This window comes from Flavobacteriales bacterium, assembly GCA_020635395.1.
Classification (GTDB): Bacteria; Bacteroidota; Bacteroidia; order NS11-12g; family UBA9320; genus UBA987.
Map to the genome: position 1 here is coordinate 346,030 of JACJZV010000001.1, position 57,671 is coordinate 403,700.

At 39.2% G+C, this 57,671-nt stretch carries 48 protein-coding genes (2 of these 48 only partly in view); 27 read left to right on the forward strand and 21 right to left on the reverse strand.

Annotated elements, in window-relative coordinates:
- From H6607_01475 to H6607_01495, 5 genes are all read left to right on the forward strand, one after another.
- Window positions 1–625: the end of a hypothetical protein gene (locus H6607_01475; protein ID MCB9261030.1), read on the forward strand. 842 nt of this gene lie to the left of the window's left edge; the window shows 625 of its 1,467 coding nt (coding positions 843–1,467); the start codon falls outside the window, past its left edge; it ends in the stop codon at window positions 623–625.
- Window positions 619–3,441: a TonB-dependent receptor gene (locus H6607_01480; protein ID MCB9261031.1), complete on the forward strand. Its 2,823-nt coding sequence runs from the start codon at window positions 619–621 to the stop codon at window positions 3,439–3,441. Before H6607_01475 ends, H6607_01480 begins: the two co-directional genes overlap by 7 nt.
- A 118-nt stretch (window positions 3,442–3,559) precedes the next feature.
- Entirely contained in the window at window positions 3,560–6,442 is a 2,883-nt protein-coding gene (gene gcvP, locus H6607_01485) for an aminomethyl-transferring glycine dehydrogenase (GenBank protein ID MCB9261032.1), read from the forward strand.
- Window positions 6,443–6,655: 213 nt separating this feature from the next.
- Window positions 6,656–7,858, forward strand: a complete 1,203-nt coding sequence (locus H6607_01490; GenBank protein ID MCB9261033.1) for an FAD-dependent oxidoreductase — start codon at window positions 6,656–6,658, stop codon at window positions 7,856–7,858.
- A 416-nt stretch (window positions 7,859–8,274) separates the two neighbouring features.
- Window positions 8,275–8,892 carry a hypothetical protein gene (locus tag H6607_01495; protein MCB9261034.1) on the forward strand — a complete coding sequence of 206 codons (618 nt, stop codon included), beginning with the start codon at window positions 8,275–8,277 and terminating at the stop codon, window positions 8,890–8,892.
- 57 nt (window positions 8,893–8,949) lie between these two features.
- Here H6607_01495 and H6607_01500 read toward each other — a convergent pair whose 3' ends face one another.
- Window positions 8,950–10,458 (reverse strand): OmpA family protein, encoded by a 1,509-nt coding sequence (locus tag H6607_01500; protein MCB9261035.1) that lies wholly within the window; start codon window positions 10,456–10,458, stop codon window positions 8,950–8,952.
- 206 nt (window positions 10,459–10,664) lie between these two features.
- Here H6607_01500 and H6607_01505 point away from each other — a divergent pair, with 206 nt between their 5' ends.
- The 5 genes from H6607_01505 to H6607_01525 all read left to right on the forward strand — a co-directional run bounded on the left by H6607_01505 (window position 10,665) and on the right by H6607_01525 (window position 14,593).
- Window positions 10,665–11,462: a universal stress protein gene (locus H6607_01505; GenBank protein ID MCB9261036.1), complete on the forward strand. Its 798-nt coding sequence runs from the start codon at window positions 10,665–10,667 to the stop codon at window positions 11,460–11,462.
- Between the two features lie 23 nt (window positions 11,463–11,485).
- Window positions 11,486–11,866, forward strand: a complete 381-nt coding sequence (locus H6607_01510; protein ID MCB9261037.1) for a hypothetical protein — start codon at window positions 11,486–11,488, stop codon at window positions 11,864–11,866.
- A gap of 112 nt (window positions 11,867–11,978) precedes the next feature.
- Window positions 11,979–12,782: a universal stress protein gene (locus tag H6607_01515; GenBank protein MCB9261038.1), complete on the forward strand. Its 804-nt coding sequence runs from the start codon at window positions 11,979–11,981 to the stop codon at window positions 12,780–12,782.
- Window positions 12,783–12,802: 20 nt separating this feature from the next.
- On the forward strand, window positions 12,803–14,035 hold the full coding sequence (locus tag H6607_01520) for a divalent metal cation transporter (GenBank protein MCB9261039.1): 1,233 nt from the start codon (window positions 12,803–12,805) through the stop codon (window positions 14,033–14,035).
- Window positions 14,036–14,038: 3 nt separating this feature from the next.
- The gene (locus tag H6607_01525) at window positions 14,039–14,593 is read left to right on the forward strand and encodes a YqgE/AlgH family protein (protein ID MCB9261040.1); all 555 of its coding nucleotides are present in this window, start codon (window positions 14,039–14,041) and stop codon (window positions 14,591–14,593) included.
- A gap of 59 nt (window positions 14,594–14,652) precedes the next feature.
- Here the strand turns inward: H6607_01525 and H6607_01530 are convergent, their stop codons facing one another.
- The 6 genes from H6607_01530 to H6607_01555 all read right to left on the reverse strand — a co-directional run bounded on the left by H6607_01530 (window position 14,653) and on the right by H6607_01555 (window position 19,763).
- The gene (locus H6607_01530; protein ID MCB9261041.1) at window positions 14,653–15,030 is read right to left on the reverse strand and encodes a DoxX family membrane protein; all 378 of its coding nucleotides are present in this window, start codon (window positions 15,028–15,030) and stop codon (window positions 14,653–14,655) included.
- A 7-nt stretch (window positions 15,031–15,037) separates the two neighbouring features.
- On the reverse strand, window positions 15,038–16,006 hold the full coding sequence (locus tag H6607_01535) for an SRPBCC domain-containing protein (GenBank protein MCB9261042.1): 969 nt from the start codon (window positions 16,004–16,006) through the stop codon (window positions 15,038–15,040).
- The gene (locus H6607_01540; GenBank protein MCB9261043.1) at window positions 16,003–16,329 is read right to left on the reverse strand and encodes a winged helix-turn-helix transcriptional regulator; all 327 of its coding nucleotides are present in this window, start codon (window positions 16,327–16,329) and stop codon (window positions 16,003–16,005) included. The genes H6607_01535 and H6607_01540 overlap by 4 nt, the downstream gene beginning before the upstream one ends.
- 74 nt (window positions 16,330–16,403) lie before the next feature.
- Window positions 16,404–16,844 (reverse strand): SRPBCC domain-containing protein, encoded by a 441-nt coding sequence (locus H6607_01545; protein ID MCB9261044.1) that lies wholly within the window; start codon window positions 16,842–16,844, stop codon window positions 16,404–16,406.
- Between the two features lie 32 nt (window positions 16,845–16,876).
- Complete coding sequence (locus H6607_01550; GenBank protein ID MCB9261045.1) at window positions 16,877–18,307, reverse strand: T9SS type A sorting domain-containing protein; 1,431 nt, start codon at window positions 18,305–18,307, stop codon at window positions 16,877–16,879.
- Between the two features lie 34 nt (window positions 18,308–18,341).
- Entirely contained in the window at window positions 18,342–19,763 is a 1,422-nt protein-coding gene (locus tag H6607_01555; GenBank protein ID MCB9261046.1) for a TolC family protein, read from the reverse strand.
- A 119-nt stretch (window positions 19,764–19,882) separates the two neighbouring features.
- Here H6607_01555 and H6607_01560 point away from each other — a divergent pair, with 119 nt between their 5' ends.
- Both H6607_01560 and H6607_01565 read left to right on the forward strand, forming a co-directional pair.
- A complete protein-coding gene (locus H6607_01560) occupies window positions 19,883–20,485 on the forward strand; it encodes a polysaccharide deacetylase family protein (protein ID MCB9261047.1) in 603 nt (200 codons plus the stop codon).
- Window positions 20,473–21,597 carry a glycosyltransferase gene (locus H6607_01565; GenBank protein MCB9261048.1) on the forward strand — a complete coding sequence of 375 codons (1,125 nt, stop codon included), beginning with the start codon at window positions 20,473–20,475 and terminating at the stop codon, window positions 21,595–21,597. Before H6607_01560 ends, H6607_01565 begins: the two co-directional genes overlap by 13 nt.
- An 18-nt stretch (window positions 21,598–21,615) precedes the next feature.
- Here the strand turns inward: H6607_01565 and accC are convergent, their stop codons facing one another.
- From accC to H6607_01605, 8 genes are all read right to left on the reverse strand, one after another.
- On the reverse strand, window positions 21,616–22,953 hold the full coding sequence (gene accC, locus H6607_01570; protein MCB9261049.1) for an acetyl-CoA carboxylase biotin carboxylase subunit: 1,338 nt from the start codon (window positions 22,951–22,953) through the stop codon (window positions 21,616–21,618).
- 42 nt (window positions 22,954–22,995) lie between these two features.
- On the reverse strand, window positions 22,996–23,475 hold the full coding sequence (gene accB / locus H6607_01575; GenBank protein MCB9261050.1) for an acetyl-CoA carboxylase biotin carboxyl carrier protein: 480 nt from the start codon (window positions 23,473–23,475) through the stop codon (window positions 22,996–22,998).
- Window positions 23,476–23,518: 43 nt separating this feature from the next.
- Window positions 23,519–24,517: a ketoacyl-ACP synthase III gene (locus H6607_01580; GenBank protein ID MCB9261051.1), complete on the reverse strand. Its 999-nt coding sequence runs from the start codon at window positions 24,515–24,517 to the stop codon at window positions 23,519–23,521.
- Window positions 24,518–24,550: 33 nt separating this feature from the next.
- On the reverse strand, window positions 24,551–25,486 hold the full coding sequence (gene plsX, locus H6607_01585) for a phosphate acyltransferase PlsX (GenBank protein MCB9261052.1): 936 nt from the start codon (window positions 25,484–25,486) through the stop codon (window positions 24,551–24,553).
- Window positions 25,487–25,510: 24 nt separating this feature from the next.
- Window positions 25,511–25,696, reverse strand: coding sequence for a 50S ribosomal protein L32 (rpmF, locus tag H6607_01590; GenBank protein MCB9261053.1), 186 nt, complete (start codon window positions 25,694–25,696; stop codon window positions 25,511–25,513).
- A gap of 6 nt (window positions 25,697–25,702) precedes the next feature.
- Window positions 25,703–26,221, reverse strand: coding sequence for a DUF177 domain-containing protein (locus tag H6607_01595; protein ID MCB9261054.1), 519 nt, complete (start codon window positions 26,219–26,221; stop codon window positions 25,703–25,705).
- Between the two features lie 56 nt (window positions 26,222–26,277).
- Window positions 26,278–27,360, reverse strand: coding sequence for a 4-hydroxythreonine-4-phosphate dehydrogenase PdxA (gene pdxA / locus H6607_01600; GenBank protein MCB9261055.1), 1,083 nt, complete (start codon window positions 27,358–27,360; stop codon window positions 26,278–26,280).
- A gap of 155 nt (window positions 27,361–27,515) precedes the next feature.
- The gene (locus H6607_01605) at window positions 27,516–28,001 is read right to left on the reverse strand and encodes a response regulator (GenBank protein MCB9261056.1); all 486 of its coding nucleotides are present in this window, start codon (window positions 27,999–28,001) and stop codon (window positions 27,516–27,518) included.
- A 218-nt stretch (window positions 28,002–28,219) separates the two neighbouring features.
- On the opposite strand from H6607_01605, the gene H6607_01610 reads away from it, so the two are divergent.
- The 5 genes from H6607_01610 to H6607_01630 are packed head-to-tail and all read left to right on the forward strand — an operon-like array spanning window position 28,220 to window position 34,834.
- Complete coding sequence (locus H6607_01610; protein ID MCB9261057.1) at window positions 28,220–30,502, forward strand: Rv1355c family protein; 2,283 nt, start codon at window positions 28,220–28,222, stop codon at window positions 30,500–30,502.
- Entirely contained in the window at window positions 30,499–31,242 is a 744-nt protein-coding gene (locus H6607_01615; GenBank protein ID MCB9261058.1) for a hypothetical protein, read from the forward strand. The genes H6607_01610 and H6607_01615 overlap by 4 nt, the downstream gene beginning before the upstream one ends.
- Window positions 31,232–33,370, forward strand: a complete 2,139-nt coding sequence (locus H6607_01620; GenBank protein ID MCB9261059.1) for a GHKL domain-containing protein — start codon at window positions 31,232–31,234, stop codon at window positions 33,368–33,370. The genes H6607_01615 and H6607_01620 overlap by 11 nt, the downstream gene beginning before the upstream one ends.
- Window positions 33,363–34,478 (forward strand): hybrid sensor histidine kinase/response regulator, encoded by a 1,116-nt coding sequence (locus H6607_01625; GenBank protein ID MCB9261060.1) that lies wholly within the window; start codon window positions 33,363–33,365, stop codon window positions 34,476–34,478. The genes H6607_01620 and H6607_01625 overlap by 8 nt, the downstream gene beginning before the upstream one ends.
- Complete coding sequence (locus H6607_01630; protein ID MCB9261061.1) at window positions 34,475–34,834, forward strand: response regulator; 360 nt, start codon at window positions 34,475–34,477, stop codon at window positions 34,832–34,834. The genes H6607_01625 and H6607_01630 overlap by 4 nt, the downstream gene beginning before the upstream one ends.
- Here H6607_01630 and H6607_01635 read toward each other — a convergent pair.
- From H6607_01635 to rho, 5 genes are all read right to left on the reverse strand, one after another.
- Window positions 34,826–35,911: a flippase-like domain-containing protein gene (locus tag H6607_01635; protein MCB9261062.1), complete on the reverse strand. Its 1,086-nt coding sequence runs from the start codon at window positions 35,909–35,911 to the stop codon at window positions 34,826–34,828. The two genes, H6607_01630 and H6607_01635, sit on opposite strands and share 9 nt — an antisense overlap.
- A gap of 16 nt (window positions 35,912–35,927) precedes the next feature.
- The gene (locus H6607_01640) at window positions 35,928–37,373 is read right to left on the reverse strand and encodes an isocitrate dehydrogenase (protein MCB9261063.1); all 1,446 of its coding nucleotides are present in this window, start codon (window positions 37,371–37,373) and stop codon (window positions 35,928–35,930) included.
- A gap of 103 nt (window positions 37,374–37,476) precedes the next feature.
- Window positions 37,477–39,600: a peptidyl-prolyl cis-trans isomerase gene (locus H6607_01645; protein ID MCB9261064.1), complete on the reverse strand. Its 2,124-nt coding sequence runs from the start codon at window positions 39,598–39,600 to the stop codon at window positions 37,477–37,479.
- A 45-nt stretch (window positions 39,601–39,645) separates the two neighbouring features.
- Window positions 39,646–41,262 (reverse strand): exo-alpha-sialidase, encoded by a 1,617-nt coding sequence (locus H6607_01650; GenBank protein MCB9261065.1) that lies wholly within the window; start codon window positions 41,260–41,262, stop codon window positions 39,646–39,648.
- 20 nt (window positions 41,263–41,282) lie between these two features.
- The gene (gene rho, locus H6607_01655) at window positions 41,283–43,061 is read right to left on the reverse strand and encodes a transcription termination factor Rho (GenBank protein ID MCB9261066.1); all 1,779 of its coding nucleotides are present in this window, start codon (window positions 43,059–43,061) and stop codon (window positions 41,283–41,285) included.
- A 194-nt stretch (window positions 43,062–43,255) separates the two neighbouring features.
- Between rho and H6607_01660 the strand changes: the two genes are divergently transcribed.
- The 10 genes from H6607_01660 to H6607_01705 all read left to right on the forward strand — a co-directional run bounded on the left by H6607_01660 (window position 43,256) and on the right by H6607_01705 (window position 54,865).
- On the forward strand, window positions 43,256–44,533 hold the full coding sequence (locus H6607_01660; protein ID MCB9261067.1) for a tyrosine--tRNA ligase: 1,278 nt from the start codon (window positions 43,256–43,258) through the stop codon (window positions 44,531–44,533).
- Window positions 44,534–44,758: 225 nt separating this feature from the next.
- Complete coding sequence (locus H6607_01665; protein MCB9261068.1) at window positions 44,759–45,604, forward strand: flavin reductase family protein; 846 nt, start codon at window positions 44,759–44,761, stop codon at window positions 45,602–45,604.
- A gap of 1 nt (window position 45,605) precedes the next feature.
- Window positions 45,606–46,157, forward strand: a complete 552-nt coding sequence (locus H6607_01670; GenBank protein MCB9261069.1) for a hypothetical protein — start codon at window positions 45,606–45,608, stop codon at window positions 46,155–46,157.
- Window positions 46,154–46,741 carry an NAD(P)H-dependent oxidoreductase gene (locus H6607_01675; protein MCB9261070.1) on the forward strand — a complete coding sequence of 196 codons (588 nt, stop codon included), beginning with the start codon at window positions 46,154–46,156 and terminating at the stop codon, window positions 46,739–46,741. The genes H6607_01670 and H6607_01675 overlap by 4 nt, the downstream gene beginning before the upstream one ends.
- A 129-nt stretch (window positions 46,742–46,870) precedes the next feature.
- The gene (locus tag H6607_01680) at window positions 46,871–49,795 is read left to right on the forward strand and encodes a T9SS type A sorting domain-containing protein (protein ID MCB9261071.1); all 2,925 of its coding nucleotides are present in this window, start codon (window positions 46,871–46,873) and stop codon (window positions 49,793–49,795) included.
- Window positions 49,796–49,803: 8 nt separating this feature from the next.
- Window positions 49,804–50,715, forward strand: a complete 912-nt coding sequence (gene gldA / locus H6607_01685) for a gliding motility-associated ABC transporter ATP-binding subunit GldA (protein ID MCB9261072.1) — start codon at window positions 49,804–49,806, stop codon at window positions 50,713–50,715.
- A gap of 1 nt (window position 50,716) precedes the next feature.
- Window positions 50,717–51,445, forward strand: a complete 729-nt coding sequence (gene gldF / locus H6607_01690; GenBank protein ID MCB9261073.1) for a gliding motility-associated ABC transporter permease subunit GldF — start codon at window positions 50,717–50,719, stop codon at window positions 51,443–51,445.
- Window positions 51,439–53,238, forward strand: coding sequence for a gliding motility-associated ABC transporter substrate-binding protein GldG (gldG, locus tag H6607_01695; GenBank protein MCB9261074.1), 1,800 nt, complete (start codon window positions 51,439–51,441; stop codon window positions 53,236–53,238). Before gldF ends, gldG begins: the two co-directional genes overlap by 7 nt.
- Window positions 53,228–53,803: a hypothetical protein gene (locus H6607_01700; GenBank protein MCB9261075.1), complete on the forward strand. Its 576-nt coding sequence runs from the start codon at window positions 53,228–53,230 to the stop codon at window positions 53,801–53,803. The genes gldG and H6607_01700 overlap by 11 nt, the downstream gene beginning before the upstream one ends.
- 75 nt (window positions 53,804–53,878) lie before the next feature.
- Window positions 53,879–54,865 (forward strand): hypothetical protein, encoded by a 987-nt coding sequence (locus H6607_01705; GenBank protein MCB9261076.1) that lies wholly within the window; start codon window positions 53,879–53,881, stop codon window positions 54,863–54,865.
- 54 nt (window positions 54,866–54,919) lie between these two features.
- Here the strand turns inward: H6607_01705 and H6607_01710 are convergent, their stop codons facing one another.
- Window positions 54,920–57,671, reverse strand: partial view of a hypothetical protein gene (locus H6607_01710; protein ID MCB9261077.1) — the 3' portion only. The gene runs 35 nt beyond the window's last position; only the last 2,752 of its 2,787 coding nucleotides appear in the window; its start codon lies beyond the right edge, outside the window — the gene reads right to left on this strand; its stop codon occupies window positions 54,920–54,922.

The following is a 57,671-nucleotide window of genomic DNA, read 5'->3' on the forward strand; positions in this document are numbered from 1 at the left end:
GAAAAACAGTTATGGTAGCTTTGATGCCATCGATTTTGCTGCCGACAACGGACAATATCAACCAAAATTTTGGAACCCGACTTTCTCTTTATTAACCGAGCTATATGACAAATTGGTATTAAATGCCGATCAAAGCTTGTTTACCAATTCCATAACCGGGCAAAGTGGATTGCTACTAGAATTTGCAGCCCCTGTATTGCAGAATTACAACAATAAAGGTGGGAAATCATTTATCATTACCAGTTTTCCTGCGGGTTATGTGCCAACCCCAATCAGCGGGGCGGTGCCTATAGATAGCTTGAGTACCACTAGTGGTCAGGCCGTTATTTATCGAGATTCAAGTATTTTCTCATCAGATGCCACTTGGCCAACGTTGCAGCCGGGTAACAACGTTATTTTGGGTCTCGACCCATTTGTACCGAGCGTGGATGGCGAAGCCATTTATCAAGCTCAAATTTCTACTTTTGGTGCATGGAAAGGGTCAAATGTAGTAGGTGCTGTCCGAAAAAGAAATGGTAAAATAAATCAAGTGTTTTTTAGTGTGGAGTTGTACTTGTTCAACAAAGACGAAGCCAAGCTGAATGCTCTTTTCGACAAGGTTTTAAACAAAGAATTTAATTGGTAAGATACGCACTCATATCGTTTTTTCTGTTGTTCTCATTTTTGGGAGAAGCCCAAACAGGTGTTTTGAAAGGAAGAATAACCGATGCCACGTCAGGTAAGCCGCTCGATTATGCCGGGGTTCAATTGGTGGGTAGCTATTTTGGTGCAAACTCTGATGCCGATGGGAATTATAAAATTGAAAAAATAAAACCCGGAGACTATTCCATTAAGGTAATGTATGTTGGCTATGTTGAGCAAATCATAACCGGAGTAACAATAAAAGCCAATGAAGAAACCACTTTGAACGTTAAAATGGAATCACAATCGCACTCTTTTGAAGTGGTTACCGTGACTGGAAGAAGAAGTGTTGTGAATTTGGACGATGCAAGCTCCAGTGTAAAAGTGGGGCAAAATGACATAAAAGATATGAACGTGCGAGACGTTCAGGAAGTGGTGGGATTGCAGGTGGGTGTTTCTAAAACCGCCGATGGACTTCAAATAAGAGGAGCCAGAGTGTATGAAACGCAATATGTGGTAGATAACATTACGGCACAAGACCCTTTGGCCGGAACTGGTTTTGGAGTGCAGGTTTCCAGCGGTTCTATTGGTGAGATGGAGCTAACAACCGGAGGCTCGGGTGCAGAACATGGCGATGGAAGTTCGGGAGTAATAAATACCACTATCAGAGAAGGTGGTGAAAAATTTGAATTGTCTGGTAGCTTTCAAACCGACAACGGCGGCGTTTATAATGGTGCAGGCCAATGGAGAACCGACCTAGGAGACTTGAGTTTTTCGGGAACCATACCGAAGACCAATAAAAAATTGACCTATTTTGTCAATTCTACCTTCAAATGGAGTGATACCTATTTTGGGGCAACTGCCAGTCAATTGCACAGTTCATTAAATCCTTCAAATGATTCGTTTTGGGCACCTCGACAGGACAATCAATACAGCAATACCATAAAAATAAGCTACGATTTAAGACGAGGAACAAAACTGACATTCACCAATCAGCACAGTTTGGCCATCAATCAAAATACCCGAACACTGCAAATTGTGGGGTTTGATGCCATTCTTCAACCTGGGTTTCAATTTGAAAGAAGCCTTAATTTAGATAATGCCACCACCTATACGCACAGTGCAAATCTTACGGCCATCAATTTAAAACATTCCATAAACGAAAAAACCATTTTGAGGTTTACTGTGGGAAGATTGTTTACCAACCTGCGTGCCGATGCCAATGGCAGACCCTTTAGAACCGAAACAGTTGACCAATTGTATGACGAATATTCGATTGTTACAGACCCTGTGCGGGTTTTTAATCCAAACGACAGCATCAAATATGTGTTGCCTGGTCCTGGTTTGATAAACAATGGGGGCATCAGTGGCACTTGGCACGACCACTTTGTTGAGGAATACACCATCAAAGGAAGTGTTAAATATTTTCCGAAGAAAAAGACCAACCAATACACCTTTGGTTTTGAGCAAAAATTCAACAATTATCAGTGGGTAGATGTCTATAAACCCTGGGTAGGGGCACCTATTTATGTAAATGATTCAGTTTCTACCCCATCTATTTCCATTGGTAGTAGCAACGATATTTGGAATGTAAAACCAAACTCAGGAGGCTTATATGCCATAGATAAAATAACCTACAACGGCATTGTGGCCGAGCTGGGTTTGAGGCTAAACTATTGGGCAGCCGGAAAATTTGCAGATGATGCAGTAAAAGCGGCAAACTCGCCGGTTATTGACCAAGTGAGGGAAGATTACATGCGAAAAACTTTCGGACTATTTGGACTGAGATACAAAATGCGAATGTTGCCAAAAATAAATGTGAGTTTTCCCGTTACCACCAACAACTCACTTTATTTTAACTACTCACATTCTATGCGACTACCGCATCCACGCTTTTTGTATGCGGGCTTAGATCCTGAATATCAAGACCGTTCGTTTTTGTCGAATATTGGCAATCCAGACCTAAACCCGGAGGTTAATGTGAGTTATGAAATCGGCTACAAAACCCAAATCAACAAGGACTTTGGAATGACATTCTCGGCCTACAACAACAATCGTTTTGATTACATCGTGAGCCGACGGGTGATAGTGAACGACCAAACGGGAAGGCCCGTAACCAAAGTGATGTACATCAATCAGGATTATGCAAAAATTATTGGGTCAGAGTTTAGCACCACCTATCGCGTAAAAGATTTTATGCGATTGTTTTGGAACGTGAGTTATCAGGTAGCCCGCGGAAAATCAAATTCAGCCAGAGAATCGAGCCTTCAAATAGAACAAACGGGAGAAGTGCCACTCAGCACCGAACAATATTTGGCTTGGGATAGACCATGGAATACCACTTTTGGTATTGCCATAACTTACGATACTTCTTTAAAAAGGCTACCCACTTGGCTCAAGAACACTCAGGTATTTTTATCCAGCAATTACCAAAGTGGCTATAGATATACGCCTCAGCGGCTGGATGGCTACAATGCCCTGGGCCGACCACAATATACACCCATTACCAGCCAATATTTGCAGAAAAGAGCCAAGCCATGGTTTAATACCGATTTGAAAATTAATAGAACAATTCGGTTTAGTGAAAAAGGAAAATCGGGCATGACCATTAGTTTTGAAGTTCGAAATTTGTTTAACAACAAAAACCCACAAATCATAAACCCCATTACCGGAAACGCCTACGAACCCGGTGATGATGTGCCAAACGATTGGAGAGATCCTCGTTATGAGAGCCCTGTGGAACGGGGTACACCACCCAACGATCCAAGCCGATATCTGGCTCCGCGTCAGTATTTAATAGGATTGAGGTTTAGGATTTAGAACTGTTTTGAGTTTAAGGTTAAAAGCCTTGCTATAAAAGTAACCCAACCTCAAAACTCCGCATTAAACTATAAACAAAAAAGCTACTTTTGCACACCTATTTTTAACGAATAACACAATGCAATTAAACGTTCATCAAATTGAGTTTTTCAAAACCAGACACAACAGTCCTACCGCACAAGAAAGAGCTGAAATGCTTGCCGCCATTGGGGTTAAAAACATCGAAGAATTAATCGATAAAACCATTCCGGCCAACATTCGACTCAATCGAGAATTGAATATTTCAGCCGCCGTAAGCGAGCAAACATTTTTGAGCAATCTCCGAAAAACAGCCGCCAAAAACAAGGTATATAAAAGCTACATTGGAATGGGGTATTACAACACGTTCACACCCAATGTAATACTTAGAAACATCATGGAGAATCCGGGGTGGTACACCCAATACACACCCTACCAGGCAGAAATTGCTCAGGGCAGATTGGAAGCTTTGCTCAATTTTCAAACTATGGTAATGGACTTGACGGGTATGGAACTTGCCAATGCTTCATTACTTGATGAGGGTACTGCAGCTGCCGAGGCCATGACCATGTTTCACAACGTGTGTAAACGAAAAGAAGCCAATAAATTTTTTGTTGATAACAACATTTTCCCTCAAACCATAGACGTAATAAAAACCCGTGCTGTTCCGGTTGGCATCGAATTGGTGTTCGGCGATTTTAATACGGTTAATTTGGATGAGTCGTTCTTTGGGGCTATCGTTCAGTATCCTGATTCAAATGGTGAATTAAGAGAGTATAAATCGTTTTGCGAAAAAGCACAAGCCGCCGGAGTTTTGGTAGCAGCTGCCGCTGATTTAATGGCACTTACCCTCATTGCACCACCTGCTGAGTGGGGTGCTGATGCTGTGGTGGGCAATACCCAACGCTTTGGTGTACCACTAGGATTTGGTGGACCACATGCTGCTTATTTTGCCACTAAAGATGAATACAAACGTCAAATTCCGGGAAGAATTATTGGTGTAAGTAAAGATGCAAAAGGCAATAGAGCATTGCGTATGGCATTGCAAACTCGCGAGCAGCATATTAAACGAGACAAAGCCACATCAAACATTTGTACGGCACAAGTGCTTTTGGCTGTAATGGCCGGAATGTATGGTGTTTACCACGGGCCGCAAGGATTAAAAAATATTGCCGGAAAAATTCATGGGTTAACTCAGGTGCTTGACAAAGCACTTGCCGAATTGGGTTATTCGCAAACCAACAAAAACTACTTTGATACCCTCAAAGTGACAAAATTGGACGTGGCTCAAATCGAAAAAATTATTTCTATTGCCGAAAGCAAAGGAATAAACCTAAGAAACGGGGGAGACTTTATTGGAATATCCATTGATGAAACCACCGAATTGGCCGATGTTCAATCAATTGCCGATAGCTTTGCAGAAGCCAAAAAAACATCAATTGATGTGAACCAGTTTGCTCAAAACCTAAGCCTTAATGTCGATAAAAGTTTTGTGCGAACAAGCGAATACATGACCCACGAGGTGTTTCATAAATACCACACGGAGCATGAGATGTTGCGATACATCAAATTGCTTGAAAATAAAGATCTTTCATTAACCCACAGCATGATTTCGTTGGGTAGTTGCACCATGAAATTAAATGCAACTGCTGAAATGATTCCGGTTACATGGCCTGAATTTAACGCTATTCATCCATTTGTACCCCGCAATCAGGTGGATGGATATTATGAGGTTATTGACGATTTGTCGAATGATTTAGCGGAAATTACCGGATTTGCAGCCATGAGCATGCAACCCAACGCAGGTTCTCAAGGAGAGTATGCCGGATTAATGGTTATTCGTGAGTATTTTAACGATAGAGGAGAAGTACATAGAAATGTAGCCCTGATTCCATCATCGGCACACGGCACCAACCCTGCAAGTGCGGTTATGGCCGGAATGCAGGTAGTGGTAGTGAAATGTCTTGAAAACGGTTACATCGACTTAGAAGACTTAAAACTAAAAGCAGAACAATACAAAGACAACTTGGCCTGCATTATGGTTACCTACCCCAGCACCAACGGTGTTTATGAGGAAACTATTAAAGACATTACAGGCATTGTGCATCAATATGGCGGACAGGTGTATATGGACGGAGCTAACATGAATGCCCAAGTTGGGTTGACCAATCCCGGCATGATTGGGGCAGATGTTTGTCACTTAAACTTGCATAAAACCTTTTGTATTCCTCACGGTGGTGGCGGCCCCGGCATGGGTCCCATTGGCGTAGCCAAGCATTTGGTGCCTTATTTACCGGGACATGCGGTTGTAAAAATTGGTGGAGATAAATCGATGTCGGCTGTTTCTGCCGCACCATTTGGCAGCTCAAGCATTTTGCTTATATCTTATGCCTATATTAAAATGATGGGAGCTAAAGGCTTGAAAGAGGCCACTGAAACGGCCATTTTGAATGCTAATTATTTAAAAGCAAGATTAGGAGAGGCCTATCCGATGCTTTATACAGGCAAAAACGGAACGGTAGCCCACGAAATGATTGTGGATACGCGAGTGGTTAAAGCCACATCAGGTGTGCAGGTAGAGGATATCGCAAAACGCCTGATGGATTATGGTTTCCATGCTCCAACGGTTTCTTTCCCTATAGCTGGAACCTTGATGGTTGAGCCAACCGAGAGTGAAAGCAAAGAGGAATTAGACCGATTTGTAGATGCTTTATTGTCTATCAGAGAAGAGATTAGAGCCATCGAAAACGGCACATACAGTCAGGAAGACAATATGTTGGTAAACGCACCGCACACAGCAGCGGTTGTTACTTCCAGCGAGTGGCCTCACAAATACAGCCGAGAAATGGCAGCCTATCCGCGTCCGTGGGTAAAAGACCGCAAGTTTTGGCCAATGGTTAGCCGCGTGGACAACACATACGGCGACAGAAACTTGGTGTGTGCATGTTTGCCATTGAGCGAATACGAAGAACAGGCAATGTAACATGTTAAGACCTAATGGGTTTTGAAAACCTATTGGGTAGTTAATCCAAAAATATGGTTGATAGAAGCCCCCGCCTGCGGCGGGGGCTTCTTGTTTTTAATCAAAAAAAAACATATTAAATGCGGGCTTATATAGAACCATTTTAACATAGATTTAATGCACTTTGAAACGGCTATTTAGTAGCTTTGAACCAGCAATTAATAGAATTTTAAAATGATTACAACCGTTGTGATTGGAGGCAGTTTTGCCGGAATGACCGCTGCTCTGGAATTAAAGCGTAAAGGCAAAGATGAACACAAAGTTATCTTAATAGATAAATCTCCGCTCTTTCTATTTATTCCATCCTTAATTTGGGTACCTTTCAAAAGGAGAGAGATGAAAGAAATTTCTTTCAAAAAAGAAGATATTCTAAGAAAGAAAGGAGTAGAATTTGTTCATGCAGAAGCCTTAACGGTGGATACCGACAAAAGAGTGGTGACAACCGCGGCGGGAGACTACACATACGACCATTTGGTAGTGGCCACAGGGCCGAAAGTGAATTTTGATATTGCACCCGGAGTGGCAGAATATTCCCATTATGTGGGTACACCCAACGGAGCCATGAAATTGAGAACGGCTCTGGAAGAGTTTAAGAAAAATCCGGGACCCATAGTTATTGGAGCCACACAAAACGCGGGATGTATGGGGGCAGCCTACGAATTTTTATTCAACGTTGAAAAATGGCTTCGAGAGCAAAAAATTAGAAAAAAAGTAGATCTCTATTGGATAACACCAGAAGATTATCTCGGACATTTTGGAATAGATGGTATGCCTTTTGGCGAAAAAATGCTCAAAACATTTATGAAAATGTTTAACATCCATTACAAAACACAAGTGGCCGTAAAAGAAGTTACCCCTACTTCCGTAATTCTTACAAATGGAGAAGAAATTAAAAGCTCACTCACACAGCTAATGCCACCTTTTGTAGGGGTTGATTTTGTTCAAAATTCCACTTCGTTGATGGCCAATCAAAATGGATACATACCGGTGGAAGATACCTACCGCCATAAACAATTAAAAAATGTGTGGGCGGCAGGCATAGCCATTCAGGTTGACCTGCCCTTTCAATGCAAGAATATTCCTTTCTCTGCACCCAAAACGGGATACCCATCAGATACCACCGGAAAAATTGTGGCCGAAAACATTATCCGTACTGAAAAAGGAAATACCAATTTGGTAAAAAAATCGTGGGGAAAAATACCGGGACTGTGCGTGATGGATGCGGGCAAAAAGGAGGTATTGATATTCTCAAATCACCTTTTCAAACCCCGAACATTTGCCATTATGATGCCGAACGTATTTTATGATGTTACGAAAGTTTTAATAGAAAAATATTTTCTCTGGAAATCAAAGAGAGGATATTCTTGGTTGCCCTAACATTGGGTATAAAGAATAAGTTATATTGAAAAGACTCCGCAAATAGCGGGGTCTTTTTGTTTTAAAAACGATTTGCCAACTGCAAAAAAAATTACTGTAAGAAGTGGTTTTTTTATTGATGACGATGTGTTAAATTGTGCAAGGAAATAAGGCAAAAAAAAAGGCGAGTTGCCCCGCCTTAAATGTTTTCACAACATTTCATCCTCAAAATCTCGCAAAAAGAAAGTTCCGCTAAAATACAATTTGAAAGCAATTCACAACGAGTACACTGTCTAAGGAAAAATAAAACTGTTCCGCTAAAATACAATTTGAATTGAAAATCGGCGAACCCCAACAAAATAGTCCAACGAGAGCTAAAGCAATTCGTAACAATAGTTGAAGTCCAATCAATTTATCCCGATTTTTGAGCAAAAAATATGAGCATTATTCCGCTATTGGCTACCTCACTAAATAGAAGAGACGAAGAGCCAAACATTCAGTTGGCCATAAAAATTGTGTCGGAAAACAATGCAATGGCTATAATAGAGTTGGTCGAAAATTTAGGCCAAAAGAATAAAAATATCCGGCACGATTGTATCAAAACGCTGTATGAAGCGGCTTATCGCAAACCGGAAATGGTGGCAGATTATTGGAACAATTTTTTGCCTTTGTTAGACCATAAAGACAATAGAATGCAATGGGGTGCCATGACGGCTTTGGCTGCTATAGTGGAGCAAAACACGGATGCGGCCTTAAAAAGTTTGCCCGTATTGGCAAAAGCTGCCGATGCCGGCTCGGTAATAACCAAAGATGGATATGTCGCAATTTTAGTAATATTGATAAAGGCTGGAAAACAGGAAGTGTTTGAAATGTTGAACGAACAATTGCTAAAAAGTGCCACCAACCAATTGCCCAAATATGCCGAAATGGCCTGTGCGGTAATTGACGACAAAGACAAAGCCAAATTGCGAGAAACGCTGCTTAAGCGACGACCCGATATGACAGTGGAGAGCAAACTCAAACGGTTAGACAAAGTTATAAAAAAGATAAGTTGAATAAGGTGTTTAGAGATAGAACAGCCCTGATTGAAAAGGGTAGGAGTGGAGTTGCGGCTAAAAGTCTTTCAGCAAATCACTTTCTACGATGTTTCTAAACTTAATAATTGGAGGCTCACCAATCTTAAATTTTTCGCGACTCATCATTAATTGTTCTCCCACTTTTTTGACGATAACTAAGGTAACTATTTTGCCAATGGGTACATTGTAAAAAACAGATGTTTTTTCGGAAGTAGAAGTATTGGGGGTGGCTCCCATAACCCCTTTTATATTATCAAAATACATCCTGATGTCTTTCTTTTGGTCAAATTCTTCGTCAATCTCGACCGAGGTCGTCTCTAATCCAGTAAATCGGTCGCAATTAATCCAATTATAGAGTGGCACTTTTAATTCGGTAAATTGTTCGGTGTCAAAATCAGGTATCAACCGTTTGAGGGTGTTTTCAATACTATCGGCGTTGTTTTGTGCTAGAAACGACATAAAATCCTCAGGAGTTTCAAATTTTTCGCCCAAATCATCCTTAAATAAATCGTAATAAAGTTTCATTTTGGGGTTGTTTCTTATAAAAGATTCAGTGGTGGCAGCAATGATACTAGCTCGTTGTTGGGCCAATTGATTGCGATATTTCGGTGAAAATTCCTTTCGAAAACCACACCAAAAAAACCTACAATAAAAGGCATCAGAAAGGCCATAATTAACGTCGTTCATGGATTGAGCAAAAATGTTTGATGGCGACAATCTAATACCTTCATCCTCTTGACTCCAGTGCGAAAGTCCATTTTTATCTTTTGCCAAAAACTGCTTGTAATCGGCTTTGTCAGCTTTTACATACACCGTAATGGAATTTCCATTTGACGAAGCGATTGCTTTGCCGTTTTGAAATGCTTCAAATCGGTACATACCTGCAGATTGGAGCATCTCTCCGCTACTAAAATCTTGGGTGGTCAGTTTGTTGAGTAGAAAGCCCACATTCCCATCAGCCACTTGGGCAACAATTGTTATATTACCCTCAGGAAATACATTTGGTGGAATAACAGCAATGGCTCCGTTAGGTAAGGTGATAGTGCCTCCGTTTTGTCCATTTATTTGGTAAGATGTGTTTTTGGAGGACGCCAATCGACTATAAATAGGAGCTAAGTCTGTCAGCTCTAAAGTTTCATTTTTCTCGCAAGTAAGCACCACTTCCACCCTTCTATTCAACGCCTTTTGGGATGGGACTTCACTGCTGGTTATCAATCTGGCCTCGCCATAAAACTCAGTTTCTTTTAGGTTAATGCAGGGATATTTGCCCTTAATGTAGTCTTTAACAGTGTTTAGTCGGTTTTTAGAAAGTGTCAAATTGTATTCATCTGTTCCATCGGCATCGGTGTGTGCACTCAACGCAACCGAACAAGACTCACAATCGGCAGTTTTTAGCAAACTGTCAATCTTTTTGGCTTCACTGTTTTTATTATCCAAAGGCGTAAGGACATAGCTGTTGTGGTCGAATAGTATGGAGACTTTTTGCTGACCAAACAACTGACAAGAAATTGCCAAGAAGAAACCGATTAATGTGAGTCTGTTCATAATGCTGCGTTTTAAAAGTTGAGTAAAAGCATTTTGGTGCATTGACGAATGAAAAAGTGTAAAGGTTGGTAGAAAAGTTAAAAAAAGTTTAAGCGAAATTCCCCTTTTGAAAATTTTTGTTGATAAATATCAGATATTAACATGAATTCAATCAACCAGCAAAGTTCATTTTTGTGGTTTATTTGGAACAACAAATTGTACGTTTTATGAAAACCATAGTATGTCCTACTGATTTTTCAGAAATTGCAAATAATGCTTTGGAGTATGCCTGCTATTTAGCCAAAAGCTTAAATGCCGAAATAATTGTTGCTCATGCCCAGCATGTTCCCATTATTGATCCAGCGGCTCCGGTTAATGCAATGAGTGCAATGTTGGAGGAGGCATTAGAGCAGGCAAACGAAAAGCTCACTAATTTGGCTGGTCGTTATACATTAATGACTGGTGTAGCCATAAAAACGCAGGCAAGTGTAGGGTTGTTGGTGGATGTCATTCATCAAATGCACCAAGAAAAATCGGTTGATATGATTGTGATGGGTACAAAAGGTGCAACCAACGCAGTTAGCAAATGGATTGGCACCACCGCAGCCAGCATTATTCAACGATGCCAGTTGCCCGTGCTGATTATTCCCGAAAATTCTGACTTTGAATTGTGGAACAAAGTGGCTTTTGCAACCGATTTTAGCCAAGAAGACGAAGCCACCCTGGGTTTGTTTGAAGATTTTATGGGTCATTTTAAGACAGAAGTACACATGGTTCATGTTTCAAAAAGCAAGGTTAACTCCGAGGAAATGTTGAGGGTTATAAAACATTACGAAGGCAAAGCCATTGTAGAAAATGTGGTGGGAGCAGACGTTGTAGAGGAGTTGAATCGATACGTGGGAAACAATGACATTGGCGTGTTGGGTATGAAACGCCACCATCGAGGTTTTTTCGACTCGTTGTTTCACAAAAGCATAACCAAAGAAATGGCCATGACCACCAAAACACCTATCTTAATTTTTTAACAGAACAAAAAAAATAATACATTATGACACAGAAATATATCACCGACTTGCACGCTGAATTTACGAACTGGAAAAAAGATTTGGATTTTTATCGAGACGAGATTAAAACGTTCAACAACAGATTGGGCGAGTTGGTATCTATGAATTCCAAAGTGGAAATTACCTCGCAAATTGAGCGTTTTCAAAATCAATTTATCCGCCAAAACGAAGTGATGGACGAGTTAATGCATGATATTAATGCAGCCCAACACGAATTGGTAGAAAATGCAAAATCAAACAATATTGCTACAGATCACAGAAAAGTAGAATCAGATGATTCTTTGGCCGATAGAATGGAAACATTTGTCAAATTGTATGACGAGATGAAATCAGAATTCTCTCGGTTTGCGGCAGAAGCCTATTAACTTTTAAAAGGTTATATAAAATGTCAACGCTATCAAATTTGGCGTTGGCATTTTTTTTAGAAATGACTGTTTTTTTTTGAAAAACAACTAAATTTGAGGTAAAAGCGAAACAATGATAAACATTTTAATACCCACCGATTTTTCTGACAATGCAAAGCAAGCAGCCGATTTTGCTTTTACTTTTTTTAACAAAAATGGAGTTCATTTTCATTTGGTTCACAGCGTTATTCAGCCGCGTTCTTCCACCGGCATGATGATAGACTTAAACCAAATAATGTTGGACGATGCCGATAAAGATTTAAAAGAAGAAAAAGCCCGATTGGAGCAAAAATTTGCTCCGGGTCATCCCATAAAGACAATTGCTAAACTGGGGTATTTAAAAGATGTTTTAAAAATGGCTTCTCGCGAGTATGGTGCCAAGCTGATAGTAATGGGTACAAAAGGCGAGAATAGCTTGTCGGACAAAATTTTGGGAAGCAATACCGAGCAAATTATTCGTAAAAACAACTTGCCTGTCTTGGCTGTTCCGGCGGGTTTTGTGCCAAACAAAAATCCAAATGTTTGTGTAGCCACCAATGAGGAAAATATTCCAAAAGCCGAGGAATTGAGTGCCATTTTAGACGCTTTAGAAAGTGCAAATCATTGTCATTTCTCGGTATTAAACGTGTTGACCAACGGTGCTGAAAGAGCAGCAAAGAGCATTAAACTTGGCAACATGCAGGTGGGCGTTCAGGCGGTTCATGCAGCTACACCCGAAGAAGGAATACAGGTTTATATTGAAAACAAACCTTTAGATATGTTGGTGGTTTACCATAAGCACAACTCGCGGTTTGACTATTTCTTTAGCAGAAGCACCACAAAGAAATTAGCCGGTCAGGTTGAAATTCCATTATTGGTAATTCCGTATTTAGATTAAAAAAGTAATAATTTAGTCCCATGCTTTCAAAACTAAGAGCGTTGGGGCCAGGATTGCTCTATGCAGGGGCAGCCGTTGGAGTTTCGCACATTGTGCAAAGCACCAAAGCGGGGGCATTGTATGGGTTTGTGCTAATTATTGCCATTGTGCTGGCACAGATTTTTAAATATCCTTTTTTTGAACTTGGCCCCAAATATGCTGCCCACACCAATCAAAATCTGCTTCAGGGTTTTGCCAAATTGGGCAAGGGTTCGTTGGTAGTGGTGGCCATACTTACAGTTGGCACAATGTTTACCATACAAGCCGCTGTCACGGTAGTAACAGCCGGTTTAGCCATTAAAATATTTGGTGTAAATGCTGCACCGTGGCTGGTGTCGGCTGGGTTGTTGCTGGTTTGTTTTGGCATAAGTGCAATCGGAAAATTTTCGGTGTTAGACAATCTCATGAAAGTCATCATGATTGTTTTGTCCATTACCACCGTAGTGGCAGTGGTTTCTTCGTTTTATGGAAGACCTGATATTGGCCAAATCGGGAATGTGCAAACCTTTGATTTCACTAAAAAAGACATCATTTTTTTGATAGCCTTTTTAGGGTGGATGCCGGCTCCCCTCGATATAGCAATATGGCACTCTATATGGGGTTTAAAAAACAAAGAAGCCAAAAGCACAAGTGAGAGCGACTCGATGTTTGATTTTAAAGTAGGATATTGGGGTACAGCAATTTTGGCGGTATGCTTTTTATTGTTAGGTGCAAATGTTATTTACGGCACAGATATAGTATTAGAAGATGCCGCAGGCAAATATGCAGGGCAATTAATTGATATTTACACCAGTAGCATTGGCAATTGGGCTTATTATTTTATTGCTATTTCGGCATTTACCACCATGTTTAGCACCACACTAACCTGCTTGGATGCAATGCCCAGGGTTATGCAGCAATTAGCCGTGGTTTGGAAAAATGAAAGCCAAGTAGCCACCATCCAAGAAGAGCGTAAATCAAGATTAATTTGGATGGCCATAATAGTGGTTGGTGCCGTTGTTTTACTCAGATTTTTCATTTCAAACATGACCCAAATGGTGTCAATAGCCACCAGTTTTTCGTTTTTAACCGCTCCCATTTTAGCCATACTCAGCATATTGCTGGTTAAAAAGCATTTGCCTCCAAATTTTTGGCCAAAATGGAAATATGTCATCGCCTGGATTGGCGTGTTTTTTTTGGTGCTACTTAGTGGTTTTTATTTATCTTATTTATAACCCATGAAACCAGAGGCCGGAAAAATATTAATATCAGACCCATTTTTGAGAGATCCAAATTTTGCTCGAACCATTGTATTGGTTGTGGAACATAACGACAACGGAACACTGGGTTTTGTGCTGAACAATTCTATTGATTTAACATTAAAGGCTGCCTTGAAAAATGACAAGCTGCCTGAAAAAGAAATTTATCAGGGTGGTCCGGTAGAACTCAATACCATTCATTTTCTTCATACCGTGGGACACATTATTGGCCAATCAATAGAGATACTGCCCAAAGTATTTTGGGGTGGAGACTTTAATAAGGCCATTAACATTTTAGAGAAAAACCCGCAAATGGCCAATCAATTTGTTTTTTTTCTGGGCTACTCTGGCTGGGGTGCTGGCCAATTGGAAGACGAACTACACGAGGGAGCATGGATTGTTGGAAACATTGGTGGTTCCACCGTTTTTAATAGTAATCTCGACTCAACCGAACTGTGGAAAAAGGCGATGCAAAACTTAGGTGGCAAATACGCTTTGCTGATTAATTCTCCGATAAACCCTGAATTGAATTAAAAAAATGGTGCTTAAATTTTAAGTATTCAAGCACCTTTCTGTTGTCTTTCAATGGCATTTTATCCCAAAAGAGCCAAATATTTTTTTCGGTTTTCGTAAATTATCCATAATAAAACAGCCCATAGAATCAGAGTTAAAGGCAATCCTTCGGGCATATTAATAATACTGGTCATCAAAATGCCAACCATTATGGGAAACACGATTAATGCACCCAAAGCTCTGGTTTTAGGTATTAAAATAAGAAGGCCTCCAACCAATTCGGCAAAAGCAACTAATGGGATAAGCCAAGATATTTCCATTAAAGAGGCATTTAGTTTTACCATTGCCTCGGGCAAGTCATCTGGTACGGGTATGTATTCAAAAAACTTGTTTAACCCACCATTAATCATTAACAAACCTAACAAAATCGAGAGTACGTTTAAAATCTTGTTTTTCATATATTTTTTACTTTTTGTTTTGATAACTAATCATCCAATTAATGCCATACTTGTCTTGGAATTCTCCGAAATAAGCACCAAAAAACATATCGGCCAAGGGCATTGTTATTTTTCCATCCGCAGAAAGTTCCTCAAACAATCGGGTAGCTTCCTCTCTCGATTCAGGCTCAATGCAGATATGCATGTTGTTTCCGATGTTTAGGTTAAAACCCATTTCTTTTGGAGCATCTGTGCCCATCAGCACAAAACCTTCGATGATAGGAAGTTCCACATGCAAAATCATTTTTTTAATACTTTCTGAGATGGTTGGATTTCCTGGTTCGGCAGGAATATCTCCAAATCGCTGAATGCCTTTTCCTGCAAATTCGGTTCTAAAAACGGACTTGTAAAAAAGAAACGCTTCCTCTGTTTTGCCATCAAAATTAAGATAGGTGGTTACCCGAGGTTTGTTATTTGCTTTATTTTCTTGTCTGAGCTTAAATTGGATTTCAAGATATTGATCAAGATTGCCCAAAGCCATGGTAAACCCTTCTTTAAACCCTAATTCAATAATTTTTTCGAGGTCGGCCAAACTATCATATTGGGCAACAATATTTACTATGGTGGTATTTTTTTCTTGGGTAAATGTATTAGTCCACAGTGTGCGGGGCATGTCGGTGTTTGTATTGCCCTTTTCATCGCAAAAAGCATCCAAACCAGAAAAACTTTTTTGATGTTCGATTTTTTCATAATCATTTTTGCACCAATGCATTTCATTTTCAGGGCTTATCATGGCATATAGCCATGTGCCACCTTCGCTAAAATTCATTGACTTGGTTTGGGTTCTATAAGGTTTTGGTGCCCACCATTGATCCAGAATGTCTGGATTTGTCCATGCCTCCCAAACCAGTGGTAGGTCGGCAGCAAACTCCCGTTTTACATGAACCGTGTTATTTTGTTTGTTTATAATAAAATCAAATTGCAGGTTACTATTCATTTTTTTTGCGTTTTTAATTGTTCTAATACAGCATCTAATTGGTTGAAACGTGTGGCAAGTAGTTGTTTAAATTGTTCGAGCCATTTTTCAATGTCTTTCATTTTTTCAGTATTTAATTGATAAAGAATTTCTCGACCTTTAAAATCTTGTTGCACAATTTCACATTCCGACAAAATTCTTAAATGCTTTGAAACCGCTTGTCTGCTCGAGTCAAAATGTTCAGCTAAAGCATTTGGGGTCATTGCTTGCACGGCAAGAAGCATGATTATAGCTCTGCGAGTTGGGTCGGCAATGGCCTGAAAAACGTCTCTTCTGGTACTCATATTCATTTTTTTGCTACCAATCGGTTGCAAATGTATGTGCAATTAATCGGTTGCACAAATATTTTTTAGAAAAATTATAAAGTTCGAAGAAGAGCCTCCAGCCGATCGAAGTTTTCTTCGTTTTTAGGAAGAGCAAATTTCTTGATTTTGGCACATTCTTCGGCAGTTCCAAAAATCATTCTAAAAGAAATTTCGCATGTCGTGATATCCAATTTTTTAAAACTAATCTCCATATCAAACAAAGGCTGCGACTGTCGAGACCATGAAACCAGTTGGTTTGGAATTATTTCTTTAAAGGTAGAGGCATTTTCATAATTTCCAGCTTCCGGGCCATGCATGGTTAATATCCATTTTCCACCGGGTTGGAGGTCAAACTCATGGATTGTATTGGTAAAACCATTTGGCCCCCACCATTTTTTTAATTGTTCGGGGTTGGCAAATGCCTCAAAAACTGTTTCCACCGGAAAGTTCAGAATTCGCGAGCTAACTATTTCTATATCAGTATTCTTATTCATTGTTAAATCTAAGAGATAGTAAAATATTTCAATTAAAGTTTAACGAATTTCAGTGTGGTAAAACTATCGTTTTCACTTTTCAAAAAATACATTCCTTCAGAAAGGTCTTCAATATTGATGTTTTGATTTTCGAATACCATCATTTCTTTCATCAAAATGCCATTGCTGTTGAACAGTTGTATTTTTTCAGACTGATTTTCGATTCCATTCAAACGAATAAAATGAATTGCAGGATTTGGGTAGAGGGTCCAGCTTTTGGCAGAATTTACGTCAGAAACCGAGGAAGTTTTAGTGTATTCAAACGCCCCAATATCAATTTGATCAAACGTATTTCGAGCTTCTACATTGCAAGTGTCTAAATAGCTTTTGGTTGGTATCAAGGATAAGCCCATAACCGTGAAAGATATGCTGATTCCGGCATCCACTGCTGCTGAGTTGCTCAACAATCTGTAATTGTTGGCATTCGCATTTTCAAAACCGCAATTCGCAATAATGTCGGTAATAAAATTGTTTGAAGAGTCGATTGCCGATGGAGAGCCGATAATTAATCCTCCGGTTTTTGCTCCGGCAAGGATGTTGTTTTTTAAGAATAATTTTTGGGCAGACGGATTGATGTCGATAAAACTACCTTTTGTGTTTTTGTTTACAAATGTGTTGTTGACTACCCAAAGTTCGTGATTGGCAGTGTTTGAAAGACCTTCTTTGCCATAACCCAATATGTTGCTGTTTGCAGAATTCGGGCCTTGTTCGATGATGTTTCCCATCACAACGGTGGTTCCCCCATTGGGTATGTCAATGTTTCTACTGTCCACCGTTTGATAGTTAGAAATGGTGTTGTATAGAATTAAATTATAGTTTGCCCGACTTTTAAATTCATGTCCTTGAGCAATGGCATTGTAACTAAAATTGTATCTAAATATCAGCGTATCAATGTGGTTGATGTATATGTTGTGCTGGTAGCCGGGATTTGCCGGGCTGCCTCCGTTTATAAATTCGCAGTATTCAACAACAGTCTTGCAATTTGAGATATTGCCGCTCAAAATGCCCATTTCATTGCCATCAAATTTGCATCGGTGCACGAACAGATTTGCACCCTCTTGGCGTATTCCTGCTCCGTTATGGTCAACCACCTTAGCATTTGTAAATTCGAGGTTTTCAATACGCACGTTAGAGCCACTCACCACAAAAATGCCTTTTCCATTGCTATTGTCATTGGCTATCACATCTCCCGCAACTAATTTTGGTCTTCCTCCCACGCCTATAATTAGCAAATTATTTTTATTCCAGGTCACCTGCTTATCGTTTGTGTAGGTAGCAAAATCTATGGTAACGGTGTCATTGTGCTGCACCTTTGCTGATACTTCGCTGCAAAACTTATAGGTTTGGCCGGGGCCTACTTGCCAAGTGGTGGCTAAAACATTTTGGGATAAAAGTATGGCGATAAATGTATAAAGGAGTTTCATAAAGCGAATAAATGAGTCAAATAATTACTCAAAATTACTCAACCAACTTGATTTCTCCCGAATTATAAAATTCTAAAAGGGTGTGATTAAAAATGAGTTGCATTTTAGCTCGCTCCAAATCAATTTCTGCCTGACTAAGGTTGTTTTGGGCAATTATCATTTCGGCGGCTGTTGCAACGCCAGCCTCATAGGTTTTTTTACTAAAATCGTAATTTTCTTGTTGAGCTTTTTTGTTTTCCAACGCCGATTGGTAGGCTGCTACTGAATTTTCAAAATCGCTGTACGATTGGATAATGTCTGCATTTAATTGATTTTGAGTTACCTGCAAATTATTTTGAGCCATCTCGGTCGATATTTTGGCGTTTTCTACACTTGTTTTCGCTTGATTGTTGTTGTAAATAGGAATAGACAAACTTAGCCCAATGGCCTGACCAAAGTTGTCTGAAAGTTGATTTCCAAAAGGGGAAGTTTTAGTTTGATAACTGGTAAACTGGCTCAACACTGGCTCGTTAGTGCCCTGCACATAGCCAATAGGCACCGTGTTTGTAGTTGGATTAAATTTTTCTAACCGCGATTCGGAATATAGAGTATTGACATTGCCAAAAAGCATAAGTCTTGGATACAGTGCAGCTTCCGCAATTTTTTCACTCAATTCGGATGCCTTCACTTGATTTTCAGCAATTTGCATATTGGGCAGTGCTTTTGAGGAGGCAGCCATCAAATCATTCATAGAATATGGCACGGCCAAAGGTACATTCGAAAACTGCGGAATATCAATTTGAAATGCTTCATTTGATGGAAGTTGCATCAGTTGTATAAGCTGCAAATAGACCATTCGAATAGTACTCTTTGCTGTTTGAATATTCATTTGATCGCGGGCATCTTGGGCTTTAAATGTTAAATATCTGCTTTGGTTGGCCGTGCCTCCTTCGTATAGTTTTTTTGCCTGATCCATTTGTGTTTTTGTGTTTTTGTTGGTTTCCTGAAGGCTTTCTAATTGTTTTTCGGCCAAAATAATTTGCAAATAGACATTCGCTACCGCCATGGCCAAATCATTTTCAGCGGCTTTTTTTGAAAGCTCGGCTCTTTCCATCGAATTGGCCGATAGGTTGATGTTGTTCCGAAGACGATACCCATTGTAGAGCGTTACACCACTGTTTAGCGAAAAATTGTTTGATTGAATGCTCTGATTTACAAACTGATTGGTAAACGGGTCGATAGTCCTACCAAAATTGTAATTGTGTGATGCAGAAGAGTTTAGGGTGGGGTATCTGTCTAATTTATCTTGCTGCAAATTGTTTGATGCCTGCTCAACAGTCAGTTGGCTATTCAATAAATTTGGGTTGTGCTGCAAGGCATATTCAATGCATTCTTGCAAATTCCAAGTCTTTTTATCCTGGCCAAAAACATAGCCAAATGCCAACAAACTAACTATCAGAAAAACACCTTTTTTCATATTATCAAATTTTTTGAAGCCAATGGCAAATCTAATTCTATCCGACAAAGGCCTATTGCACTTTCGACAAATTAAAATATTATTTCTATGGTTAATATTAGTTTTGAAGGGTGAATTCTGTGATTTATAAATCTCGTTTATACAAATGGGTATATCCGGGTTTGATATGGCAAAAAAAAGAAAATCAGAAAAAGGTTTATCTAACGTTTGACGATGGCCCAAATCCGGAAGCAACAGAATACGTGCTTGGCATTTTGGATGATTTCAATTTTAAGGCCACTTTTTTTTGTATTGGTGACAATGTGGTTAAGTACCCCTCTGTATATCAGAAAGTTAAATCCAAAGGACATGCGGTGGGCAATCATACACACAACCATTTGAATGGTATGCACACCAGCAACCAACACTATATTTCAAACATTGAGGAGGCAGCAAAACACATAGAAAGTAAACTTTTTCGGCCTCCTTATGGAAAAATTAGCCCAGTGCAAATTCAAAAAATCAAATCTAATTATGACATAATCATGTGGACCTGTCTTTCAGGGGATTATAAAAAAAATCTTGACCGAAAAGAATCGCTCGAAATTCTTAAATCGGCGGTAAAACCCGGTGCCATTTTTGTTTTTCACGACAGCCTAAAGTCATTAGAAAATGTAAAAGCTCTATTGCCCGAATTTTGCCAGTATTTAGTACAAAATAATTTCACGTCATGCCGCTTGTAGTATGGATTTGCATTGGGTTGGTAACGGTGTTTTTTGCCATTCAACTGGTTAGCTTTTTTGTCATTTTTAGGGAAGACTCGAAACCGGTTAAAAAGTTTAAAGAACAGCCCAGAATAAGTTTACTCTTAGCCGCCCGCAACGAGGAGAAACTGATAATTCGTAGCTTAACAGCCATTGCCAACCTCAACTACCCAAAGGATAAATTGGAGGTATTGATAGGAAACGACGACAGCTCAGACCGAACAGCGGAGATGGTCGAAAATTTCATAGCTCAACATTCTAATTTTCAACTCATTAACATTCATGAAAACATGGGAAAAGGCAGAGGTAAGGCCAATGTTTTGGCACATTTAGCCCACAAAGCTACCGGAGAGTTTTATTTTATAACCGATGTTGACGTATTGCTACCAAAAGAATGGATAAATGTGTTGTTGGCTCAATTTGACAGCGAAGTCGGGATTGTATCGGGTACAACAACGTGCCAAGCCCAATCTTCGCTATTTTCTAAAATGCAATCTATTGATTGGCTGCATTTTATGGGCTATATTCAAAGTTTTGCCAACATGGGTGTTGCCTGCACCTCGGTTGGAAACAATATGGCCGTTAGAGCGAAAGCCTATTGGCAAACCGGAGGTTATGAAAATATTGATTTTTCAATAACCGAAGATTACAAATTATTTAAGGAAGTGACCCGAAACGGTTGGCAGTGGCGTACCATTTTTACAACTGATAGTTTGGGTTTGGCCTCGCATATCGACACCGTTTTAGAAATGCTTCATCAACGAAAACGCTGGCTAATAGGGGCTAGAGAGCTACCTTTGAATTGGAAATTTTTAATAATTCTGTACGGCTTGTTCACCCCGGCATTGCTTGTTTTAGCTATATTTAATCCAATGCTGGCTTTGGGTATTTGGTTTACCAAATACGCCATACAATCGCTCTATATCCAGTCGTTGTTTCTTTTAATGAAATTGCAAAAACCAAGTTTGTGGCAACTATTTCAATACGATGTATATGTGCAAATAAATACTTTAGCCACTGCCATTTTTTACTTTCTCCCCATCAAATCGGTGTGGAAAGAGCGAACATACGATGCAAAGTATTTGGAGTAGTTGTGAATTTTAGGCAGACTAAAACTTAAAAGTCTCCATAAACTTAGTGGTAAAATTGCCTGCTTTGAAATCTTCGTCCTCCATAATCTTCATTTGAAGTGGTATGGTGGTCTTGATGCCTTCAATCACAAATTCGCTCAATGCACGGTGCATTTTTGTAATAGCCTCCTCGCGGGTATTGGCTTTTACAATTAGTTTTGCAATCATCGAATCATAGTTTGACGGAATTTTATAGCCAGCATAAATGTGGCTGTCCACCCGCACACCATGACCACCCGGTTTGTGTAAAATAGATATTAAACCAGGGCTTGGCATAAAATTATTGAAAGGGTCTTCGGCGTTGATTCTGCACTCAATGCTATGTCCTTGAGGCAAATAATTTTTACCTGAAATAGGTATTCCGGCAGCAATTTTAATTTGCTCCATAATCAAATCATGGTTTATAACCTCTTCTGTAACAGGGTGTTCTACCTGAATACGGGTATTCATTTCCATGAAATAGAAATTTCTGTCTTTATCAACCAAAAATTCGATAGTTCCAACGCCTTCGTAGCTGATGGCACTTGCAGCTTTTATGGCTGCATCGCCCATTTTTTGCCGAAGTTCTTCGGTAACAAAGGGTGAGGGTGCTTCTTCTATTAATTTTTGATGCCGACGTTGTATTGAGCAATCACGTTCGCTCAAATGACAAACCTTTCCATATTGGTCGCCGGCAATCTGAATTTCGATGTGGCGGGGTTCTTGAACAAATTTTTCAAGATACATTCCGTCATTTCCAAATGCGGCAGCCGCTTCTTTACGGGCACTGTGCCAAGCATTTTCAAATTCTTCATCGTTCCAAACAATCCGCATTCCACGACCACCACCGCCGGCAGTGGCTTTCATTATTACCGGATAGCCTATTTCTTCGTTGGCCAATTTAATTCCTTCTTCCAAGCTGCTCAACAATCCGTCAGAACCCGGCACGCACGGAACTCCGGCTTTTTTCATGGTGGCCTTGGCATTTGCCTTGTCGCCCATGGCATTAATCATTTCGGGCGATGCACCAATAAACTTAATGCCGCTCTCACGACAAAGCTCAGAGAATTTTGCATTTTCCGACAAAAAACCGTAGCCAGGATGGATGGCATCAGCATTGGTAATTTCGGCAGCAGCCATAATGTTGGGCATGCTCAAATAGGATTCTGAACTTGGGGCTGGGCCAATACATACTGCCTCATCCGCAAATTTTAAATGAATACTGTCTTTATCGGCTGTTGAGTAAACGGCAACGGTTTTTATACCCATTTCCTTACAGGTACGGATAATTCTCAACGCTATCTCACCTCGATTGGCGATTAATATTTTCTTAAACATTTTAAACCTCTTTTGTTAAAAAAAGTCGGGGAAACCCCATATTTAACTTGGCTCTACAATGAACAAAGGTTGGTCGTATTCCACCGGTGAGGCATCGTCAACCAAAATTTTAACAATTTTGCCCGAAATTTCAGACTCAATTTCATTGAACAATTTCATGGCCTCAACAATGCAAAGTGTTTGACCAACTCTTATTTCGTCACCTACCTGCACAAAAGGTGGTTTGTCGGGCGATGAACTTCGGTAAAACGTGCCAATCATGGGTGATTTTATTTCTACACCTACCACTGCTTCTTCTGCTTTTGGAGCTGATGGGGCAGGGGCGGCAGCCACAGCAGGTGCCGCAGGTGCTGTAGCAACCTGTGGTATCTGAATTTGAGGAGCAGCGGCAACAGAAACAAACTGGCCTTTACCTGTATTTTTTTTGATTTTTATGCTGAAATCTTTGTTGTTAATCTCTAATTGATCAACCTCTGATGCTGAAATCAGTCTTACGAGTTGTTGAATTTCTTTTAAATCCATAATTCAAATTAAGTAAAAAATATTGTAAACCGGAATTATCTTTTTAGGAGCCGTTATAGGCCCACTTAATATATATTGCACCCCACGTAAAACCACCGCCAAATGCGGCAAGAATTATGTTGTCGCCCTTTCTAAGTTGTTTTTCATAATCCCACAAGCATAATGGTAGCGTGCCAGAAGTAGTGTTTCCATACTTTTGAATATTTACCATTACTCTCTCGGCCGGCAAGCCCATTCTGTCGGCTGTAGCGTCAATAATCCGTTTGTTTGCTTGGTGCGGAACAAGCCAATTTACGTCATCGCTGCTCAAATTATTTCTTTGCATGATATCGTAGCTAACTTGAGCCATATTGGTAACGGCAAATTTAAAAACCGTTTTACCTTCTTGGTGCACGTAGTGCAAACGTTCATCGACAGTTTTGTGGGAGGGTGGCATGGCAGAGCCTCCAGCTTTTTGATGCAAAAACTCAACGCCCGATCCATCAACTTTCAAAATGCTGTCCATAATGCCAAACTCTTCTTGGGTTGGTTCTAACAGAACTGCTCCGCAACCGTCGCCAAAAATAATGCAGGTATTTCGGTCTTCATAGTCAATAATTGACGACATTTTGTCGGCACCAATTATGACTACTTTTTTATATTGTCCGCTTTCTACAAACCGACGACCAGTCTCCAGTGCAAACATAAATCCGGAGCAGGCAGCGGCTAAATCGTACCCCCATGCATTGGTTGCTCCTAATTTGTCACAAATAATGTTGGCTGTGGCCGGAAATATTAAATCAGGAGTAACGGACGCACAGATAAGTAAATCTATTTCTTTGGCAGATATACCCCTTTTTTTCAAAAGGCCTTCTACTGCAGGAATGGCCATTGCCGAAATTCCTTTACCCTCTCCTTTAAGGATGTGCCTAGTTTCTATTCCTGTTCTGGCACGAATCCATTCATCGGTGGTGTCAACAATTTTCTCTAAATCGAAGTTGGTTACAACGTCTTCCGGAACATATCCGTTAACTGCCGTAATTGCCGCTCGTAGTTTACTCATTGCAAATTTTTAAGTCGGTAAAAATAGTAGAAATTAAAGAGATGCCTTTATTTTTTGAATTAAGTTGGATAAAACAACTTGTTTTGTTAACCGAATCATGTTCACAAATGTATTGGCTTTGCTGATGCCGTGTCCGATAATAACAGGCTTGTTTACGCCCAATATTGCTGTTCCGCCATACATCTCAAAGTTGAAACGGTCGAGAAACTCATCGTTTATACCTCTCTTTTTTAATTGATAGAAAAATCCCTCACAGGTTTTTAGCACAATATTTCCAGTAAAGCCATCGCAAACAATTACATCGGCAATGTCAGAAAATAAATCTCTACCTTCTACATTGCCAATAAAGTGGATGTTTTTTGTGTCTTCAAGCATGGGGTATGCAGCCTGATTCACAAGATTTCCTTTTTCTTTTTCTTCGCCAATGCTTAAAAGGCCAACCTTGGGTTGCTCTATACCCAAAACATGTTTTGCATATAGTGAACCTAAAACGGCAAATTGTGCCAAAACATCTGGTTTCACATCTGCATTTGCACCAACGTCGAGCATCAACCCACTGGTGCCATCGGTTTTGGGAACCAATGTGGTTAATGAGGGTCTTAAAATACCTTCAATTGCCTTAACCGTGTAAAGAGCCCCAACCATCATGGCTCCTGTGTTTCCAGCTCCTGCAAAACCGTCAATCTGACCTTCGGCCAGCATTTTTAGGCCGATATTTATGCTTGAATTTCGTTTTTGCGAAATGGCACGTGTAGGATGCTCCCCCATACCGATAACCTCGGTGCTGGGTATAATCGACCACCGACCATTGTTTTCAACACCAGAAAGGCGTTTTTCCAACTCTGGTTGGTCGCCAATTAAAACAAAATGTACCTCACTTAGGTCGTCCTGCTGCATAGCAGAAATAACCCCACGAATTACTTGCTCGGGGGCAAAGTCTCCCCCCATTGCGTCAAGTCCTATTCTCATTTAGGCCGTATGACTGCTAATAGATTAAGCTTCGCTGCTAACTTCTAAAACCTGTTTTCCTCGGTACATTCCGGTTTCCAAATTCAATCGATGATATTGAGAAACCTCCCCGGTTTTTGGGTCTTTAATTAATTGCTTGGCAACTAATTTGTCGTGAGTTCTTCGCTTGTCGCGACGGGTTTTCGAAATCTTACGCTTGGGATGTGCCATATTTTTTCAATTTTTAAATATATCTTTTAACTTTTGCCATTCTGGATGATTTTCGTTTCCGGCTGAATCTTCCTTGAATGACATTTTTTTAATTATTTCTTTATCACATTCTTTTCTATTGAGCGAATCTTTGCAAACCACTTTTATTGGAATTGAAAGTACAACAAAATCATACAGATGAGTTGTTAAATCAATTTCGTGGGCATCTAAAGGAAGCCAAACAATTTCGGCCTCGTCTTCTTCTGGCGAAGAACTCATTTTAACCAACAAGGTTTGACTTGATTTTATCGGATATTGGATTGTTGAAAGACAAACATCACATTCTTTTTCAACCCATCCTTTCAAATCAAATTTGAGTTGTAGGTGGTTAACAAAACGCTCAAACTCTAAAAGAACAACCACGTTTGCATTGGTAATAAGGCTGCCATCAATAAATTTAAAGAAAGAATCTGTGAGATGATACTCAAATTGATGCTTCCCTTCTTTTATGGAGCCAAATTGCAAAACAAAATCTCTTTGCTTCATATCCCTCTTGCAAAAATGGTCGGCAAAGGTAAAATTATTTGCCAATAAAATATAGTTTATTTTAGGTTGGGTACTCCAATGCTAAATTTCTCTCTTTTGTGAAATTTGAAGTCTAAAAAATTTTTGTTTATCTCGTTGTAATCAAGACGATTACGGAATATTCTTTTCGCCATGAATATGGCATTTACCAACGAATCTGACTTTGCTAAGTTCTTTCCTGCAATGTCAAAAGCGGTGCCATGGTCGGGTGAGGTTCTCACAATGGGCAGGCCGGCAGTATAATTTACTCCGGTGTCAAATGCCAGCTGTTTAAATGGAATAAGACCTTGATCGTGATACATGGCCAAGACCGCATCAAATTGTTCGTTTAGTTTTTTTCCAAAAAAAGCATCGGCGGGGTAAGGACCATAAATCAATTTTCCTTCTCTAATATATTTGTCTATGGTCGGTTTTATTACTTCCAGTTCTTCGCTGCCAATTAGTCCATTATCTCCGCTGTGAGGGTTTAATCCCAAAACAGCAATTTTGGGTTTATCTATGGCAAAGTCAAATTGTAGAGAATGATAGAGTATGTCAATTTTCTTTGACAACAGCTCTTTGGTTATTTTGCTCGAAACTTGCTCAAGTGGTATATGTCCGGTTACTACCCCTACTCTAAAGCTGTCATTTACCAAAAGCATCATGTAGTCTTCTGTGCCAAAAGTATCGGCCAAAAAGTCGGTGTGCCCTGCATATCTGAAATTTTCAGAATGGGTGTTGCTTTTGTCAATAGGCAGTGTAACTATGTTATGAATTTTTCCTTTTTTGATGTCTTCCACCGCAGCCAATAAAGACACAATAGCTAACTCACCACTTTGTTTGGTGGCTATTCCGGGTGTTGGTATGTAGTCGGAAGGTTCTATTTCAAGGATATTTAGTGTACCCTCTGAGGCATTATCGGCATCTCTTATTATTTTATGTTCTACAGATATGGTTTCAAGTAAAGCTTCATAATGGCGGTATGCTGAAATTGGGGAGTAAAGAACGGGAATGCAGTGTTTAAACAACGTACCGTTTTCAAATGCTTTAATTAAAATTTCTAAGCCAATTCCGTTCGGGTCGCCAAGGGAAAATCCAAGTTTTGTTTTTTCGAATTCCAAAATCTAAAGTTTTTACAAAAATAACCCTGCAAAAAGAAATATTGCTGACTAAAAACAACTAAAACCAAACGGCGAAACAATTTTCAAACCATACCATCATCTATGCCACCCCAGAGGGTGCATTGGTATGAAATTATTTGAAGAGTTATGTTCGACTAACTAATGAGTTTTTGGCGGAGCATAAACTCCAATTTTTCGTTAGTCTCAATAAGGTCAATAACTTCTTGTTGGTTTCTTTTGTCGGCCATGTATTTATCGTAGGCCAAAATCATAGTCTTTTTAACCAAACCTATATCCATAGGTTTGTATAAGAATTTAAAAATCTGTCCGCGATTTACACTTTCAACAGCAATTTCCAAATCCGAACAACCTGTAAGAAGTATGCGAACAATGGTGGGATGTGTCTTGCTAAGTGTTTCAAAAAACTCAACTCCGGTAATATGAGGCATCTTGTGGTCACTCAAAACAACGTGTATTTCGTTGCTTTCAATAATAGAATAAGCCTCCTCGATGGAGCTGGCAACAAACAAATTAAATTCTCGTCTGAAATTGGCACTGAAAGAAGTTAGATTCTCTTTTTCGTCGTCCAAATAAAGGATTGAAATGTTTTTAGTAGCCATGATTAATAACTTTTTTAACATTAAACATAATACAGTAGTAGAGTAAAACAATGGCACCTATGCTAAAAGTACCACCACAAAAATAAAAACTTTTATCAAAAAAAAACCTTTTTTACCAAAAAAAACTGAACGTTTGAACCAAAAGAAGCAATAGAAATACGAATTATGTTAACGATTTTGATTCTAAATTGAATGAAAGACCTTTTATTTTTGTCATTAATTGCTTAAAACCGTGTATATTGCGGAAAATATTACCTATATTGAATGATAGTTATCGAGCAGTAATTTTTCAGTCTAAAGATTATTGCAACCGAGAAGAAATTTTGCTACTAGAAGTAAAAAGGCTGGGGGGGAGGGATGGAATCGTGATAAAAGACACGATAGAGGGGCAATTGAAAGAGTTGGTAAAATGCCATTATCCACGGATAAAATTTAAGGAAAATCCAGACTTGTTAGATAAAAAGGTCTCGGAATTTTTACATGGTAGGAGTGCAGCCGAAATTGGCAACTGGATTTATTATCCATGGTTGAATACTCTTGTTCATTTGTTAGGTAAAGATGATTTTTATACCGTCAGAACAAACAGAAATCAGTACAAAATAACATCGGAACAACAAAAAGAGCTGGGAAAAAAAAAGGTCGGGGTTATTGGTTTGTCAGTAGGCAATGCAGTAGCAATTACAATGGCCATGGAGCGGATATTTGGCGAAATTCGTTTGGCAGACTACGACGAAATAGAGGTAAGCAATTTAAACAGAATTAGATGCGGTGTTCAAAATCTGGGAATAAATAAGGCCATTGCCACAGCTCGCGAAATTGCAGAAATAGACCCCTACCTCAACGTTAAAGTATATGAAGGCGGAATTACCCATGAAAATATCGATCAATTTTTTATAGAAGGAGGCAAACTCGACCTATTGGTGGAGGAATGTGATGGCTTGGACATCAAAATAATTGCAAGAAATAGAGCAAAGGAGTTAGGCATTCCGGTGGTAATGGAAACCAACGATAGGGCAATGCTTGATATAGAACGATTTGATTTAGAGCCAGACAGACCTATTTTGCATGGTTTGGTAAAAAACCTCGACGTTGACCTATTAAAAACATTAAAAACCAACGAAGAAAAAGTGCCATATATGCTCGACATGATTGGTATTGAGGATACTTCTGTGTTATTGCGTGCCTCTATGTTAGAGATTGAGCAAACTATAACTACCTGGCCACAATTAGGCAGTTCAGTTGTGTTTGGAGGTGGGTTGGTAACCAGCGTTGCCCGACGAATTTTGTTAGGAAGTGAAGTGCTTTCAGGAAGATATTATAACGATTTTGAGGAGGTTGGGGAGAGGATAAAAGATAATACCAACCTATATTCCGATGCTGAAAATATTCCAGAATTGACGGTTGAGAAAATGATAGAAATTGCTGGAATGCACCTACCGGAAGTGCCATCCTCCATTGCCATGAATTCAGTAAAACAATTGGTAGAGGCAGCACATAAAGCACCATCCGGGGGGAATATGCAGCCATGGAAATGGCTGTGGGAAAAGGGCAGGCTCTTTATGTTTGTTGATTTTTCTTTGTCTAACTCGTTTCTTGATTTCGATCATTTAGGCACCATGGTGGGGTTTGGAGCCGCCACCCAAAATATTTTGGAAGAATCGGCCAAGAGGGGAATAAAGGCTGAGTTTAAGTTTAAATATAACAATAGAAATTTGGTTGGATTTTTTGATTTTACGGAAAATGAAAAAATAAGGGACTCAGAATGTTTAGCAGAATTCATTGACCAACGGGGCTGCAACAGAACACTGGGAAAGATGCTACCTATACCAGAGGAAACCTATTTAAAACTTGAGAAAATTTGCACTACGATAGAAGGAGCAAGATTGAGTTGGGTGGAAGGGAGTGAAATAATAGAATTAGGTAAAGTTTTGAGTGCAATTGAGCGAATTAGACTGTTAACTCAACGTGGGCATTCAGATTTTGTTAAAGAAATTCGTTGGACCACCAAAGAAGCTGAAGAAACGAAAGATGGTATAGACCTTAGAACAATAGATATTACTGAAACAGAAAGAGCAGGTCTGGTTGTCTCTCGTGACAGTAAGGTTGCTGAATATCTTCGAAAAAATAAACTTGGTACTGGAATGGAAACTCTTATGACCAAAGCTATCAAAGAAGCCGACCGTATCGGTTTCATAACCATGCCTTATGGTGGACATAAAGGATATTTTGAAGGAGGAAGAGCACTTGAACGAGTTTGGCTCAAAGCTACCCAACTGAATTTAGGGTTTCATCCTATTAGCCCTTCAACATTTATATTTAGTCGATATGTTTCGAGCAACAATGACCCTGAACTACAGGAGTTTTCGGAAGAACTGAAACACCTGCGAGAGCAATTCAAACGATTGCTTAATATAGAGGGGGGAGTAGGTGAAATTTTCCTTTTTAGGTTGTTCAAAGGGAATGACATTAGGGTTCGTTCTTTAAGGAGAAATATTAATCAGCACTTTTTTGTAAAAAATTGAAAACTGAACCTAACATAGACATTTTGACATTAAATGAGGTTGAGATTTCATTTGAGATTGTCTGTTTTCGGGCAATTGATTTTCCGAATTTTTGTGCTGAATATATTGAGGGACATCTAAATGTTTTAAGAGACTACGGTGTTACCTCGGTGGCCTCCAGCAATCCAACTTGGATGTTTAATCCAAATGTTTATTGTGTGGTTGCCCTACGTGAAAAGGAAATGCTGGCCGGTATTCGAATCCATAAAGCTGATGGAAAAACTGAATTGCCGATGGAGGCAGGTGTTTCTAAACTTGATGAAAAGGTTAGCCTGGAAATTACCAAGAACCTGAAAGTTGGAGCCGGAGAACAATGCGGACTTTGGAATTCAAAAAAAATCAAAGGTTTTGGTATAAGTTGGGTGCTCGTAAATAGTTCCATTGCAATTTTGTCACAACTTAAAATAAAAAGATTATATGGTTTGGCATCTGACTATAGTATGTTTTTGTTCGAACCGGCTGGTTTTCGAATTCAAAGGCAATTTGGCAATCATGGAGATTTTGAATATCCAACAAAAGACTATATAGCAAGAGTTGTATTAATTGAAGATTGTACAAAACTTACCACTTCTGCAAAAGAAGAAATGAACTTTATTAAAGAACTAAGGAAAAATAAAAATTTGGCAAAACGACTTAAAATAAACGACTTAGAGCTGAAACTGACATTTCGTACGGATTTAAACATTACAGATGAACATTAGGATATTTACCCTTTTTCTTTTCTGGTGTTCCTCACTAAAACTACTCGGTTCCGAGTTGATTGTTGGAACGCAGAGTCCTGAAAAAATTGTCTGTAACCAATTTTTATATTTTATCGACTCCACAAATGAAATGAGTCTTGAAAATCTCAAGAATTTATCAGAATCAAAATTTAGTAGGTTTGACAATTCCGTATTTAATTTTGGATTTATCAGAAAAACCATCTGGCTCAAAACTAACATTAGAAACAAAACCGATTTTGATAGACTTATGATTGAAATTGGTCAGCCGAATGCTGATTTTATAGAGTTTTATGTTGATGAACATGTCGAAACGTTTTCAGATATGAAACCTTTTTCAGTGAGAAAATTTCAAGATGCAAAGGCACTTTTTGAGTTCAGAATATTGCCATCAGAATCAAAAGAAATCTATTTTAAGATTAGAAGCAGCGATGAATTAATAATACCAATCTATGTCAATACTCCACCGAAAATTCTGCAAAAGAGGCAAAAGGCTGAAACTTTTTTTGGAGTTTTTTTCGGAATTATGTTAGTAATGATTTTTTATAATCTTTTCATTTATTTCTCACTTAGAACTCAAGATTATTTGTTATACGTAATAAATATATTATTCCTTATGCTCGGGCAAGGTTCTTTGCTCGGTTATTTGGGAAAATATCTGTGGCCTAATTCCGGTGTACTTTCAAATATTTCTGGTATTATTTTTCCTTTATTATCAATCATTTTTGGTATGTGGTTCGTATTCAAATTTCTGAATTTAAAATACTACCTCAAGTGGTCAATATATATATTTTGGGTCGTAATAGTCTTGAGCAGCTGTGGCATTTTGCTCGCTATTATGGGAGAAATAACCCTTTCATCAATTATTGTTAGAATTATAGGTTTGGCGGCTTCATTATTGGTTATTTACATGTCATTCATACTCCTTAGATGGGAGCAAAAAGAAGCAAAATTTCTTCTTGTGGCTTGGTCGGTGTTTTTAATTGGTGTAATACTATATGTTCTAAAAGATGCAAATGTATTACCGTATCATTTTATAACTATCTATGCAATGCCCATTGGTGCTGCTTTAGAAACCTTGCTTTTAGCGTTCGCCTTAGCTAATAGCATTAATATCTTAAAAGTAGAACGGGAAGAATCTCAAAGAGCCATGCTCAATGAAATGAAAAAAAATCATGAACTCATAAACAATCAATCCGCAGTATTAGAATCAAAAGTTACTGAACGAACCGAGGAACTTCAAATAATTAACGAGGACTTAAAATTAACATTAGATAACCTAAAATCAACGCAGGGTCAATTGGTAGAGGCTGAGAAGATGGCTTCTTTAGGGCATTTGACTGCCGGAATTGCCCATGAAATTAATAATCCAATCAATTTTGTTTCATCCAACGTAAAACCGATTAGGCAAGATTTGGCCGATGTGCTTTCAATACTGGATAAATACAATAAGTTAGCTTCAGAGAAGGGTGATAGCGAATTGATGGCCATCATTGAAGAACAGAAAAAGATGGACATTGACTATTCTATCAATGAAATGAACGAGCTTTTAGATGGCATTGAAGAAGGAGCCAAAAGAACTGCCGAAATTGTAACGGGACTCAAGAATTTCTCCCGAACAGATGAAGATGAGTTTCAACAGGCCGATGTAAACAACGGCCTAAAATCGACCGTAGCCATTTTAAAAAGTGAGTTAAATGGAATTTCAGTTCACCTCGAACTGGGTTCAATACCGCATATCGACTGTTTTTTGGGAAAATTAAATCAAGTATTTATGAACCTGATAGACAACGCCATAGATGCCATTCGGGAAAAACATTCCAAAAGCATGGAAGGCATTCTTACCATACGAAGTGAACAGAAAGATGATTGGGTTGTGATAAAAATTAGCGACAATGGAAGTGGGATGCCGGAGGAAGTAAAGAATAGTATTTTTGATCCGTTTTTTACCACCAAAGAGGTAGGAAAAGGAACAGGATTAGGATTGTCAATAAGTTATGGTATCATTGAAAAGCATCATGGTCATATATTTGTTGAATCAGAAAAGGGAAAGGGTACTACATTTGTGATAGAATTGCCCATAAAGGTGGAAAAGGAAAAAGTTGAATAACAATAAAGAGTACATACTTTATGTTGATGACGAAGACCCCAATATTGTGGCCTTTCGAGCCATATTTCGCCGAGATTTTAATGTAATAACCGCCACTTCGGCACAAGAAGGAAAGGAAAAACTGGATGAGTTTCCTCAAATAAAGGTTATTGTCAGCGACTATTTAATGCGAGGAATAACTGGTGTTGAGTTCTTTCAAAGCATTTTAGAAACCCACAGCGACAAAATTAGGATAATGCTGACGGGTTTTGCCGACCAAACTGTTTTGCAGGATGCCATAAATAAAGCCGGAGTATATCGATTTTTGAGTAAACCGTGGAATGAGCATGACCTTCGTAGAACGATATATTCAGCCATCGAAATTTATGATGCACGAAAACAAATTTCGATTTATCAAAAAGAATTAGAAGAAGCCTTTGAAGACCTTAATTCGTATGTGCACAAGTCTTCAAACGAAATGAGAAGCACACTTGTTTCCATGCACGGTATTGTTAGAATTGCCAAGATGGAAAGCAAATCAGAAACAGATACCGACTATTGGTCAATAATTGAAAAAGGTATTTTGCAAATAGATTTGCAGCTTCGCAATATTATAGAGCATTATCAAAACAATGAGCCAGTTCAAGCATTTGGCCTAATAGATTTTGATAAAATAATACAGGCCACACTCGAAGCATTATCTGTGTTTCAGGATTTTGGAAAAATTAAAATCAATATCAAAAACCACAACAATACCGATTTTTACAACGACAAGTTTAGAATGCAACTTGCGTTTAGCAATATGCTGATGCACATTGTAGAACAAATAAACCCGCAAAAAGGCCTTCTGAATTTGGATATCGAAATAATTGACGACATTGACCGAGTAAAAATTATTTTTACCGATGACGGTATGGGTGTTGAAAACGGCCAGCTATCGGGGTTGTTTGATTTAATAATGACCAAAGGCACGAGCCAAGATATTAGCCTTTATTTGGTAAAACAAACAGTTGAAAATATGGAGGGAACGGTTACTGTTGTTTCTTTACTCGGAGAGGGGTCTAGTTTTGAGTTGAGAATACCCAATCAACTGGATGCTTTTGAGGCACAAGCCAAGCCTAAGCGATGAACATTTTTCTGATTGACGATAGTGAAATTGATTCGTTTATTTCGTGTAAACTAATGGAAGCCGCCGGAATAGACACTCCTGTGCAAATATTTAGCAATCCGGTAGATGCATTAGAGCAAATAAAAAACGAACAAGATATTGATGTCCTTCTGGTCGATAATCAGATGCCTGTAATGAGTGGACTTGAATTTTTTGGTAAATATATCGAGAAAGCTACAGCCAAAATGCCAGTGCTGGTGCTGCTAACGGCTACATATAATCGGGAATTGGCAGCAATGGCAAAAGGCATCCACCCAAATATTCATCTGCTGGAGAAGCCGCTGAATGCGGATAAATTAAAACTGATTTTACCCTGATTTTTTCTTTGGAAGAGAAATTTTAAGCCCCACTCTTTTTAACCAAATAGGCAAAATTATAAACCCTAAAATCAGGTATAGATAGTACGTAAGCATTCTCCAAATCAAAATTAAAGGACCAACAGATTCAAACGGTGCATACGACCCAATAAACTTTTTAAATAATATCTCTGCAAATCCACTGGCACCAATGGTAAAGATGGAAGTCATTTGCAATATCCACATAATCAGTTGTTTGCCATATATTTCCCAATGGGTAACGAGCGTATGATTTTGAACCATTTCAATTAAACAATTGATAATTAAAAAGCGACTCGACCAGATGATAAAGGTTACGGCAATAGATTTTAACCAAAAAGTAGAAGATTCCTTTTTGAGCAAATAGGAGGATTGAATTAAATCATCGGCCAACAAAAGACCTTTTTTTCTGAATCTTTTTAAGACCGGAAGTGACACAAAAAAACGAATAATTATCTTGCTTACATTGGGTTTTACTAAAAGCGAAAATGCCAAAAAGGCGGTCCATATAAATAGAAAAATATAACTTCCCCAGAAATAAAGGGGTAAAGCTTGGTTCGAAATCCAGTCAATATTCAAATCGGGAAAAACGGTGGTATTTCTAAACCAAAAAATGCCAATCGGCACCATAATAAGATAATACAACTCATCGAGCAAGGAGGTAACTAAAACAATGGAGGTGCTTTTGCCCACCGATAGTTTTTCTTTGGCCATGATAAGCAATGCGGCAGCAGTTCCACCAACTGCTCCGGGTGAAACGGCAGAGGCAAATTCCCAAAGTATTACTATTTGAAAACATTGTTTCCAAGTAAGTTGTCGGTGGCTCAAAATTCTTAGCCGAATCATATAGCCAAAATCTCTTAACACCAACAGTACAGCGGCAAAGAAAAGCCATATACCAGCTGATGCTTGCCACGAAATGGAGTTGAGGTTGGATTTGGAGAAACCATTTTCTCCGTTCCAAAAAATGAGATAGAAAGAAACGATACCACCAATGAGCAACGGAATAATAATCCGTCGAAGCCTGAAATATTGCAATATGTCAGACCCTTTGCTCATGTGCAATTTCTTTTCATCAGCCAATCTGTCCTTGTCCTAAGGAATAAGCCCGTTTGTTATTGATTAAATACAAAAACTCCGTACTCGATACATCAAGTGCCTGATTCAAATGGCTGACAAAATTCCAATAGGCGGTTTTGTTAACATTTTTGCCCATTATTCTTGCTCCATAACCGGTGCTACACTCGGTAAATAAGGAGCCACCTGGCCACACCACGGTTCCTCTGTTGGTTATAGATATTAATTGCAAATAATCTGGCAACAAGGCTTTTATCGCAACTGCCAAGTCTTCGGCATGTTTTTCACTTTGAAAAAAGATGTCAATTCCTTCTATTTCGCTGGTAAATGGTTCGCCAACCATTACTTTTTGCTTTTGAGGTCGATGTGGTTTGTGATATTCTGCAAAGTCGTCCGTTTCTCGCATCACTTTGTTTGATGGTTGTTTTCCAAGATTATTGATTATTGCATTTGCAAATTCGGTGGTGCTGAGTGCTGCAGAATTGCGGTTGCCAAAATCTCCGGTGTGCTGCCCCTGCTCAATGGTATAAAAAAGAGCGGCCTCAATATTGGCAGCCTCTTTTAGTAAGCCAACATGCCGAAGCATCATTATTCCACTTAACAACAAAGAGGTTGGGTTAGCAATATTTTTACCGGCAATATCGGGGGCAGTGCCATGCACCGCTTCAAAAATAGATATGCACTCGCCCACATTAGTGGATGGGGCAAAGCCCAAACCGCCAACCAATCCGGCACACAAATCGCTCACTATATCGCCCTGCAAATTGGTAAGAACAACAACTTCAAAATCTTGAGGTCGTTGCACAAGTTTCATGCACAAGGCATCAACAATGATATCTGATACCTCTATTTCCGGATAGTTTTTTGCTATTTCATAAAATACTTCCAAAAAAAGGCCATCTGTCAGTTTCATAATGTTGGCTTTATGCCCGCAGGCAACTTTTTTGAAACCCTCTTTTCGAGCCATTTCAAAGGCAAACTTTACTACTTGCTGACACCCTTGACGGGTAATAAATCGACGGCTCAATGCTACATCGTTGCTTTCCATGTGTTCTATGCCGCCATAAGTATCTTCAATGTTTTCTCGAATTACCGTTATGTCGATAGGAATTCCGGCTTTTGAATAAACGGTTTCTACACCTGGAATGGTTACAAAGTGCCTTCTATTGGCATACGTACTCCAAATTTTTCGGGCTGTAACGTTTATGCTTTTTACCCCTTGGCCTTTTGGGGTTTCCATTGGGCCTTTAAAGAGTATTCCGTTGGTTTCAATACTTTCCATTGCCTCTGGGGTCATGCCAGTGCTAAACCCCTTGTCATAGTAGGATTTTCCCATACCAACGAAATCGTAGTTGAGCGAAACTCCGGCGGCATCAAAAATGGATATAACAGCATCCATGATTTCAGGGCCGATACCATCTCCTTTAGCAATTGAAACTGTAATTTTTTCTGACATCAAAAATCTTGAATTTGCTGGGCAAAGGTAAGATTTTTGGGGAAGTAGCTATGAAACAACTTGATGATTAATAAAGATATAAATTGGGGTATTAATACCCCAATTTATATCTTTTATCGATAATGTTGCCATTTTCCATGAGGGCATTTACAACATTATCTCTCAAACCTCCTGATACTTGTTGATTGATTTTTTCTTTTGTAAGTTTTGCATCATAATCCATCGGGTCGCCCACATTTACATCACCTACACCCCAAACAACATATACTCCACCCGTTCCTTCAATAGGCTCGGTAATAGCACCTGCTTTTAATCCTAAAGCAGCACCAACAAGTTTTGGTTCGGCACCAATGTTCATTACCTCATTGCTATTAAATCTCAATGCAGGAACTTGAGTAACGGTTACATTCAACGCTTTTGCTACAGCTTCTGCATCTTTCGATTTTGCCAAAGCCTCATCAATTTGTTTTGCAATCATTTCGGCTTTTTTATGTTTTATATAGTCTGCCGTAACAACTTCTCTGATGTCATCAACTTTTGGAGTTCCTTCTTCTCTGATAACGGAACAAATGGCCACAATATATTTATTATTATTTCGGATTACATTCGAAACGCTGCCCACTTTTGTATCGTCAGAAAACAACCATCTCACAATGTCATCAATTTCTGTCAAACCTGGAATGGCCGGATTTTTGGGCGAAATCTTGTCGCCTTTGTTCCATGACAAATTCATTTTTTGAGCCAAATCTTCAAAACTTTCTTTTGACGAAGAGGCTTTATACTGCAACTCGCTTGCTCTGTTGGAAGTTGATTTGTGAGTTTCGCCACTTGGAGAAATACTTCTTTCATAAGCAGCAAACTGAACTGTTTTTGTTGTTGGGCCGCCGGTTACTTGCACCAAATGCACTCCTTTGTTCGATTTTACAACGAAATATTGACCTACTGATGAGGCGAATACCTTATTCTTGACATCAGATGGAATATTGTCGCTGAATCCATCTTTTTTGAACCAACCTAAATCGCCTTTTGTATTTTTTGTATTGTCCACGTTTCTTGAGGCCAATTCTTCAAACGATTTTTTGCCAGATTTAATGTCGGCCATGGCTTGGGCAGCTTCAGTTTCGCTGTTTTCGCCGAACGGAAACAAAATGTGGCGGGCACGCATAAATGCTACAGAGTCGTTTTTAAATCCGGTAACTTTATACACGCCAAAACTGTTTTCATTTAAAATGGGTCCAATTACTTGACCGGTGTCGGCAGAAAATAAAAGGTCTTCTATATTGGCGGCCAGTCCCGTTTCTCCATGACCCAAATACATACCTGTAAACGGACGGTCAGTGTGGTTTTTCATCACAAGAATACTATCTTCTTTGGTTGATTTTTTCTCGGCAAGTCTTTGGTAAACCTCGCCCACACGTTTTTTTGCTTCCATCGAATCTTTGGCCGATGGAGCCACGTTAAATACAACAAATTTTATATCTCTCGATTCTTCTTGCTCATATTTTTTGGCGTTTTTAGAGATATATGACTTCAAATCACTATCATCAAACTCAATGGCTGAATCAGAAATGGAAGTGTATGGCAAACCAACCACTTGGGCACCCACATTTCTTGCTTCTTTGTTGAAGTCGTATTTGGCATCAATTTTATTTGAATAAACACTGGCCGCAACCAACTCTTCGTAGCGTTGACCTTGTCGCATATCTTTTAACGGATTTTCAATGATTTCAAGAAATTTACGTCTTGCAGTATCATTGTCCCGCAGTGTTGTTTCAAGATAATTTTTAAATTGAGCTATATCAAACTGCTCACTTCCACCCATTCTGTTTTTTACAAATGGATCTGTATGAATCAAGTAGGCATCTTTCAACTCTTCGCCAGAAGTTACCAAGCCTAATTTGGCATGTTCGGTTTCAATTATTTTTTTCTGAATCAGAGTTTTCCATGCCTCATCTCGAAGGGTTTTGTCGTCATAATTTCCACCATAAAGTTCTTTCAGGTTGTTGAATTCGGCATCAATATCTTGTGTGGATATTTTATCTCCAGCAATTTCGCCAACAATATTGCTGGTGCTGCCAAATAAGTTGAACCTTTTGTCAATTGCATCTGAAAGTAAAAATGCCAACATCGCCAATCCAATCACAATAAGCAAACAACCTGAATGCTTTTGGATTTTCATTATTACTCCTGTTTCTTCGTTTTTATTAACTGCCATTTTTTAAAAAATAGTCCGCAAAATACGGTGTTTTAACATTAAAAATCAATTCCTTCTTATTGTGCTTATTAATACGGGATTTTCACCCGTTTCTTCTCGCCAAATTTCTACTTCAATTCGTTGTTTTTTTCCAAAAATTAAGAGGGTTTCGCTGTGTGCTTCAAGCTCGGGTTTGTGGTTTATATATAAATCCTCCGTTTTCTTTAGTTTCTTTTTGCCAAAAATATTTTTGCTGTAAAGTTTATAGTTTATGTGTGTTTTGCCTGTGGAACCAACGCAGATAATAAATTGTTTTTTTTCGAGAGAGGATGAAATTTGAGTTTGTTTGGGCTGCACAATGGCCGGCAGAGTTGTTAAATCATTCTCAAACAAAACCTGGCTGCAAACCACTGGCTTGCCTGACAAATTGTTTGTCCAAATGGCGGCAATTTGGCCGTTATGAAAATCAATATCAATGTAGTCGCCGCTAAACGATTGTTGGCCTGAGCTTGGCCCCAAAAGTGTATTTAGTTTATGCTCGGAAAAACTTATTCCACCATCTGTGCTATAGCTTAGAGTGGCATCATTAAAAAAATTGTTTTCGCTGTTCCTGCGGTCAAGATATACCATAGCAATGTGTCCAGAAGTGGCATCAACAGCTATGTTGGGCAAATATTGGCTTTTACCATTGCCAACGGCATCAAGATTTAATCTTTCTGACTCAACCCATGTTTTACCGCCATCATCACTATATGAAAAAAAGATGTCGGCATCCCCCAAATAGTCATCTCCCCACACTAAATATAACCTCCCGCTGTTTGGTCCGTTGGAGTTGTCGATGGCTAAAAACGGCATTCCATTGCTTCTAAAGGTATGTGGGATATCAATAACCCAGCCACTGTGTTGGTTGAAAATTATTTTGTCTTTACCCCACGTTTTTCCGCCATCAGCACTTTTGTCGAAATAAATTTTGTTGTGACCCGCCCAAACACAGTAAATAGTTCCATTTTTATCCACCGCAGTTGTTGCACCTTCGAGGGTATGGTCGTCATCGAGGGCATCGCCCACAGAGTCGCTGATGGTAATGGCATCGCTCCAGTTTTGACCTTTATCTGAGGATTTTGAAAACCGGATACGGCTATGGTATTTGTCTTTTTTGCTGTTTATATAGTCAAACTCTGTCCAAGTAAGGTAAACATCACCTTTGTATTTGTCGGAATAATCATCGGTGCTAAGCCACGGTTTGTCCTGCACTTTTGGCTCATTTAGTCCTGCAAAACCACCATCGTTAAACAAATATCCACCATCTATGGCCGTTTGAACAACCATACGGTCAATCCATCCGTAGTTTTTGTCTTTACCCGCTGTTTGTGATAGGTGGGCAAAATAAATGTTCCCGTCAATGTCGCTGTGCAATACTGGGTCGCCATAAACGCCATAGGGACTTTTTAAGAAATAATTGGAAAATGTTTTTCCCGAATCAGTTGAGAAAAAATGATAATTGATGTTGGCACCTGCAATTATTCTTGCCGGATTTTTTTTGTTGATGCAAATGCTTGGCTCGTTTGGATATGAGCCTCTCGAAGATTTGTTCATCACCACTTCGGCATTCTGAGCATAAATATGCACCGAGCCTGAAATGGCAAAACATGCCAACACCAAACCAAATAGTCTTTTTTTCACTGATAAACGGTGTTGCTGTTTTATGAATTCATAGAAATCAAAAACTCGTTATTGTCTCTTGTACCTTGCATTTGCTTCAACATCATGGTCATGGCCTCTTCGCTGTTCATATCGGCAAGGTAGTTACGCAATACCCACATGCGTTGATTTACCGATTTTTCTAATAGTAAATCTTCGCGGCGGGTGCTACTGCTAATAATGTCTATAGCAGGGAAAATTCGTTTGTTCGAAAGTTTTCTATCAAGTTGAAGTTCCATATTGCCCGTACCTTTAAATTCTTCAAAGATAACCTCGTCCATTTTCGAACCTGTATCTATCAAAGCAGTGGCAATGATAGTAAGCGAGCCACCGTTTTCAATATTTCGGGCGGCTCCAAAAAAGCGTTTTGGCTTGTGCAATGCGTTTGCATCAACCCCTCCCGAAAGTATTTTTCCGGAGGCGGGTTGCACCGTGTTGTATGCACGTGCCAAACGGGTTATAGAGTCGAGCAGGATAACCACGTCATGGCCACATTCGGTCAATCTTTTAGCTTTTGACAGAACAATATTTGCCAGTTTTACGTGCTTTTCGGCAGGTTCGTCAAATGTGCTGGCCACCACTTCGGCTCGCACACTTCTGGCCATATCTGTAACCTCTTCCGGACGTTCGTCAATCAATAAAATAATCATATACACCTCCGGATGATTGGCCGAAATGGCGTTGGCCACATCTTTCAATAAATTGGTTTTTCCGGTTTTTGGCTGGGCTACAATCAAGCCTCGTTGGCCTTTGCCAATGGGTGTCACTAAATCAATAATTCGTGTAGAATAATTGTTGGCCTTATATTCTAAATTAAATTTTTCTTCTGGAAATAGTGGAGTTAGGTGTTCAAACGATACTCTGTCTCGCACCAATTCGGGAGACATGCCATTTACAAGCTCTACTTTAATAAGGGCAAAATATTTTTCTCCTTCTTTTGGTGGGCGAATCGTACCCTGCACTACATCGCCAGTTTTTAAACCATACGATTTTACTTGCCCAGGAGAAACATAGACATCGTCTGGAGAAGGTTGATAGTTATAATCGGCACTTCTCAAAAAACCATATCCATCTTGAATAATTTCTAAAACCCCCTGGGTGCTAACCACGCCTTCAAGTTCAAGGTAGTTCAGCAAATTGTCACGCATTTCCTTGCGTTTTTGCCTTTCCTGATCTCTTTTTTGCTGCTCTGGATTTCGTTGTTGATGTTGGTTTTTGTTATCAAAGGCTTTCGCCGAATCGTCATTATTCATGGCCGACAAAATCTCACTATCGTCACTATCATCGGCCTCAATAGGTTGAGGTTCGGGTTTTTTAAATTCAGGTTTTGGACTTTCGTTGGTTTTTGGTTGTTCATTGGTTTTTGGTTGTTCATTGGTTTTTGGTTGTTCGTTTTGGTTGTTTGGTTTGTTCGGCTTTCTATTTCTTTTATTTTTAGAATTTCCGGCATCCTGTTTCGGAGTGTTATTTTGACTTTGATTTTGTGGACTTGGTGTTTCTATTTTTTCCACTACGGGTGCAGGTTGTTTTTCTTCTACTTTAACCGCTTCAATCTTATTATTCTCATTTTTATTAGGAGCTTTTCGTTTTGGTTTAGGTCTGGCTTTAGCCTTTTTTTCTTCGTCCTCATCGGGGTTGGCGGGTGTGGTAATGGCTTGTTCTTCCAAAATTTTATAAACCAAGTCCTGCTTTTTCAGTCCTTTTGAGTTGATTTTAAGTTTGTCAGCAATTTCTTTTAGCTCAGAAACGAGCATGTCGTTAAGTGAAATTATATCGTACATCGATTACGGATTTTTTTAAATTTTTTAAATTAACCTTGTAGTTTACACAAATTTATCACGAATGAATATCGGGAAAATTAGGAAACCGAATAGAAACATCGGCTTTCAGCTGCAATGATACTACTTTTTTTAAAAAACCAAAATTTTGAGAGAAAACTTGTCGGAGGCTTATTTTTGCCGCCAAAACAAATAAAATGGCATTTGCACCTAATTTTGATTTAATAGAAGAGCTGAAATGGCGAGGTTTATACCATCAAAGCATTCCGGGAGTTGAGGAGTTGCTCACATCTGAGCAAGTGACGGGTTATGTAGGTTTTGACCCAACAGCCGATTCGTTGCACATCGGCAATATGGTGCCCATTGTGTTGTTGGTGCATTTGCAACGGGCAGGCCACAAACCAATTGCTTTGGTGGGTGGTGCTACAGGAATGGTGGGCGACCCATCGGGCAAAAAGGCAGAAAGAACCTTGCTCGATTTGGATATGTTGAACCACAATTTGAGTTGCCAAAAAAACCAATTGGAGAAGTTTTTGAATTTTGATGGGGATAATGCCGCGGAAATGGCCAATAATTATGATTGGTTTAAAAACATTCATTTTTTAGAATTTATCCGCGATGTTGGAAAGCACATAACCGTAAATTATATGTTGGCTAAAGATTCGGTAAAAAACCGGATTGACGATGGCATATCGTTTACCGAATTTAGCTACCAACTTGTGCAAGGCTATGATTTTTACCATTTGTGGAGCCAAAAAAACTGCAAACTACAAATGGGTGGTAGCGACCAATGGGGTAATATTGTTACCGGTACCGAACTTATACGCCGAAAAGCTGGGGGCGAGGCTTATGCCATTACAGCACCGCTTTTGACAAAGCCCGACGGCAGTAAATTTGGTAAAAGCGAGGGCGGTAATGTGTGGTTAGACATTAATAAAACAAGTGCCTATCAATTTTATCAGTTTTGGAAAAATACGGGTGATGAAGAGGCTGAGCGATTAATCAAAATTTTCACCTTGTTAGATAGAGCAACCATTGAAGAACTTATTGCAAACCATAAAGGAAATGAGCATTTGCGGGGGTTGCAAACCCGTTTGGCTCAAGAAGTAACCCGATGGGTGCATGGCGAGGATGAGTTGCAAAAAGCCGAACATTTATCGGGCATTTTGTTTTCCGACAACGTGATGGAAAATTTGAAACAGCTTTCAGAAAATGATTTTTTAGATGTTTTTAGTGGGGCAAAACAAGGTTCTATTGTCAACATTGAAGGCAAAAATATTGTAGATGTGATGGCAGAATGTGGCATGACTGCCTCAAAAGGAGAGGCCAAACGTGCAGTAAATGAAAACTCCGTTTCTGTAAATACCGAAAAGGTAAAAGAAGACTTTATGTTTGGTTCATCACATTTGATAGGACAAAAATTTGTTTTGTTACAACGCGGTAAGAAAAATTATTTTTTGTTGAAAGTGGGATAAATGCGGTTATCGTATGGTGCGACCCTGAAGGGGTCGAATAAAAGGGGTTGTACAAAACAATATATAAAATAAGACCTGTCTATAGTCGCTACAATTTCGATTAATTTATGTAATCCTTTAGCCTGAAAAATATAGTAGGGATAGGTCTATATAATTTCACGCTATACCCACATAACAAAACTTCATTTTTATGCTAAATAGGTGCAAACTATATTTGCCGACCTTATGCGAAGCATCAATCCAAAAGATTTAGAAATTCCACAACTACATCAATTTTTGTTGGGCTCTGTTGGACCACGACCCATTTGTTTTGCCAGTACGATAGATAAAGAAGGCAATAAAAACTTGGCTCCATTTAGCTTTTTTAACGTGTTTAGTGCCAACCCGCCCATTTTGGTTTTTTCTCCGGCACGAAGCGGCAGAACAGGGGTGTCTAAAGATACTTTTCTGAATTGTAAAGAAGTGCCGGAAGTGGTTATTAACATTGTAAACTATGCCATGGTAGAGCAAGTTAGTTTAGCGAGCTCTCCTTATCCAAAGGGGGTTGATGAGTTTGTGAAAGCAGGTTTTACGGCCGTTGATAGTGATATGGTAAAACCGGCACGTGTGGCAGAATCACCAATTCAGCTGGAGTGTAAGGTAAATGAAATTGTTGAGTTGGGTCAGGGCGGTGGAGCCGGAAATTTGGTAATATGCGAGGTTCTTAAATTGCATATAAGGGAGGAGCTGATTGACGAAAAGGGACACATTATTCCTCAAAAATTGGATTTGGTTGCTCGCATGGGAGGCAACTATTATTGCAGAGCCAACGGCGATGCGTTGTTCGAAATTCCCAAACCACTTACCACCATTGGGGTTGGGGTTGACGTGTTGCCCGACAAAATAAAAAAATCGGAATTTTTGAGTGGGAATGATTTAGGCAAAATTGGCCAAATGGAAAAATTAGCAACACCTGATGAGTTGGCTGAAACACCAATAATGAAAAAGACTGAGGCATTGGCTCAAGCCAAAAAACTATTGCATGAAAATAAAACAGAAGAAGCATATAAGTTGTTGTTAAAAAATCTGTAAGATGAGCGGAAAAACATGGTTTAAATTTGTGGCAAACGCCTTAAATCTTATAAAAATGAGTGCGTTGTCATTTCCGGTTTGCTGGGCACTGGTTTCTTTGAGAGACACCCCTTTGCGATACGGTGCAGACTCATCCTTTTTTGTATTGGATTATAAGTGGGCTTTGGTTATTGCCATTGGCATTGGCTTGGTGTTGGCCGCTTGGCACGGATTGGCTTTTGAGGAGGCAACCATTTTTGATGCAAAACAATATCTTAAACGCAAACAAAAATATACGGTGATAGGAACCGAAAATTGGAATCAAGAAAAATTTAGTTCCAAAGTAGGCGAATTGGGCAATCAAAAATATTGGAAACTCATTTCTAAAACCGACGCACATTATCGGTTTGAAACCAAACGCAATCATGGGTTAAAGGATATTGTGCAGGTTTGGAACACGGCCAGCGGTGTGGTGGTGGAAAGCAAACCCAAAAACTGGTTTCATTTTGTTGATATGGCCAGAAATCTTAAAAATGTTGAATACGTTAGCAAATATTTGAGAAGCAACGCATGAAAGTAGCTATTTTATCAGGAACAAGCCGAAAAAACAACAACACCCTTCGTGTGGCAAAAGCCATAAAAAATCTTCATGAACTACAAAATGATGAAGTTGAAATTGTGGATTTTCAACAGTATGATTTGCCTTTTTCAGGCGGCGAAATAGATGAAACCAATCCAACGAATTTTCAAAAACATCTTTTAAATACATGGCAAAAAGCACATTTGGTGTACGTTCTGAGTCCGGAATATAACTGGATGATGACACCCGAATTGAGCAACTTGGTCAATCATTACAGCGGCAACCATCATGCACCGCTATACAGCAACAAAGTGTTTGCCATGGTTGGAGTGAGCAGCGGCATTGGTGGTAGGATACCAACCATGCAACTATGCTCTGTTTTTGAGAAAATCATTTTTCATTTAGGCCAATTTTCAGTTATTTCACCCAACAAATTTGAGTCGCATTACACACAAAAAGAATTGGATGAAAACGGTAATTACATTGCCGAAACAGGCTATCAAAACAGATTGGAAAAGTTTGTCGGATATGCGTCATCATTAACACAAAGATTCGTTTCAATAGAAGAGGTGCAATAACAAACCGACTACTTTTTTGCATTTTCACAACAAATTGGCAATTCTATTACAAAAAAGAATATCAAGGTTTTCAAATAATCTTTAGATTGCGGGCTTAATTTTTATTTAACGCGAATTCTATTTAAAAAAATGAATAAACGATACATCACATTTTGGTTGGCTTTCATCTTTATTTCATCAGTTTCATTTGCTCAGCAAACATTGTTTGAAAGAAGTTATGGCGGAAGCAGCACAGAGAACAGTTATGGCATAGAGCCTACATTAGACGGAGGCTTTATTACCGTGGGTTATACTACCAGCTATGGTTCAGGAAAAAAAGATGCCTACTTAGTAAAAACCAATGGAATTGGTCAAATAGTTTGGTCAAAATCGTATGGCTCCACAGGAGATGAGGTTGGTTGGGCAGTTGCCCCCACCAGCGATTCAGGTTTTGTTGTGGCCGGAACCACCAATTCATACAGAAGTGGCAATGCCGATGCGTTGATTTTTAAAACAGATAAAAATGGTAACGTAGTTTGGACCAGAACCATTGGGGGAGATAGTATTGAAGATGGATACAATGTAATCCGGTCCATTTATAGCAACGGTTTTTACGTTACTGGATATGTAAAAAACGACACCACCGGAACGGATGCTTTTATAGCCAAATTGGGTGCGGGAGGCAATGTGCGATGGTATAGAAAATTTGGTAGCTTAGGAGATGATGAGGCTTATGGAATAGCCGAAGACCTAAAAGGAGACGTGGTAATTTGTGGAATGACACTTTATGACAGCTTGGTGCAGGCCGGGACAACCACCGGAATTGGCACAAGTGATGCTTTTATAGCCAAGTTTGATTCGGTAGGTAGCTACAAATGGATGCGAACTCTTGGAAGCAACTACGATGATGTGGCTTGGGACGTAAAAGTTGATAAAAACAAATACATTCTTACAGGTTGGACAAAGGCCGTAAACGGTGGAGATAATGATATTTTGTTTGTTACCACCGATACTTCAGGGGCAGTTACATCCGCGTCGGCCTATGGCGGCAGCGGTAATGACAGAGGTTTTAATTTAGTAGTAAAAACGGGTGCCACCAATACGTATGCGGTAGTTGGTTATGGCGAGAATAGTGGAAGCCGTGATGTGGTTTTTGCCGAGTTTTTTGCCAACGGAAACGTGGCAAACTTCAATATGTTGGGTGCAAGCGGAACCGATGGTCATTGGCCAACAGATATTGCTTTGACAAGAGATGGAGGTTTTGCTGTATTATCAATGAGTAATTCTTTTGGCAGCTCAGAAGACATGTATTTGATAAAATTGTCTGACAAAGGAGAAGCCCAATGTAACAGTTCTACAGATGTTTTTATGAACATGCCTATAAACCTGCAAAGTGTTTATTTTGGTATCGTTCAAAACTTTACACCTTCTTCTCAAACACCCGGTGTAACACGAACCGATATAAGTAGCAATTCGGTGGACACGACCCATTGTTGCAAACTTTCGGCAGCGTTGACAAAAACTTCGTACGATTTGTGTAAAGGAAGTAGCACTTCTATTGGAAGAAACAGAACAACCGGTGTAAATTACACTTGGTACAATGCCTCAGGCAGTGTGGTTAGTACAGTATCCAATCCTACGGTTAGCCCCACGGCAAGCACTACCTATAAATTGGTGGTTACATCTTCTGACCAGGCTTGTGCCCCAGATTCAACCGTTGTAACCGTAAATGTAAAACAACTATTAACCGAAGATTGGGCAAGAGATACAACTTTTTGTACCGGAGACTCTGTTTTTGTGGCCGGTTCAAACAATCTAATCAGCTACAACTGGGTTGGTAAAACGGTAAATTCAAACAATAAAACCATAAAATTGAAACAATCCGATACCATTTATTTTACTGGTATTGACGTAAATAGCTGCGGATATAAAGACACAATGGTGGTTACGGCATTTGGGCTGCCCGTGTTTGATTTGGGAGCCGATACAACCATCTGCGACAACCAGTTTGCAACTTTTAAAGGACCAGCAAACATGACATCTTATAGCTGGAACAACGGACAAGGTACATCAAGAACCTACATGACAAATGTGGTTAAAACGCATAAACTGGATGTGGTTGACCAAAATGGTTGCAAATATTCCGACACGAAAACATTGTTTACTAAGCCTTCATCTGAGTTTAGTCTCGGGCCGGACACCACTTTCTGTGATGGAGCAGGATTTACCATTGAAGGGCCTGGTGCGTTGAGTGGGTATATTTGGAACGACACTGCCTCCAGCATGCAAAATATTGTGGTTTACAAATCAGGAAGCTATCATTTAACTGCCTACAATAGTTTTGGTTGTCCGTCTTTTGACACGGTGGTTCTAACCACCATCAACAAACCGAGCATTAATTTAGGTGCAGATTTTAATTTGTGTTTTGGCACAACTAAATACTTGGTTGGGCCAAAAAACATGACCGCTTACAAATGGAATGATGGTTCAACCAACGATTCGCTAAAAATTAATACAAGCGGAAATTATTGGTTGAAAATTACCGATGTGAATGGCTGTAATAATGCCGATTCAATAAATGTTGGACTTGTAAATCCGCCAACCATTACGCTTGGTAATGATACAATTGCCACTGCGGGCGATTCGGTCCGACTGTCGCCAGGCAGCGGTTTTGCCTCATATAAGTGGAACACAAATGAAACAACTTCTTTCATCTATGTAAAAACAGATGGGACATACTCAGTAACAGTAACCGATAATAATGGTTGCACGGCATCGGCTAACCGAAAGGTGCAGTTTATCGTTGGTATTGATGACTTAAAATTGTCTGGATTTAAGTATTATCCTGTTCCCGTGAATGATATGTTAACATTGGAGTTTTCTTCTTTAAAAGCCGATGAGTTGTGGGTTGAAATTTTTGATATTACTGGAAGAAAAGTGATGGAGCAATCTTTTGAGACACATGTTGGAAACAACAACCATAGCCTGAACGTTTCAAGATTAAAATCTGGAAATTACATGATGATTTTGCACAATTCAAACGGAGCAACTCCGTTAAAATTGGTGAAAGAATAATCATAAAAATGTCGATTGAAGTAGAAAAACTTTCAAAAAAATACGATGACCAATGGGCGGTAAACGAATTGTCGTTTACCGTTCCAACAGGTCAGGTAGTTGGTTTTTTGGGGCCAAACGGTGCGGGTAAAAGCACCACCATGAAAATGCTTACCTGTTTTATCACACCCACCTCGGGCTCTGCCCGCATCAATGGTTTTGATATAGAAAACCAATCGATGGAAATAAGAAACAACATCGGATACCTTCCGGAGCATAACCCCCTTTATCATGAGATGTATGTAAAAGAATACCTCTCGTTTGTGGCGGATATGTGCGGGGTGAAAAAAGACAAAAAAATGCGGGTAGAAAAAATGGTTGAAACAACAGGTCTTACGCGAGAACAGAACAAAAAAATTTCGAGCCTAAGTAAAGGGTATAAGCAGCGAGTGGGCATGGCTCAGGCGTTGATGAAAGACCCCAAAGTGTTGATTTTAGACGAGCCAACTTCCGGCCTTGACCCCAATCAAATTGTTGAAATAAGAAAATTAATAAAAACACTCGGCGAGGATAGAACAGTTTTGCTCAGCACCCACATCATGCAAGAAGTGGAGGCTATGTGCAGTCGGGTAATAATTATAGACAAAGGCAAATTGGTGGCCGATGATGCACTTTCGAACTTGCAACACAAACATGGCGATAAAAAAGTAGTGGTTGTTCAATTCAAAAATGAGGTTGATTTGGGTCAACTTCAACGGATGGATGGCGTGTTGAAAGTGCAAAAAATAAATGAAAATACCTTTGAAGTAACCTCTAAAACCGAAGTGGCATTGCATGAAAAATTGTTCAACTTTGCCGTAAAAACCAACAATGTGATTTTGGAACAAAAAGAAAAATCACAAAATTTGGAACACATTTTTAGAAGCATTACCAAAAACTGATATGTTCAGCATCTTTAAAAAAGAAGTGCGGAGTTTTTTGAGTTCGCTCATTGCCTATGTAGTGGTGGCCGTTTTTTTATTGGCCATTGGCTTGTTTATGTGGATTTATAAAGACACCAATGCCCTCGATTATGGCGAGGCCAATTTGTCCACCTTATTTTTTATGGCTCCCTGGGTATTTATTTTTCTTATTTCGGCCATAACCATGCGAACCTTTGCCGAAGAACAAAACACACGCACTGTGGAACTGATTACCACACACCCATTAACAGACTGGCAAATCATTCTTGGGAAATATTTTGCTGGATTGTTTTTAGTGGTTTTTGCATTAATCCCAACGGTTTTGTATTACATAACCATATACAAACTTGGCAGTCCGGCAGGCAATATTGATGTGGGAGCTACCATGGGTTCCTATCTTGGATTATTGTTTCTGGGTGGGTGCTATGTCAGCATTGGTTTGTTTGCATCCAGCCTTACCAACAATATGATCGTGGCGTTCCTGCTTTCTGCCGTGTTGTGTTTTATTAGTTATTCGGTATTGGGTGCTATTGGAAACACAATAAATGCCTCAAAACTGAGCTATACAATTGAGTGGCTCGGCATTGAGCATCACTACCAAAGTATAAGCCGTGGGGTAATCGATACACGAGATGTGATTTATTTTGTAGGTTTTATTACCTTTTTTCTTGGTTTGACTAATTTGATGTTTGGTAAAAGAAAATGGTAAAAAAAGCAAAAGAAGAGGTGAGAAATTACTCGGTAAAGCAAAAAAGTATTTACCGTTTTTTGATTTTGGCAGCCATTGTAGTGGTGGTAAATCTGATGGCAGATATTAAATATAAGCGATTTGATTTAACCAAAGAAAAACGCTACACCCTATCAAAAGCCACCCACGATTTGGTGGACAAGTTGGACGAAACGGTGTATATCCAAATATTTTTGGATGGCGAGTTCCCGGCAGAATACAAACGTTTGCAAAATGCCACTCGCGATTTGATGCAGGAATACGAGAACATCTCAGGCGGAAACATTGAGTTTAAGTTTGATGATGTTTTGTCGGATAGAAACGAAAAAGAGCGAAACGATATACGCCGACAATTAAGGGAAAAGGGGTTAATGGTTACCAATCCGGTAAATACCGAAGAGGGTAAAATAATGGAGTCGGCCATTATTCCGGGGGCGTTGGTGCATTATAAGGGAGCCGAATATCCGCTGAACCTATTACAATTTAGAACAGGAAGAAGCCTTGATGAAAACATCAATGCCAGTATTGAGCAGTTGGAATACGAAATCGGGAATGCACTCAGAAAGTGCGTGACCGGAAAAGAAATTCGCATTGGTTTTACACAAGGTCATGGCGAGTTGGACGGCATTGACATGGCCGATATTGGTAAATCCTTGGACGAGTTTTATAACGCCTCCACCATCAACATCAATTTGGACGACACCAATTGCACCAAACCGTTTTTATCAAAACTGCAGGCCAACCCTGAAAATGCAGGGGCGATTTTGCTCAAATCTTTGATGGATGAATTAAATGACTACAGCTTGTTGGTTGTGGCCAAACCTCGAAAGAATTTCAAAAACGAAGAGTTGCTTTTGTTGGACCAATATGTAATGAACGGTGGCAAGGTAATATGGCTTATCGATCCGGTGATTGCAGAATACGACAGCCTTTTGGTCTATAATGGCGAGATTACCCCCGTGGCCCATGAGCAAAACATTGGCGACTTGTTGTTTCGCTACGGACTCAGAGTGAACTATGATTTGATACAAGACATGAATTGCCATGTTATACCTATTTTGAGTCAAACCAATGGTCAAATAGTTGTTCCGTGGCTCTATTATCCTTTGTTTACCACCAACAATAATCATCCAATTTCCAGAAATGTGGGCAACGTATGGGGGCAATTTGTTTCTTCTATCGACACGTTGCCTAATATTTATCAGCACCGAACGGTTCTGCTTTCGTCATCCGAATTTTCGCGGGTTGCACCTATGCAAGTGCCTGTAAGTTTGGCCATTACTCAACAAAAAATTGACCCAAAATATTTCACTAAACCCTTTCAGGCAGCGGCGGTCTTGGCTCAAGGCAGGTTTAAATCATTGTTTGCCAACCGGCCTTTGATGGAAAAGGCAAGCCCATTTAAACTAAAAAATGAAGTAGAAAACAACTCCATGATTGTTATATCTGATGGCGATTTAATTCGAAATCAAACGGGGAATGAGAGAAAACAAATCATGCCGTTAGGCTTTGATAAATATGCCTCAAAGGCTATGAACAGCTATGTAGAATTTGCCAACAAAAACTTCTTTTTAAACTGTGTGGACTACTTGTGCGATAGTTCAAACATCATTGAAGTTCGCAACAAACGTATTGAGCTTCGTTTGTTAGACAAAGGAAAAGTGAAAAATGAGAAAGGCAAATGGCAAACCATAAACATGGTTGTGCCTATTGTGGTGTTGGCCATTTTCGGGTTTATCAACTTTTGGATACGCCGAAGAAAGTATGCGAGGTAGAATTTGCGTCCTTGCATTTTATCTTTTCTTATCAAACACGGTTTTTGCCGGCATAGGGGTAACCGATTGGGCTGCCAAAACACCTTGGGGAAATGAAATCAATAATTTTTCAAACACTACGCTTTATTTGCGAAATGGGGTAGAATTGACTGGCTTGGCCGAATGGTATTTTTACAAAAATCATATTGTTGGCAGACTGGGAAATAAAAACCATTATGGAGACACTACAGGGTATTTCGTTGTAAACGAAATTACCAACAGCATTGACACTTTTCAAACCAAGCGTGATTGGGAGGTCTTGGTGACTCAAACAAAGCTCAAACCCAGATATTGGACACGGTGGCACAACAAAAGTTGGAAAGTGCTTAATGGCAGGGTGCTTTTCGCCCTTTATTATAGTTTTCCTACATTCATTTTTGTGCTTGTTTTGCTCATTTTTTTTATAAGAAAGGCATGGGTAAAGGAAAAATTTCAATGGAAAAAACCTTTTACCGCCATGCTGTTAATCATGCTTATCGGATTGTTGAGCATGCTGTTACTTGGCTCATTTCCACAAAGTTTTTAGCACAAACCTGACAGGTTTTAAAAACCGGTCAGGTCTTAAAATTAGAATTTGATATTTTCGCATTAAATAATAGTTATGACCAAAATATTCTTGAGTTTGGTGTTGACAGCAATCATTATCGGTTGTACACAAAACAGGCGTATCTATGAGGTTGAGGATGCGGTTACGGACTGTTTGTATTCAGACTATGAAAGCCATAATCAAAACCCAAAGTTAGGTTTTGATTCCATTGAAAGTGTGCTTATTCAAAACGGATTTTTGCATGATGCAAGTGGACTAAGTTATTTGGATGCTTTATGCCAAATAAGGGATAGTGATGATTTGAAGGGTGATTTGGAAGGGTTTTGGAAAGATTTTAGGGATATAAATTTTATTCCTCAGTTATTGTGTGATGATTTATCATTTCTCCAAACAGTAGATTCAATTCGGTTTGCAAATTCAAAATTTAACTACATTTTAAGTGTTTTCGATTCGATTGAACAAATTGGGGATGTGCCACCGTTAAATCATATTGTTGGTAAATTTCTTACCAAATTGGATGCTCGGGATTTTAAAAATGAGTTTTACAGAATATTAGGCATTACCACTATTTATCAATATCTTGAAACGAACAGATCACCTCACGGAATTTGTGTGCTTTTACCACCTAATCCATCCGATGAACAAAAAATTAAAAATCAAAGAAACATTTTGACAGTATTTGTTGGAGATGATAGTTTAATGGTGGAGGGGCAGCTCATAAAAATCTATGACTTGAGGGAAATTGTAAAAAACTTCCTGTTGGGTTCTTTGACTAAAGTTGAAATAGATTTGCCAACTTTTGGATTAGGTCAAAGTTTGAATGGGATTGTATCCCTACAACATTCGAAAAAAGCGGAATATAAATTCTATTGTGAGGTTTACAACGAAATTACAAGTGCTTATCACGACGTGCGAGATAAGTATGCCAAAGAATATTTTGATGTCGGATTTGATGATTTGGATCAAGAAAAACAGCAAAAAATTAAGAATCTAGTTCCTCAACTAATATCGGAATCCGAACCCGTTTCTACTCGAAATTAACAAAAAACAAACCTGACAGGTTTTCAAAACCTGTCAGGTTTGTTTTCATGCTTTTCAATCACACGCACAATCCTTCCCTGCCAAAGCAAACATCATTTTAAATTCATTGCCTTTAAAAACCTTGTCGATATTTAAAACGTAATCTTTTGATTTTTTTTCAGAAACTATTTTTACCATGGGTGTGCGTTTAAAATTGCAATAATTTACCTGAAAATGGCTGCTGAGTGTTGAATCATTTATGTCAAAATCAAGTTCTATGCTGCTGTATGTTTTTGGATAATTTTGTTTGAGATAATCAAGCAGCACGTGGCTTCGCGGCACTGGCACATTTTGTTCGCACTCTTTATTTTGGCTGATATTTGCAACAATAAGTAGGTCTTTCTTTTCATCAGATTTATTTTGATGATTGAATAAAACGGCTTGTTCATCGTCTTTGTCGAAAGTGCTGCTGGTCTGTGCCGAGTTACGAGTTTTAATATTCTCAACGGGGTAAGGAGGGACACTTGGCACTCCACATGGCCAAATAATTTGCTCTAATTCCCGCCTAAGTTCTTCTGCTTTTTTACGTGTTTCTAATTCTTTGTTGTACTTAAATTGCTCGCCCAAAAAGTTTATTTCATTGGTCAAACTCCATGCAGATTTTCCGGTGGATTGGTTCAATTTTGCTTTAAGCTCATCTTCCGAAATAGAGTTTAAGTTTATGCTTAATCGTTGTTCTGATTTTTTCAACAATGCGGAATGATAAAAATATTCTTTGCCTTTTTGAGCCACACATACCAATTGATAATCAAAAAGTTCGTTTAATTTTTCGGTATAAATTTCTCCTGTTTTTTTGAGCTTTTGATACGAGGGTAGCGAATCAGCAATGATGTAAACCTGCACCCAATCGTAGGTTTCAGGTTTAGTTAATTGCACTTCAAGTTGGTGGTATTCAATGCTGATATCCCGATTGTTAAACCGCATTTTTAAACTTTCACGTTTCTTGGTTGCCTCTGCTACATATTGGTCAAGATTTTTCCATCCGGTAGTTTGAATTGGTACGTTGTAATAATTCCTACTAAAGTTAAGCCCCGCTTGGTGGTAGGCTTCTTGCAAATTGGTTTGCAGTTCCTTTTCATAATTTTGGGCTTCGTCGGCACTTCTTTTTTCAGACCTTGCGGCTGATTTTTCTTGCATTTCATTATCTCGTTTGGCGTATTTTTCTCTCAATTTTTGCTGGGTCTCTATGGCAATTTTTCTGTACCGTTCGGTTTGTTGTTTGTGGTAGGCCGCCAATTGTGCAAAGGCCGGGTTTGCAGCCTGGGTATTTCCCAATTTTTGATCGGCAAAGTCTTTGAAAACTTGACCCAAACCACCCGAAACCATAGTGGCTGCAATCGAATCGGAAACCCACATATCTTCATCCAAATGATTGATATATACATTTAAAAGTTGCTCATTACAACTTTTGAAAATGTGTTTTAAGCGTTGTTCAAACTCTTTGGTGGCTACAAACGTGTTGGCAAATGTTGGTGTTTTTAATGCCTGAATGCGTGCAGGACAAATTTCACGGCCAGAAGAAGAGCTGTCTGAAGCAGCTGTTTCTTTTCTGTCAGCCCAACCTTCCCAAAGCGTAAAACCACGAGAGTAATAAGAGAAGCAAATGCTATCATTACAAACCATAAACTCCAATGTTACACCGCAGCTTTTCGTTGGATCAACCTTTTTTATTACAGTTTCAACTTTTACGGTTCCGGTAGCGTAATCTATATTTTCGTTTATGATTGGGCTAAATTTGGTGGAGGCATTTAAAATTTTAGGTGGAGAAACAACAGAGAATCTCTCATTATAAACCAACTTAAGGGAGTTGTGTTGTTTAATGTCATATAATATATAGCCATCCGGTACGTCAATTTCAAAAACCAGTTTCATCAAATCATCTCCCATGTCTAATCTGCTTTTCAATCTCGTTGGAATTTTGCCTGACAACTTTTCTGGTATACTGGTCGTTTCTAAATTATCAACCTTGGAGGTAAGAGTCTCCCTTTCATTACTCGCCTTTCCCCCACAATCAAACGAAAAATAAAGGCTATCCGTAAAAGCACGGTTGTTGATGTCGAAGCCGTTTTCGGCCAATTTTTGTATAAATCCTTCGGGATAAAAATCAAGCTCATCAAAACTGCGGTTTATCAGGTGTTTTTTTATTGGTTTTGGGTTTGTCCATTTTACTTCTCCATTGGTTTCAACCCCGTCAAACAGCATCATTTTAGAGTCTATTTCGTCGGCAGGTATTTGGGCAGTAATCTGTTTTCCAGCAGCAATTTCAAGGGTTTTACCGTTGTTGGTTGCGGTAATTTTGAACATACCATTGGTGTAAAGCAACCCGGAATCGGACACCGTACTCAGCCCCGATTTAATGATTTCTACAGGTGTAAGTGCTTCTTCAACATTCAATGAATAATTTTCAACGCTGTCGAAACAATGTGCCGGAATGTGAAGAATAATGCCATCGGGCGTTTCAATAATGGTGTCGTTCAAGTTGTTTATTTCATATTGATTTTGAGAATTTTCAATTTTGTTCTCTGTTGATGTTTCCCCCCAAAAATGATAAACGGCCAATGCCACCATGGCCACAATAATGCTGCTAATGGCCGCCGTTTTTACCATTTTTGCAGTTCTAAACTGCCTCCAACTGTTTTCAATTTCAGCTTTTAAACCATTTATTTTGGCGGCTTCCATTAGTTGTTTTTGTATCTTAACCTCTTGTTTCAATTGCTCGCTTTGTTGCATTTTTTGCTCAAACTCGGCCTTTTCTTTTTCCGAAAGT

Excerpts from the sequence above, each read along its gene's own strand:
- H6607_01540 (MCB9261043.1), bottom strand. The coding sequence starts at position 16,329 with ATGAGTACCAGAAGAGACGTTTTTCAGGCCATTGCCGACCCAACTCGC.
- H6607_01635 (MCB9261062.1), bottom strand. The coding sequence starts at position 35,911 with ATGAGCAAAGGGTCTGACATATTGCAATATTTCAGGCTTCGACGGATT.
- H6607_01525 (MCB9261040.1), top strand. The coding sequence starts at position 14,039 with ATGAAACCAGAGGCCGGAAAAATATTAATATCAGACCCATTTTTGAGA.
- H6607_01565 (MCB9261048.1), top strand. The coding sequence starts at position 20,473 with ATGCCGCTTGTAGTATGGATTTGCATTGGGTTGGTAACGGTGTTTTTT.
- H6607_01500 (MCB9261035.1), bottom strand. The coding sequence starts at position 10,458 with ATGAACAGACTCACATTAATCGGTTTCTTCTTGGCAATTTCTTGTCAG.
- H6607_01535 (MCB9261042.1), bottom strand. The coding sequence starts at position 16,006 with ATGAATAGTAACCTGCAATTTGATTTTATTATAAACAAACAAAATAAC.
- H6607_01700 (MCB9261075.1), top strand. The coding sequence starts at position 53,228 with ATGCGAGGTAGAATTTGCGTCCTTGCATTTTATCTTTTCTTATCAAAC.
- accB (MCB9261050.1), bottom strand. The coding sequence starts at position 23,475 with ATGGATTTAAAAGAAATTCAACAACTCGTAAGACTGATTTCAGCATCA.
- H6607_01510 (MCB9261037.1), top strand. The coding sequence starts at position 11,486 with ATGACACAGAAATATATCACCGACTTGCACGCTGAATTTACGAACTGG.
- H6607_01515 (MCB9261038.1), top strand. The coding sequence starts at position 11,979 with ATGATAAACATTTTAATACCCACCGATTTTTCTGACAATGCAAAGCAA.
- H6607_01555 (MCB9261046.1), bottom strand. The coding sequence starts at position 19,763 with ATGAAAAAAGGTGTTTTTCTGATAGTTAGTTTGTTGGCATTTGGCTAT.
- accC (MCB9261049.1), bottom strand. The coding sequence starts at position 22,953 with ATGTTTAAGAAAATATTAATCGCCAATCGAGGTGAGATAGCGTTGAGA.
- gldG (MCB9261074.1), top strand. The coding sequence starts at position 51,439 with ATGGTAAAAAAAGCAAAAGAAGAGGTGAGAAATTACTCGGTAAAGCAA.
- H6607_01505 (MCB9261036.1), top strand. The coding sequence starts at position 10,665 with ATGAAAACCATAGTATGTCCTACTGATTTTTCAGAAATTGCAAATAAT.
- H6607_01550 (MCB9261045.1), bottom strand. The coding sequence starts at position 18,307 with ATGAAACTCCTTTATACATTTATCGCCATACTTTTATCCCAAAATGTT.
- H6607_01705 (MCB9261076.1), top strand. The coding sequence starts at position 53,879 with ATGACCAAAATATTCTTGAGTTTGGTGTTGACAGCAATCATTATCGGT.
- H6607_01670 (MCB9261069.1), top strand. The coding sequence starts at position 45,606 with ATGAGCGGAAAAACATGGTTTAAATTTGTGGCAAACGCCTTAAATCTT.
- H6607_01660 (MCB9261067.1), top strand. The coding sequence starts at position 43,256 with ATGGCATTTGCACCTAATTTTGATTTAATAGAAGAGCTGAAATGGCGA.
- H6607_01520 (MCB9261039.1), top strand. The coding sequence starts at position 12,803 with ATGCTTTCAAAACTAAGAGCGTTGGGGCCAGGATTGCTCTATGCAGGG.
- H6607_01645 (MCB9261064.1), bottom strand. The coding sequence starts at position 39,600 with ATGGCAGTTAATAAAAACGAAGAAACAGGAGTAATAATGAAAATCCAA.
- H6607_01530 (MCB9261041.1), bottom strand. The coding sequence starts at position 15,030 with ATGAAAAACAAGATTTTAAACGTACTCTCGATTTTGTTAGGTTTGTTA.
- gcvP (MCB9261032.1), top strand. The coding sequence starts at position 3,560 with ATGCAATTAAACGTTCATCAAATTGAGTTTTTCAAAACCAGACACAAC.
- H6607_01620 (MCB9261059.1), top strand. The coding sequence starts at position 31,232 with ATGAACATTAGGATATTTACCCTTTTTCTTTTCTGGTGTTCCTCACTA.
- H6607_01495 (MCB9261034.1), top strand. The coding sequence starts at position 8,275 with ATGAGCATTATTCCGCTATTGGCTACCTCACTAAATAGAAGAGACGAA.
- rho (MCB9261066.1), bottom strand. The coding sequence starts at position 43,061 with ATGTACGATATAATTTCACTTAACGACATGCTCGTTTCTGAGCTAAAA.
- H6607_01680 (MCB9261071.1), top strand. The coding sequence starts at position 46,871 with ATGAATAAACGATACATCACATTTTGGTTGGCTTTCATCTTTATTTCA.
- H6607_01545 (MCB9261044.1), bottom strand. The coding sequence starts at position 16,844 with ATGAATAAGAATACTGATATAGAAATAGTTAGCTCGCGAATTCTGAAC.
- H6607_01490 (MCB9261033.1), top strand. The coding sequence starts at position 6,656 with ATGATTACAACCGTTGTGATTGGAGGCAGTTTTGCCGGAATGACCGCT.
- gldA (MCB9261072.1), top strand. The coding sequence starts at position 49,804 with ATGTCGATTGAAGTAGAAAAACTTTCAAAAAAATACGATGACCAATGG.
- H6607_01595 (MCB9261054.1), bottom strand. The coding sequence starts at position 26,221 with ATGAAGCAAAGAGATTTTGTTTTGCAATTTGGCTCCATAAAAGAAGGG.
- rpmF (MCB9261053.1), bottom strand. The coding sequence starts at position 25,696 with ATGGCACATCCCAAGCGTAAGATTTCGAAAACCCGTCGCGACAAGCGA.
- plsX (MCB9261052.1), bottom strand. The coding sequence starts at position 25,486 with ATGAGAATAGGACTTGACGCAATGGGGGGAGACTTTGCCCCCGAGCAA.
- gldF (MCB9261073.1), top strand. The coding sequence starts at position 50,717 with ATGTTCAGCATCTTTAAAAAAGAAGTGCGGAGTTTTTTGAGTTCGCTC.
- H6607_01675 (MCB9261070.1), top strand. The coding sequence starts at position 46,154 with ATGAAAGTAGCTATTTTATCAGGAACAAGCCGAAAAAACAACAACACC.
- H6607_01630 (MCB9261061.1), top strand. The coding sequence starts at position 34,475 with ATGAACATTTTTCTGATTGACGATAGTGAAATTGATTCGTTTATTTCG.
- H6607_01580 (MCB9261051.1), bottom strand. The coding sequence starts at position 24,517 with ATGAGTAAACTACGAGCGGCAATTACGGCAGTTAACGGATATGTTCCG.
- H6607_01665 (MCB9261068.1), top strand. The coding sequence starts at position 44,759 with ATGCGAAGCATCAATCCAAAAGATTTAGAAATTCCACAACTACATCAA.
- H6607_01605 (MCB9261056.1), bottom strand. The coding sequence starts at position 28,001 with ATGTTAAAAAAGTTATTAATCATGGCTACTAAAAACATTTCAATCCTT.